We start from the raw sequence: 55,822 nt of genomic DNA on the forward strand, positions 1-55,822 counted from the left end.
GTGGACAGCCGCTGAGGGCCAAACGCAGACATTCAAGAATTCGGAACCGATGACTGGTATAAGTTGGAAGCGGTACTTTGAATAGACCCAAAGCAGTACTTCAGCCAAGCGACCAAATGAGCTCCAGCGTAGACGCTTGTTAAGCTAGCAAGCCTTGGGAAACTTAAAAGATCTACGTTGCTGGCCCCTTAAATGCGTAACCCGTGCACCACGTACCCTGGGGAGGGTCACAAATTGACAATGGGAATACCAATATGAAAAAGCAATGCCTATCAACACGTGTTCTATCGCTTACTTGCGCACTGGGAATATCTATTTCCTTTGCAGCAGGTGCAAGCGCCGCCGAGACGGCCTTAGATACAGGTCAACCACTCGCAAGCTGTCAAAGAGACTTGGGAAATGGAGTCAATGTCCAATTCATCCCAGAGTACAAAAACGGCAAACTGATAGCGGCTGTTTTGATGTTTCGGTACTACGGTCCGAAAGCACCCAAAATTAATCCCGGAAAGATTGAGCTCTATAGCTTGCCGGAAGGAAAATTGATTGCACCCACTAAATCGGAGAAGAAAGTCTCGGATGTTGTCGAAAAGGCGGTTGACGGAAAATATTTTGATTCCGTTAGATTTTCACTTTCCTCCTTGTCAAACTCTACCGACAACCTTGCATCGATTTTTCTTGAAGGAGCGGTTACATCAGGTCAGGACGACCTTGGTAAATCTACAAACATTCGGTTTTCCAACAATCCACCCCCCTCAAAAAACGAAGGGAATATTGAAATTCAAGGCTGTCGTCCGGGCTTAGAGGATTGGAAGCCCCAAGAGCCCCTAGAGCAGCGACTCAAATCCAAGGACGTCGCCATCGGCAAGGCGGCAGCAGTTGAGCTATTGAAAAGCGCAGATACCGCGTATCCAATGAATTTGATGATTGCCGCGTATCAATTGTCGCTAGCTGGGTCGATGAACGATGCCGCATTTTGGCTTTATGCCGGCAACCTTCGCGCCGACTATTTTTCTGTAGTTGAAGGCCGTGAATTCGCGGGATTGGCTAGAGGGTTGTACTTATCGATGGGGCGACCTGCGATAGATGCCAAGGCCATGCTTGATGTCCCCAAGATGGCGGCAATGCTTGAGAAAGTTTTACAGTGGGATGACAAGACTTTCGAAGCATGGTGCATTGAAAACGACCTGAACTCAAAAGATGAGAAGTTACAGTCTCAACGCAAAGTAGCACGCCAACAAGTCATGGATTTCACTAAGGAACTTTTGGTGAATCGAGATAAGTATGAAAAGCAGGCACGTGATTACAAGAGTCCAGAACAAAAGTTAATCGAGAAAAATGCGGAAATAGCTAAGGATATTGACCTCAATTTCACGACTGATGAAATTGAACGCACTATCGGCGAACATGTGCTTAAAGTTCCTGCCAACTATTTGTTCCCGATGGGCAAGCGTCTTGCGAATGCGCCCTACTTCAACAAACTGAATCTCACGATTTTCTTACCCTCCTTTTCAGGATTCACAAAAAAAAATTGGCAAAACACTGGAAATCCGAGCGGTATGCCGCAGGACAGAGTAACTGCAACTCTGGTGCATAAGCGCCAAGACTCAACGAACCATGACTCTGATGGTGAAAAATCAGAAAAGTTATTTGACGAATTCGTTGCCTCAAGCCCTCCCAAAATTGAATATCTTGGGCAAGAATTTCTCCTATATCACTACCTAAAAACCAAGCTAAAGCTTCCCACACATCTTGATGATGTTTATTATGTTGCAGGTGACAATCAGTCCAAGGACTCTTTCTACTTAATGTGTCATGTAAACACATTCGCGACCCCGAACACACTGGCTAAGTGCCAAGCTTTTTTCTTGGACCATGCGACTCAAATATATATAAATGCATACTTGCCACCTCAATACTTTTACCTTTGGAAAGAAATGCGAGTTGCATTCAGAGGCTATATAGAAAAGTGGGTTGTTAAGTAATAAATGACAGTATCGATTTGTAGTTTCAAATTGCCACAGAACTCGCGTTTGAATTTATTCCCTAAATCTAATGGGTTTGATTCACGTTGACTTGCGGTATGCCTCAATAAATGAGGGGATAACCTTCAAAATTAAGCGACTACTTTCACTGCAAAGCAGCTTTTCCCCATCGGAGTCGACCGACCGCTTCGGGTCGAGGCTGTGTGAAAACCCTTTGAATCTGGCGCAGTGTTTGCTATGACCTATCAAGCTGTTTGGAGGTTTGAGTATGTCCAGATTCATTGTGGGAGAAGACAGGCATCAAGTGACTTTGTTGCCAGAGTGCCTGGACGACTTCATCACTGAAGACAACACGGTCCGGGTGGTCGATGCCTTCGTCAGTGAGCTGGACATGAACGCTCTGGGCTTTGAAGGTGCCAATCCAGCTGCAACGGGACGTCCGGCCTATCATCCTGCTGTCATGTTGAAGCTCTACCTCTATGGGTATCTCAACCGTATTCAATCCAGTCGGCGCTTGGAGCGTGAATGCCAGCGCAACGTGGAGCTCATGTGGCTCACAGGCAGGCTTGCCCCAGACTTCAAAACCATTGCAGACTTTCGCCGTGCCAACAGCACTGGCATCCGCAACGTATGCCGTCGCTTCGTCATGCTGTGCCGCGACCTCAAACTCTTCAGCCAGGCAGTAGTAGCCATCGATGGCAGCAAGTTCAAGGCAGTTAACTCGCGTGATTGCAACTTCACCACCGGAAAGATCGACAAGCGCCAGGAGCAGATTGAAGAAAGCATCCAACGCTATCTGAGTGCACTGGAGACCGCCGATCGCACACAGACTGTTGAGCTTGAAGCCAAGACTTTGCGTTTGACAGACAAAATTGCACGGTTGCGCCAGCAAATGCGTGAGCTCGACGCAATCAAAGAACAGCTCAAGACGCAGCCCGACGGTCAAATATCTAGGACCGATCCCGATGCACGGTCCATGGCCACCAGTGGCAAGGGATCGGGTATGGTGGCCTACAACGTACAGGTGGCTGTGGACGCCAAACACCATCTGATCGTCGCGCATGAAGTCACCAATGCGGGTAGTGATAGAGCCCAACTCAGTCCCATGGCGCAAGCTGCGCGTGAAGCTATGGGTAAGAAGAGGTTGCGCGCAATCGCAGACCGTGGCTACTTTAGTGGTCCGCAAATCAAGGCATGTGCCGATGCAGGTATTGATGCAGTCCTTCCCAAGCCCACGACATCGAACGCCAAGGCCGAAGGTCGCTTCGACAAGGCAGACTTCATCTACATCAAGAAAGATGACGAATACGAGTGTCCTGCCGGACAACGGGCGAAGTTCAGAATGGCCAGAGATGAGCGCGGAATGATGACTCGCCGCTACTGGAGCAGCGCCTGCCCCCAATGCCCATTGAAGTCGCAATGCACACCCAGCGGCAATCGGCGAATCTCCCGCTGGGAACATGAGGATGTGTTGGAGGCTGTGCAACGTCGCCTTGATCGTTCTCCTGACTCCATGACCGTCAGACGACGAACCGTTGAGCATGTGTTCGGCACGCTCAAGAGCTGGATGGGCTACACGCACTTCCTCACCAAGCGGCTGCCCAACGTCAGCGCAGAGATGGGCTTGAATGTACTGGCGTACAACTTCAAGCGTGTGTTGAGTATCTTGGGCTTTGAGGGAATGATGAAGGCGATGAAACTGGCAGGGGCATGAGTCCTTTGTTGGAGTTTGCTGCTTCATATGGGGCCCCAGGAGCGCCATAAGACCGCTCAAGCGGCATCGGTACGGTGTTCATCGCGCAAACCTGTTGGGTTAACGCAAAGCAGCTCCTTCCTGGACGCCAACATGAGTTTCCACACAGCCTCGGTCGTATGCGGCCATCCAAGCAACAATTCGTGTGAAGATAAAAGCAGCAGTGACAACGCCAACGCCTCGAATATCTACTCCACATGACATACCGCTGGTCTGAATCTACCGACGCCCTGGACTGGGACGAACTTGCCGCGCTCTACCGTGCTGCGCCTTTGGGCAACAAGACGCCTGAGGGGCTGAAGGTTGCGTTTGGCAACAGCATGTTTTGCTGCTTGGTGTACGACGGCGAGGCGCTGGTGGGGGCGGGGCGTGTGCTGGCGGATGGTGTGGACTGCGCCTACCTGTGTGATGTGGCGTTGCTGCCCAGCCACCAGGGCACGGGATTGGGGCAGCAGTTGGTGGCGCGGCTGGTGGAGATGTCGCGTGGGCACGGCAAGATCATTTTGTATGCGGTGCCGGGCAAAGAGCCGTTCTACCGCAGGTTTGGCTTTCGCCGCATGCGCACGGCCATGGCGATTTTTCAGGACCCCGGAGCTGCAGTGTCGCGCGGTTATATCGACGAAGCCTGAGCGGGGCTGTCTGCCCATTGCTGTGTCCACCGCGTCAGTGCGTCGGCAACCGCGCCTGTCTGTGGTGGCAGGCCCAGGGTGCGTGCGGCGCGGTTCAAGGTGTCCAGTGGGAGGGAGGTTTCCAGTGCCTGCGCGCCGTTTTGTTTGCTGAGCTTTTCGCCATTCGCGCCTAGCACCAGCGGCGTGTGCAGGTAGTGCGGGGTGGGCAGGCCCAGTGCGCGTTGCAGGCCGATTTGCCGTGCGGTGTTGTCGGCCAGGTCTTGGCCGCGCACCACATGGGTAATGCCTTGCGCCGCATCGTCCACCACCACGGCCAGTTGGTAGGCCCACAGGCCATCGGCCCGCTTGAGCACAAAGTCGCCCACGGCCTGCGCCACGTCCTGGCTTTGCGGGCCCAGGCGGCGGTCGGTCCAGTGCAATGCGCTGCTTTGATTTGCTCCTGATTCAGTAGCTGCTTGCGCAGTATTCACGGGTGCTAGAGGCCAATTTGGCTTAAAAATGGCAGTGTCGGTGTGCAGGCGCCATGCGCGTCCGGGCTTGCTCTTCAGGCCGCCTCGCTCGGGTCTGCAGGTGCCGGGGTACACCAGTTCTCCGTGGCGCGGCTTGCCGTCGCCGCGCGCTGCCAGGGCGTGCTCAATGTCTTTGCGGGAGCAGGCGCAGGGGTAGGCCAGTCCAGCGTTTACCAGTTGGTCCAGGGCCTGCTGGTACAGCGCGCTGCGCTGGCTTTGCCACACGGGCGGTACGTCCGGCTGCAGGCCGCAGGCGGCCAGCTGTTGCAGGATGGTCTGGTCGGCCCCGGGCACGCAGCGTGGGGTGTCCACATCTTCGATGCGCACCAGCCACTGGCCGCCGTGGGCGCGTGCGTCCAGCCAGCTGGCCAGTGCAGCAACCAGCGAGCCCGCGTGCAGCGGGCCCGTGGGGGAGGGGGCGAAACGACCGCGGTACTTCAAGCGACTTGCAGTGCCAGCTCCAAACCGGAGATGAATGCGTCTTCTACGCGGTGGCCGAGGCACCAGTCGCCGCATACGCCCAGGCCGGCCTTGGCGTCCAGCAGGTGGCTGTGACCCAGGGGCTGTTCGGTTTTGGCGTACATCCAGCGGTGCACATCGGCGTGGGCCGGCTCGGCACGGATGCCCGTGATCTCCGAGAAGGCCTTGATGAGTTTGGCCTGCACGCGGGCCGGGTCGTCATTCAGGTGCTCTTGCGACCACGCGGCGCTGGCCTGCACGGTCCAGCGTTCCACGCGGCCACGGCCGGGTTTGCTGGATTCACGCGTGAGCCAGGCAATGCGGTGGTGCGTGCTGCGCGCCGCGTTCCACTGCGGGCCCAGCGTGGTGAGGCCGGGCTGCACTGCTTGTGGGAAGGCGAGCATCAGCGTCCAGCACGGGGCTACCGACACCTTGGCCGTCTTTTTGGCCAAGGCTTCGCCCTTGGGCGTGGTGGCCAGCAGAGCCTGGGCTTGCGGGTGAGGGATGGCCAGCACCACGGCGTCAAAGCCGCTGTAGACGTGGCTGCTGTCGTCTGCACCGGTGGTGTGCAGCTGCCATTGTTTTTTGTTCAGGGCATCGGGGGCAATCGCCATCACGCGGGTTTGCAGCTCCACACAGCCTGCGTCTACCAAGGGCTTGGCCCAGGCGCGCACCAGCGCGTTCATGCCCGGGGATGGCACCCAATGCGGCTCGCGGGCCGGCAGGCCCGCAGCGGCCACGCGGCCATGCGAGTCGAGCACCCGCACGGTGTTGGCGCTCCAGGGGCGGCACAGGCCGGCGGTGGTTTGCAGGGCCAGTGCAAAGCGCTCGTCGCGCACGGTGAAGTACTGCGCGCCATGGTCAAAGGTGCCAAAGGCGCTGTCGCGTGTGGACATGCGCCCGCCTATGCCCCGGCTTTTTTCAAACACCGTCACCCGGTGGCCTGCTTGCACCAGGGTGCGTGCGCAGGTGATGGCTGCCATACCGGCGCCCACGATGGCGATGTTTTTGGGTTGGGTCATGGGCGCGATCTCCAATAGTTGTAGTGGTCTCTTTATACACGCTGGCCGGGACCCGCGGGCTTACGCGTTGCGGTGTTCTTCCAGTAGCGCGTTGCGTGTGGCCGGGCTCTCCAGCTGGCTCAGCCACCATTGCAGGGCCCGGCCCTGCTGGGTGCTTTTGCTTAGGCGCCAGGCGTAGTGCAGGGGCACTTGGCGCTGCGCCCGTTCGGTCTTCTTGACGACCAGGCGGCCGGTTTCGATATAGCTGTCGGCCATGCAGCGGGGCAGGTTGCCGCCGCCCAGGCCGCGCAGCTGGGCGTCCAGCTTGGCGTGCATGGTGGGCACGGTGAAGACGTCTTGCCCGCTGAGCAGGCCAAAGGTCTGGCCGGCCCCGCGGCTGATGGAGTCAGCCACGGCCACGGCGCGGTGTTTTTGGATGACTTCGTCCGAGAGCGGTTCGGGGGCGTTGGCCAGCGGGTGGTGCGGCGCCACGGCATAGACAAAGGTGATGTGGCCCAAGGGCTTGCTGTGCACACCGGCAGTGCGTGCCGAGTCCGGGCCGACACCAATGGCCAGGTCGGCCTGGCCGCGGGTCAGGGCCTCCAGCGTACCTGAGAGTGTTTCTTCGCGCAGGCGGATGCGGGTGGGTGGGGACTGGCTGAAAAAGCTGTCGCACAGCTCCATGATGGTGGGCTTGGAAATGACGGTGTCGATGGCGATGGTGAGCTGCGGCTCCCAGCCCGTGGCCACACGTTTGACGCGGTTGGCCACGGCGTCAATCTCCTCCAGCAGGCGTGCGCCCTCGCGCAGCAGCTCGGCCCCCGCCTCGGTGAGTTTGGCTTGGCGGGAGCTGCGGTCGTACAGCAGCACGTCCAGCGCATCCTCGATCTGCCGCACCCGGTAGGTCAACGCGCTGGGCACCATGCCCATCTCGCGCGCTGCAGCGGCAAAGCTGCCGGCCACGGCAATGGTTTGCAGCATGGAGAGCGCGTCAGGAGTCAAGAAGTCACGGGCATTTTGCATGAAGCGGGTATTTAAGTTGAATTGGTTTGAATGATGCCATCAAACAGCGTGGATGGAAAACCCCTGCCCGAGGCCTAAAGTTCAACCCATCAGCAAGACACACAAGAAAGGACTTCGCTATGTTGACCTTACGCAAATCCCAAGACCGCGGCCACGCCGACCATGGCTGGCTCAAGTCGTTCCACAGCTTCTCGTTCGCCGGTTACTACGACCCTGCCCACATGGGCTGGGGCAACCTGCGCGTCATCAACGAAGACCGCATTGCCCCCGGCACCGGCTTTGGCACCCATGGCCACCGCGACATGGAAATCATCAGCTACGTGATGTCGGGCAACTTGGCACACAAGGACAGCATGGGCAACGTCAAAGGTATTCCGCCCGGTGATGTGCAGCGCATGAGCGCAGGCACTGGCGTGCAGCACAGCGAGTTCAACCACGCCCAGGGAGAGACCACGCATTTCTTCCAGATCTGGATTGAGCCCAATGTGCGCGGCATCCCGCCCAGCTACGAGCAAAAGAGTTTTGCCTCTGAAGAGAAGCAGGGCAAGCTGCGCTTGGTGGCATCGCCTGACGGTGCGGACGGCAGCGTGCTGATCCACGCCGATGCCAAGCTCTACAGTGGCCTGTTTGACGGTGCACAGAGCGCCGAGCTGGCCCTGGACCCTGCACGCAAAGCCTATGTGCAGGTGCTGCGCGGCGGTGTGGAAGTGAATGGCGCCAAGCTCTCGACCGGAGATGCTGCGCTGCTGGAGGGCGAAAGCCGTATTTCCCTGGCCCAAGGCAGCGATGCCGAAGTGCTGGTGTTTGACCTGCAAGCCTGATCGTTTAGTTTTTTTCAGTAGTGTCCGGTTTAAATGATGGCCATCGGCTTGCAAGCCAATAGCAACGCGGGTTTCAAGAGGTTCATGGCTGTCCACGATTTGAATTTCAATTGGCACATTTGCGATGCTCTCGGGTTTGAACAGCCTGGGGTGACGCATGAACGTGGGCAAGACGCTGTTTGCGCAAATCATGGAGTACGTGCCATGGAAGACGTTTGGTCGCATCATCGATCGCCACGCGGGCGATGCCGGAGTGCGAACTCTCAGTTGCGCCGACTTGTTTCGGGTGATGGCCTTTGCGCAACTGACCTGGCGCGAATCCCTGCGCGACATCGAGGTCTGTCTTGCTGCCAACCAAACCAAGCTGTTTCACATGGGCATGAAGGGCGTTCCCGCACGCTCCACGCTGTCCGATGCGCTGAACCTGCGGGATTGGCGCATCTACCACGCGCTGGCGATGCGTCTGATCCAACGTGCCAGAAGTCTCTATGCCAGAGACGCCCTGAACATCGACCTGGATGCCACGGTCTACGCGCTGGATGCGACCACGATCGACCTGTGTCTGAGTTTGTTCGACTGGGCCCCATTTCGTACCACCAAAGCGGCTGTGAAGATGCATACGCTGCTGGACCTGCGTGGCTCTATTCCCGCTTTCATTCACATCAGCGACGGCAAGATGCACGAGGTCAACGTGCTGGACATCCTGCCCATCGAAGCCGGTGCCTTTTACGTGATGGATCGGGGCTACCTGGATTTCGCTCGGCTGTACAAGATGCATCAGGCCGGAGCTTTCTTTGTCACCCGCGCCAAGCGGGGTATGGATGCGCGTCGGGTGTATTCGGCACCCACCCATCGGGATACCGGAGTGATCTGCGATCAGACCATTGCTCTGAACGGGTTCTACACCGCTCAAGACTATCCCGAGCACTTGCGCCGCATCCGATTCAAGGATCCCGAGTCCGGCAGGACCTTGGTGTTTCTGACCAACAACACCAGTCTGCCGGCGCTGACGATTGCCGCCCTGTACAAGAACCGTTGGCAGGTGGAACTGTTCTTCAAGTGGATAAAACAGCACTTGCGCATCAAGCGCTTTTTGGGCACGAGCGAGAACGCGGTCAAGACACAAATTTGGTGCGCCGTGTCCACTTACGTGCTGATTGCCATCGTCAAGAAGGAGCTTCACTTGGATGCCTCGCTCTACACATTTCTACAGATATTGTCAGTGTCGGTTTTTGAGAAAACCCAGATTTCATGCGCCTTGCAGCCCGACACCCCATTGCCAGAAACACCGATCAGCTCTAACCAGTTGAATTTGTTTACTTTTTAACCGGACACTACTGAGTTTTTTTACCCAATGAAGGAGATCCTCATGTTTGACAAATTCCAAAACCCCCTGGCCCTGGTGGCCCGTGTTCTGCTGGCGGCCTTGTTTGTGCCTGCAGGCATCAGCAAGATTGCCGGTTTTGCTGGTACCGTGGGTTACATCGGCTCGGTCGGCCTGCCCCTGCCCATCGTGGGCGCCGTGCTGGCCATCGTGGCCGAGGCGGGCGGTGGCATTGCGCTGCTGCTGGGCTTCCAGACCCGAATTGCCGCGCTGGTGCTGGCAGTGTTCACGGTGGTGGCCGGTGTGTTTTTCCACGCCTTCTGGGCCGCGGCACCCGAGGCTGCGCAGATGCAGCAGATCATGTTCATGAAGAACATCGCCATCGCCGGTGGCTTGCTGATGCTGACCGCTTTTGGCCCCGGAGCCCTGAGCCTGGACGCCAAGCGCGCCAACTGATCTCCCCTTGGACCCGCGGGCTGCGGGTCTTTCTTGTTCGCCTTAACCTTCACCTTTTTCAAGGAGTTTTGACATGGCAAAAGTAGCAGTGGTATTCCATTCCGGTTACGGTCACACCCAGCGCATGGCGCAGTCGGTGGCGCAGGGCGCGGGTGCCGACCTGATCACGATCGACGCCGAAGGCAATGTGCCCGAAGCCGCCTGGGACACTTTGGTCGCGGCGGACGCGATCATCTTCGGCTCGCCCACCTACATGGGCAGCGTGAGCTGGCAGTTCAAGAAGTTTGCCGATGCATCCAGCAAGCCTTGGTATGTGCAGGCCTGGAAAGACAAAATTTTTGGTGGCTTCACCAATAGCGCCAACGTGGACGGTGACAAACATTCCACGCTGCACTACTTCATGACCCTGGCCATGCAACACGGCGGCCTGTGGGCAGGTACTGGCATGGCCTACAACAACCACAAGGGTTCGCAGCGTACCGATGTGAACTACATGGCGTCCAACGCTGGCCCCATTGCCCAAACCCCGGGCGATGCCAGCGCTGACGAAATGAACGCCGGTGACCTGGAAACCGCACGCAAATACGGCGAGCGTATTGCTGCCCTGGCAAGCAAGCGCGCCTGAGCGGTTTAGCCTCCCAAAAAACCGGGCGAGGTGCTGTGGCACCTGCCCGGTTTTTTTATGCGCCTTGCTAAGATGGCGTTGGCACTTTTGCCAGCAACCCGAGGTTCCTGCTTGTATGCAACACCGTCGTGCTATCCATTTGCTAGCTGCTTGCGCAATATCCATGGGGGCTGTAGTTCCTTTTCATTCCCAAGCGCAGACTGACGCTTCGGCGTTTAGCGCCTTGTCCACCATGCCCGTGGCCTCGGTGGTGGGGGCCAGTGCGGGTGCGGTGGTGGCGGTGCCAGTGGCTTTGTCTACCGCGGGCGCGGTGTTGGTGGTCAAAGGGGTAGAGGCCTCGGCCAAGGGCACGGTGTACCTGCTGGAGCGGGTGTCGGACGGCGCGCGTGTGAGCGTGGAGGCGTCGGGCAAGGTGGCCAGCGGAGTGTCCACCGCCGTGGGTACCGTGGTCACCGTGAGTGTGATTGGCGCCGGTGTGGTGCTGTCGGTGGCGGGCACCGTGATTGCTTTTATTCCCAATGAAATTGGCAAGGCATTGCTGCACAACGAGCGAGTGAGCCGATGACGCGCCCCTGTGTTGGCGGCGCAGCAATTGCCCTGCTGTCGCTGGCCCTGCTGGCCCCGGCCCATGCCGGGCGCCCCTGCAACGAGCCCCAGGCGCTGAAGGCCGAGACGCTGGAGCGATCGCTGGGTCTGGCGATGAGCACCCTGAAGACGCTTGATGCCAGCGGCGCCAAGGTGGTGGTGATGGCGCGTGCGGGGCAAGACCTCAGCAAGTACGGCATCCGTTATTCGCACCTGGGCTTTGTGTACCAGCAGCCCGACGGGCAGGGTGGCCAGGTGTGGCGTGTGTTGCACAAGCTCAACCAGTGCGGGACTTCGGAGTCAGCGATCTACCGCCAGGGCCTGGGCGAGTTTTTTATGGATGACTTGTGGCAGTACAAGGCCGCTTGGGTGGTACCCACGGAAGCAGTGCAAAAGCGCTTGCTGGCCTTGCTGCTGGACGAGAAGCAGGCGCTGCAGCTGCACCACAAGCCCTACAACATGGTGAGCTACCCATGGGCACAGAAGTACCAGCAGTCCAACCAGTGGGCCATAGAGACCATGGCCCTGGCCATGACCGCCGAGAGCAAGGCACCCGTGGCGGATCGGCAGCAGGCCCAAGCCTGGCTCAAGGCGCAGGACTACCAGCCCAGCACGCTGACCATCACGGCGCTTACCCGCCTGGGCGCGCGCATGACCAAGGCCAATGTGGCCTTTGACGACCACCCTGATGTGAAGCGGTATGCTGACAAGATCGAGACCGTGACGGTGGACTCGGTGTTTGACTGGATGCCGCGCGCCGGGCTGGTGGACAAGCCGCTGGTGACCCAGCGCTAGGCCGCTCAGGAGGCCGCGGGTTCGGCCTGCAGGCCCACGGTCTGCAGGTCGACCCCCAAGGCGCGGCGCTCGTCGAACACAAAGCAGCCACCGTGGTAGTGGCTGCCGTCGGTTTCTTCAAAGTATTTGAGGATGCCGCCTTCGAGCTGGTAGACGTGCTCCAGCCCTTCCTCACGCATCAGGATGGCGGCCTTCTCGCAGCGGATGCCGCCGGTGCAAAAGCTGACCACGGTTTTGTCTTTCAGGTCGTCCAGGTGGCTGCGCAGCGCATCGGGAAACTCGGTGAACTTGGTGATGCGCCAGTCGATGGCGCCATCGAACGTACCTTCGTCCACTTCAAAGTCATTGCGGGTGTCCAGCGTCACCACCGGGCGGCCGTTGTCATCAAAGCCCTGGTCCAGCCAGCGCTTGACGGTGGCCGGTGCCACTGCCGGCGCCCGGCCGTCGGCCGGTTTGATGGTGGGGTGGTTCATGCGGATGATCTCGCCCTTCACCTTGACCAGCATCTTCTTGAAAGGCTGCGTGTCCGACCAGCTCTCCTTGGGCGCAATGTCTGCAAAACGGGCGTCGGTGTGCAGCTGCGCCACAAAGCCGCGTACATCGTCGGCCGGCCCGGCCAAGAACAGGTTGATGCCTTCCTCGGCCAGCAGGATGGTGCCTTTGAGTTTCAGCGCCACCGCACGCTGCAGCAGCAGCTCACGTAGGGCAGGAGCGTCGTTCAGGGTAACGAACTTGTAGGCGGAGATGTTCAGGATGGTGTTCACCCCCTGATTTTAAGATTGTCAGGGGCGATCGAGTTGTTCTTGCAGCCAGCATTGCGCACTCTGCGGGTCCTGGAACACCCGGGCGTCAATCACACCGTCCAGCAAGGTCTGGTACCGTGGCCCGAGCAGACTGGCGCCTTCCACGTGCGGGCCAATGACAAAAGCCACTGCCTGCAGGCGTGATTCGGCGGGCCGGGAGGCATAGTCCTGCCGGGCGCTGGTGTACAGCGCTTCGCTGTAGACTAGGGTGTCATGCAGGATGTTGCAGATGGCCCAGGGGCCGGCTGCATTGAGTGCGGGGGCGTAAGCACGTATTTGCTGAGAGGTCTGGTTGCGCATTTCTGCATTCCAGTCGCCGCGCATGTGCACCGTCAGGATGGCACCGGACAGCTCTACTTGGGCAGTACCGTGCGGACGGAAGGCGGTTGGGGCCATGTTTCTTGCTCCAAATCGGATCGATGCGGGTGTTGCCGCTTTTTTTGACTCCTCTGCCTTGATTGTGCCGCACGGCCATGTCCCGGTACCGGTGTGGCTGCGGCAGCAAACCTACAATCAAGCCATGTTTGTACACCTGCGCCTGCACACCGAATTTTCTGTGGTGGATTCCACCAACCGTATCGACGAGGTGGTCAAGGCCGCTGCCAAGGACGGCCAGCCGGCCATGGCCATCACCGACCTGAACAACCTGTTCGGCGCCATCAAGTTCTACAAAGAGGGCCGGGGCAAAGGGGTCAAACCGCTGATTGGGGCGGAACTCATCATCGAGGGTCTGGGCGCTGACCCTGCGGCCGTGACGCGAGTCATCGTGCTGGTACAAAACAAGCAGGGGTATCTGAATATCTCGGAGCTGATTGCGCGCGCCTTCACCCAAAACGTGGTGAAGAACCAGGCCGTGATCAAGATGGCCTGGCTGAAGGAACTGAACGAAGGCTTGATTTGCCTGGCCGGTGCGCAGGCCGGCCCGGTGGGGCAGGCGCTGGTGCAGGGCGACACGGCACGTGCTTACGAGGCTGCCATGCAACTGGCCAGCGTGTTCCCGCACCGCTTTTACCTGGAGGTACAGCGCGCCGGCCGTGCCGATGACGAGGCCCATGTGGTGGCCACGGTGCAACTTGCCGCCCGCATGATGCTGCCGGTGGTGGCTACACACCCCATCCAGTTCACCGAGCCCGACGACTTTGAGGCGCACGAGGCACGGGTGTGTATTGCCGATGGCGAGATTCTGAGCAACCCCAAGCGGGTGCGCCGCTTCACGCGCGAGCAGTATTTCAAGAGCGCGGCGCAAATGGAGGAGCTGTTTGCTGACATTCCCTCGGCCATTGCCAACACGCTGGAGATTGCCAAGCGCTGCAGCCTGACGCTGGTGCTGGGCAAGCCGCAGCTGCCGGTGTTTCCCACGCCCGAGGTCAATGGCCAGCGCATGTCGCCGGAAGAGTATTTCCGCTACGCGTCGTTCGAAGGGCTGAAGGAGCGCATGCGCCATCTCTATCCCAAGACGGACGAGCGCGAGGCGCAGATGCCGCGTTATGTGGAGCGCCTGGAGTTTGAGTTGGCCACCATTTTGAAGATGGGCTTTCCGGGCTACTTTTTGATCGTGGGGGACTTCATCAACTGGGCCAAGAACAACGGCTGCCCGGTGGGGCCCGGCCGCGGTTCGGGCGCTGGCAGTTTGGTGGCGTATGCGCTCAAGATCACCGACCTGGATCCGCTGCAGTACAACCTGCTGTTCGAGCGGTTTTTGAACCCCGAGCGGGTGTCCATGCCCGACTTTGACATCGACTTTTGCCAGACCAACCGTAACCTGGTGATCGACTATGTGAAGGACAAGTACGGCAAGGACGCCGTGAGCCAGATTGCCACCTTTGGCACCATGGCTGCACGCGGCGTGGTGCGCGACGTGGGGCGGGTGCTGGACATGAGCTACACCTTCTGCGACGGCATCAGCAAGCTCATTCCCAACAAGCCGGGCACCAACGTCACGCTGCAACTGCCGCCGACCGATGGCAAAAAGAACGACAAGTACGTCTACGCCAGCGAGGCAGAGCCCATCCTGGCCGAGCGCGAGGCCAAGGAGGAAGACGTCAAGACGCTGCTGGAGCTGGCCCGAAAGTTGGAGGGCATGACCCGCAACATCGGCATGCACGCCGGCGGTGTCCTTATCGCTCCTGGCAAACTGACCGATTTTTGCCCGCTCTACCAACAGCCCGGCAGCGAAAGCGCGGTGAGCCAGTACGACAAGGACGACGTGGAGGCGATTGGCCTGGTGAAGTTCGACTTCTTGGGGCTGGCCACACTCACCATCCTGGAGATCGCGCGCGAGTTCATCATGAAGCGCCACCCGGGCCAGGAAAACTTTGCCTACGAAAACCTGCCGCTCAACGACGCCAAGGTCTACCGCCTGTTCTCCGAGGGCAAGACCGAGGCCGTGTTCCAGTTTGAAAGCGTGGGCATGCAGCGCATGCTGGTAGATGCCAAACCCAGCCGGCTGGAAGACCTGATTGCGCTGAACGCGCTGTACCGCCCGGGCCCGATGGACCTGATTCCCAGCTTTGTGGCGCGCAAACACGGCAAAGAGGTGATTGAGTACCCGCATCCGCTGGTGGCCGAAATGTTGTCCGAGACCTACGGCATCATGGTTTACCAGGAGCAGGTGATGCAGACCGCCCAGATTCTGGGTGGTTACTCGCTGGGCGGCGCCGACATGCTGCGCCGCGCCATGGGTAAAAAGAAGGCCGAAGAGATGGCCGAGCACCGCGCCATCTTCCGCGCCGGTGCCGCCAAAAACAACATCAGCGAAGAAAAGGCCGACGAAGTCTTTGACTTGATGGAGAAGTTTGCAGGCTACGGCTTCAACAAGTCGCACGCCGCTGCCTACTCGCTGTTGGCGTACCACACGGCCTGGATCAAGGTGCACTACACGGCCGAGTTCTTCTGCGCCAACATGACGGTCGAAATGGACGACACCGACAAGTTGAAGGTGCTGTTCGAGGATGCCGAAAAGATGGGGCTGAGTTTTGAGCCGCCCAACATCAACCGCGGTGTGTACCGCTTTGAGCCCATCTCCAATAAGGAAATCCGCTACGGTCTGGGGGCCATCAAGGGCACCGGCCAGCAAGCCATCGAGGCGATCGTGGCGGCGCGCGAAGGCCGTGGCCCCACTGAAGAGGCGGGACCCTTCAAGAGCCTGTTTGACTTTGCGCGCCGGGTGGACCGCACGCGCCTGAACAAACGCTGCGTGGAGGCGCTCATCAAGGCGGGGGCTTTTGACAGCATCCACCTCAACCGTGCGGCCCTGGTGGAAAGCATGGACCGCGCCTTTGACTTTGCTGCGGCGAGTGCCGCCAATGCCAACCAGCACGGCCTGTTTGACATGGGTGGAGAGGACGACCATGGATCGAGTACCCAAGAGCCGGATTTGGTGGAGGTGTTGCCTTGGGGCGTGCGTGAGCAACTGACGCAGGAAAAGTCCGCCGTGGGCTTTTACCTCTCAGGCCACCTGTTTGATGAAATGGCGCTGGAAGTGCGCCGCTTTGCCAAACGGCCGATTGAGGAGGTGTTGGAAACCCGCGAACCCCAGGTGTTGGCGGGCATCATCAGCGGCTTCAAGGTCATCAACGGCAACCGTGGCAAGGTGGGCATCTTCACGCTCGATGACAAGTCGGCAGCCATCGAAGCCACCGCAGATGAGGCCCTGCTGACCACCTACCGCAGTCTCTTGCAGGATGACACCCTGGTGATTGTGAGTGGCCGTTTGCAGCCCGGGCGCAACGGCTTTGCTGCGCGTTTTGTGCTGCAGCAGGTCTGGAGCCTGGAGCAAGCGCGTTGTCGTTTTGGCAAATTTCTGCGTGTGGCCGTGCAACTCGACGCCCGTCAGCGTGCGCCCGATTTGCAGGCTTTGCTGCGCGAGTTCCCGGCAGAGCGTGAGATGTCGGAGCAAGGGGAGCTGGTGCGGGGCCTCGGTGTGCGCCTGCAGGTGCAATGCCTGACTGCGGAAGGCGAGTTGGATGGCGCTGCCGTGGACCTGCACTTGGACGAGCGTGCCAAGTTTTTCCCCAGCGATGCGGCATTGGCCAGCTGGCGCGGCCAAGCCTACCAAGGCAAAGCCGCCATTGTTTACGATTTATAGATCAAATACGGCTCTGGAGCCCGTGGATATTGCGCGAGCAGCTATGAAAATGGTAGCGGTTGGGCGGACTTCACGGGCCTAGCAGCGTTTGCGGTGACAGCACAATCACCATTGGTGACCAGACTTTGCCATTGTCCAAGGGCAGCTTTTCAGTCTTGTCGATGGCGTTGAGGGCTGCGTTGTCCCAGGACGTATTGCCGCTGCGCTTGCTGATGCGGCGGCTCAGGATGTCGCCGTTGGGGCTGAGCGAAACCTCAATTTCAGTGACGGGGTTACCCGAAATGATGTCGGTGTAAGTCACATTGGGCTTGATGCGTGCCGCCACCCGTCCGAAGTAGCTGGCGCCTGGCCCTGCACTTTTCGCGGCTGTACCCGTGCCGCCCGATCCCGTGGTTTCTCCGCCTGCGAGCGCAGCCATGCGTTTGAGTTGGTCTTCGCGGTTTTTCTGCGCTGCCAGTTCGGCGGCTTTGGCGGCCTTTTGTTTGGCCAGCGCCTCGGCCTTGGCCTTGTCGGTTTTCTCCGCCTTGGCCAGCTTCTCTGCTTTTTCGCGCGCGGCTTTGGCTTCTTGTTCCTTGCGCAACTTCTCTGCGGCCAGCTTGTCGGCCGCTTGCTTTTCGCGTTGCAGCTTGTCTTGCTGCGCTTTGCGCTCCTGCTCCAGCTTGGCCTGTTGCAGTTCCTTCTCTTTCTGCAGTTTGGCTTTTTCTTTTTCTTTGGCCAATGCGATGTCAGCGGCCTTGGGCGCGTCTATCACCGGCGGGGCTGGTGGCGGTGCAGGGCGCGCGGGCAAGGGAGGCTCTGGCTCTGGCGGTGGTGCTTCGGGTTCTGGCTCGGGCGGCAGCGGCGCCGCCTCTTGTGGCACGGTCGCCCAGAGTTCTGCCTCTACGGCCACCGGTGGGGTCTCGCGCTTCCACGCCACGCCAATCGCCAACACCGCCACCAGCGCCAAGTGGGCCACCAGCGCCAGCAGCACGGCACGCACCAAACCTGGCGTCGCGGGCGGGGCAAACTCGAGGTGGTGGCGTGTGGCGCTCATGTCACGGTCGCTCAGTTGGCCAGTTGCACCGACAGGCCCACGCGCTGGATGCCCGCGCGTTGCAGCGTGTCCATCACCTGGACCACACTTTCGTACTTCACGGCCTTGTCGGCGCTGATGACCACGGCTGAGTTGGCGGCTGCGCCGTCTTTGGGGGCTGGTGCATTGGCCTGCGCACGTTTGACGGCGGCGGCCACGTCTTTGAGGACGATGGAGGTGGTTTGCTCTTTGACTTTCATCTCCAGCTTGTCATCCTTGCCAATGACGATCTGGATGATCTGGTCGGGCTGACGCGCAGCCTTGCCCACACTGGGCAGGTCAATCATGCTGGGGGTAATCAATGGTGCGGTGACCATGAAGATGATCAGCAGCACCAGCATCACGTCGATGAAGGGCACCATGTTGATCTCGTTGATGGTGCGGCGGCCTCGGCCGCGTCCGGCTACTGCGGGCATGGGGTGGTTCCTTGCTGTGACTCAGCGGCCAGCGGGGGCAGTGGTCTGCGCGCTCACGTTGCGTTGCAGGATGTTGGAAAACTCTTCGATAAAGGTTTCTTGCTGGATAGCAATGCGGTCCAGGTCGCGCGCAAAGCGGTTGTAGGCCACGACCGCCGGAATGGCGGCAAACAGGCCGATGGCCGTGGCGACCAGCGCCTCGGCAATGCCAGGCGCCACGGTAGACAGCGTGACCTGCTGCAGCGAGGCCAGGCCGGTGAAGGCGTGCATGATGCCCCACACGGTGCCAAACAGGCCCACATAGGGCGAGACCGAACCGACCGATGCCAAGAAGGAGAGATTGCTTTCCACCGAGTCCATCTCGCGCTGGAAGCTCGCGCGCATGGCGCGGCGGGCGCCATCCATCAGTGTGCCCACATCGGCGACGCGGCGCTCGCGCAGCTTTTGAAACTCGCGCATGCCGCTGGCAAAAATGCGTTCCATGGGGCCACACTGCTGTGCATTGCGGCTGGCTGCGCTGAACAGGTCGTTCAGGCTGGAGCCTGACCAGAACTCGCGCTCAAATGCTTCGTTCTGAGATTTCACGCGGTTCAGTGAAAACAATTTGCGAAAAATGGCGGCCCAGCTGGCAATGGACACCAACATCAGCAACAACATGACGGCCTGCACCACGATGCTGGCGTTGAGGACCAAATGGAGGATGGAGAGGTCTTGGTTCATCAGGATGGTTCAGGTGGTCAGGGTCAGAGCATCGCACGCAAGCGGGCAATCGCTGTTTCCAATTGTTTCATGGAGCTGGCAGTCGAAAAACGCACAAACTGGGCCGTTTGCGCGGTACCAAAGTCGCGCCCCGGGGTGATGGCCACGTGGGCGCGGTTCATCACCTCAAAGGCAAAATTCCAGCTGTCCTTGATGCCCAGCTTTTTGCAAAGTTCCGAACAATCGGCCCAAGCGTAAAACGCGCCATCGGGCATCACCGGTACGGTGAGCCCCAGGGCGTTGAGCGCAGGGATGAAGTAGTCGCGCCGGGCCTTGAATTCGGCGCGGCGCTGTTCGTACAGCGCAATGCTGGCATCTTCAAAGCACGCCATTGCCGCGTGTTGTGCGATGGTGCTGGGGCAGATGAACAGGTTTTGTGCCAGGCGCTCGACCACGGGCACCAGCACCTCGGGCACCACCATCCAGCCCAGACGCCAGCCAGTCATGTTGAAGTACTTGCTGAAGCTGTTGATGCTGATGATGGCGTTGTCCAGCGCCAGCGCGGTTTGGCCAAACTGGTCGTCATGGCTCAGCGCCAGATAGATCTCGTCTACCAAGGTGATGCCGCCGTGCGACTGCACCACCTGGTGGATGCGGCGCAATTCGTCGGGGTGGATGGAGGTGCCCGTGGGGTTGCTGGGAGACGCCAGCAAGACGCCGCGCGTGCGCGGGCCCCAAGCCGCTTCGACCTTGGCGGCACTGAGCTGAAAACGCTCCTCGGCCGTGGTGGGGATAAGCACTGCCTTGCCCTCAGCCGCACTCACAAAGTGGCGGTTGCAGGGGTAGCTGGGGTCGGGCATCAAAATTTGGTCGCCCGACTCTATCAATGCCATACAGGCCAGATGCAGCGCAGCCGAAGCACCGGCGGTCACCACAATACGGCTGGCTGGCACCTGCACACCAAAACGGCTGGCATACCAGGCGCTTATGCGCTCGCGCAGCTGCGGCAGGCCCAAGGCCGGTGTGTACTGGGAGTGGCCGTTGCGCACGGCACGTTCGGCAGCCTCTTGCACCAGCGGCGGTGCGGTGAAGTCGGGCTCGCCGATGTTCAGGAACACCATGGGCGCGTCAGTGTGTGCCACCTCGGCACCCAAGGCGGAAGCGGCCTTGGCCACCTCCATCACATAAAACGGTTCGATGTTCTGTGCGCGGGAAGAAATCTGCATGGGCTTGCGGGCGTCAGGCTTTGCGGGGTTTCTTGGCCTTGTCAGCTTCCACCTCGGCGGCACGCAGGCTGGGCGCCAGGCCGTTGAGTACACCGTTGACGTACTTGTGGCCATCGGTGCCACCAAACTCCTTGGCCAGCTCCACACACTCGTTCAGCACCACGCGCCATGGAACGTCCAGGCAGTGCTGGAATTCGTACACCCCAATCCACATCACCGCATGTTCCACGGGCGAAATCTCGCCCCAAGGGCGGTCCAGCAGCGGGGCGATCAGTGCGTCCATGGCTTCGCCTTGCGCCACACAGCCGTGCAGCAGCACGTCAAAGTGGGCAGCATCGGCCTTGTTGAACCCGGCCAGGTCACGCGTGAATGGGTCGATGTCGTCCACTGCGTTGCGCCCCACCAGGCTTTGGTAGAGGCCTTGCAGGGCAAATTCGCGGGCCCGCGTACGGTTGGACTTACCAGCGGCCTTGCGCGCGCCCGTGGCTGTGAGCCCGGTGCGGGACTGGCGTGGCGGGCGCTTGGCAGCGGGGGAGGGGGTATCGCTCATCAAATACTTTCCAGAAGGTTGGCCATCTCCACCGCGACGCGGGCCGCGTCGCGGCCTTTTTCGTCCTGGCGGGCAATCGCTTGGGGCATGTCTTCGGTGGTCAAAATCGCGTTCGCGATGGGCAATTGGTAGTCCAGTGCCAAGCGTGTGACGGCGGAGCCGGACTCGTTGGCTACCAGTTCAAAGTGGTAGGTTTCGCCACGGATGATGCAGCCCAAGGCGATCAGTGCGTCGTATTTGCCTTTTTCAGCCATGGCCTGCAAGGCTACGGGTACCTCCAGCGCGCCGGGCACGGTCACGTGGTCAATGTCTTTGTCGGCCACGCCCAGGGCGAGCAGCTCGGACTTGCAGGCGGCTGCCAAGGCGTCGGTCACGCTGGCGTTGAAGCGCGCCTGCACGATGCCGATGGAGAGTTTTTTGCCGTTCAAACGGTCTTCAGTGGTGGTGCCTTTGTCTGCGCCAAACATAGTCTTAGTCCTTGAGGTGTGTCGGGGGCAACCTGAAGGGCTGTCCCCAGAATTATTTATTTGGCGATGTAGCCAGTGATCTCGAGGCCGTAGCCCGTCATGCTGGGCATGCGGCGCGGGCTGCCCATCAGCTGCATCTTGTGTACGCCACACTGCAACAGAATTTGAGCGCCAATGCCATAGGTCCGCAAGTCCATGCGCCCACGTTCCGGTGCCTGGGCTGCGCGGGCGGTGCCGTCGAACTGGGCCAGCAGCTGTTCGCCACTTTCGCCGCAATTCAGCAGTACCACCACACCATGGCCTTGTTGCTTCAGGTATGCCAGCGCGGTGTCCAAACTCCAGGAGTGCATGGAGCGATTGATCTCCAGGGCATCCAGCACCGACAGTGGCTCATGCACACGCACGGGCACCACGGTGTCAGCTTCCCATTCGCCTTTGACCAAGGCCAAGTGCACGCCGTGGCCCGTGGTGTCACGGAATGTGTGGGCGGTGAACTGGCCATAGGCCGTTTGCAGGGGGCGTGAGCCTACTTTGGCGATCAACGACTCGGTGCGACTGCGGTGTTCGATCAGGTCGGCAATGGTTCCAATCTTGAGGCCGTGCTCGGCGGCAAACAGTTGCAGGTCCGGCAAGCGGGCCATGGTGCCGTCGTCCTTCATGATTTCGCAGATCACGGCAGCGGGCGTGCAGCCGGCCATCGCAGAAAGGTCGCAACCGGCTTCGGTATGGCCTGCGCGCATCAGCACGCCGCCGTCCACAGCTTGCAAGGGAAAGATGTGGCCAGGCTGCACCAGGTCGGCGGCCACCGCGCTTTTCGCTACTGCAGCTTGCACGGTGCGCGCGCGGTCCGCGGCCGAAATGCCAGTGGTTACGCCCTCGGCGGCCTCGATGGAAACGGTGAATGCGGTGCTGTAGACAGTGCCGTTGCGGGTCGCCATGGGTGGCAAGCGCAGGTGTTCGCAGCGTCCGCGGGTCAATGTCAGGCAGATCAGGCCACGGCCAAATTTGGCCATGAAGTTGATGGCCTCGGGCGTCACGTGGTCGGCCGCCAAGACCAGATCGCCCTCGTTTTCGCGGTCTTCCTCGTCCACCAGAATGACCATGCGACCAGCGCGCATGTCGGCGACGATGTCTTCAACCGGGGAGATAGGGACGGGGGAGAAGGCGGTCATGCGCGAGGTACTTTCAAAAGAGCGGTCCAACAAGGCCGTGCCGATGGCAGGCGTGGCCCCGATTATCGCCGTAAACCCAGTGCAAAGGCCCCGCGCAGGGTCAATCTAGAGATGCGCTCCAGCGGTTGCCCCAGCTCTTGTCGATCGCACGGCGGTCCCGCTTGGTGGGGCGGCCATGTTCGATGGCGTGGGCTGGTTCAGCTGCCAGGCGGTTGCGCTCGGCCATTTCGGCGCGTTTGGCAACGCTCTCGGGCGTTTCTTCGTACAGCTGCTGTGCAACCGGGGCCGGACCGCGTTGGTCGCTCACCCCTCGCACGATCAGGGTACGTGGCACTTTGGCCTGCCAGATGGTCAACACATCACCCACCCGTATCTCCTTGGAAGGCTTGATGTCGTGCTGTGCCATCTGCACATGACCCTTGTTCACTTCGTCGGTGGCCAGCGAACGGGTTTTGAAGAAGCGCGCGGCCCAAAGCCATTTGTCAATGCGGGTGCTGTCCATGCGGTGTCAGTCGGGCTGGGGTTGGAGTGGCAATCGTACACAGGCGTCTAGGCCCACGCACAAGCCCTGCTCGTAGAGGTTGGTGAGGGTGATGCTGCCACCCAGTGCCTTGACCATTTCGCGTGTGATGGTCAGTCCCAGGCCGGAGCCCGAGTGGGCGTGGCCCGCGGCAAAAGGCTGGAACAGGCGCAAGCGCAGCTCATCAGAGATGCCGGGACCGCTGTCTTCGATGTGCAGCTCAGCCATGCCGTCTATGGGCATCAATTGCACGCTGAGGCGGCCACCCCGCGGGCTCAGGCGGATCGCGTTGTGCAGCAGGTTACGCGCCATTTCGCGCAGCATCCACTCGTGGGCATGCACCAGGCTGACCTCGGTGCGAATGTCAAAGTCGAGGTCCTTGTCCGCAATCAGGGCCGATACGTCCAGCGCCACGGCGCGCAGCGGTTCCGCCCAATCCATGGTGGCGAAGTCTTGCTGCTGCTTGACTTGCTCGACTTTGGCCAGTGACAGCATCTGGTTGGCCAGCTGGGTCGCGCGGTCTACGGTGGTCTGGATCTCCTGCAGCGCCTCGGTAGGCGCCACATCACCGCGCAGCGCGGACTGCACCTGGACCTTCAGCACCGCCAGCGGCGTGCGCAGCTGGTGGGCGGCGTCACGCACAAAGCGCTTTTGGTGGTCCAGCAGGTGTTGCAGACGTTGCATGACCTGGTTGGTAGCCTCAGTCAGCGGGCGTATTTCCAGCGGAAGGTGGCTGGCATTGAGCGGTGTCAGGTCATCTTCAGGGCGCTGCTGCAATTCGCTGCTCATGCGGCGCACCGGGCGTGTCACCCGCTGCACCACGATCAACACCACTGCAGTGATGACAGTGATGAGAATGGCCTGCCGCTGCAGCGTGTCGATCAGGATCTGCCGCGCCAGCGTGCGGCGCAGTTCCAGTGTTTCGGCCACTTGCACCATGGCCATGGTGCGTTCGCGCCGTGTCGCCACGGGCTGCAGCAGCACGGCTACCCGCACCGGGTCGCCCCGGAAGCTGTCGTCGTAGAAGTCCACCAAGGCCGCATAAGGCCCTTGGTTGGGCAGGCTGCCGCGCCAGGCAGGGAGGTCTTCCGCCCCGTCGATCCACTGGCCTTTGGCATCCGAGATCCTGTAGCTCATGCGGCTGCGGTTGTCGGCTTCGAATGCCTCCAACGCAGAGTAGGGCACTTGTGCGCGCAGCCGGGCCTGAGGGCCGTCGCCTTCAATGTCCAGCAGTTCGCCAATCGCCTTGGCCGAGGCCAGTAACGTGCGGTCGTAGGCGGTGTTGACGGCACCCAGCGCCTGGCGGTAGAGGCTGATGGTGTCCACCACCACAAACAGCACGATGGGCAACAAAATGCCCAGCAGCAGGCTGCGTCGCAAGGACAGGGGCGTGCGGGGGCTCGGTGCCACGTCAGCCTTCGGCTTTGAGCAGGTACCCCAGGCCGCGCAGGGTGACCAGCGCGATGCCGGTTGCAGCCAGTTTTTTGCGCAGTCGGTAGACCACCACTTCGATGGCTTCAAACTGCACGTCCGCCTCGCCGGGGAAAACCACCTCAAACAGGCGTTCCTTGCTGACCGCATGGCCTGGCCGTGCCATCAGGGCAGCCACCAGCGCCAACTCGCGCGGGCTCAGTTCCATGATCTGGTGGCGGTGGTAGAGCGCGCCGCTGCTTTTGTCCAAGCGCAGGGCACCCAGTTGCAGGTCGGGGCTGATGCTGGCGGCGCTACCAGCGTGGCGGCGGTACAGCGCGCGAACTCGGGCTTCGAGTTCATCCAGGTCAAAAGGTTTGGGCAGGTAGTCATCGGCACCGGCATTCAGGCCCAGTACCTTGTCCCCCACAGTGCCGCGTGCAGTGAGGATTAGCACCGGGGTGCCAAGTCCTTCGGCGCGGGCCGCTTTCAAAATGTCCAGTCCATCCACCCCGGGCAGGCTCAGGTCCAGCACCACCACATCCGGCTCTGCACTGCGCCACCGGTCCAGCGCTAGGCTGCCGTCGCTGCACACATCCACCCGCATTTGCGCGCGCACCAGACTGCGCTGCAAGGTCGTGTGCAGGGCCGGGTCGTCTTCGATGAGCAGCAGGTGCATGGGGTTTTCCCTAGGCGTTTGGACAGCCGTTTGACAGGCTGGGCTCGCATCATAGGGCCTGCATTCAACACAAGGAGACATCCCATGCGTCGCGATACCTTTCTGAAGTCCATGGCCGTATTGGCCGCTGCTGGTACCTTGCCCCTGTCGGCCCGTGCCGCTGCCAACCTGAAGATGATGATCCCCGCCAATCCCGGTGGCGGTTGGGACGGCACAGGCCGCGCCTTGGGCAAAGCCCTGATTGATGCCAAGGCGGCCGACACCGTGCAATACGAAAACAAGGGCGGTGCTGCCGGCGTGATTGGTCTGGCGCAGTTCGTTAACGCCGCCAAGGGTGACCCTAATGCGATGTTGATCACCGGCGCCGTGATGGTGGGCGGCATCATCACCAGCAAGCCCGCTGTGTCCCTGGACAAGGCGACCCCCATTGCCCGTATCACCAGCGAATACAACGTGTTTGTGGTGCCAGCCGACTCCCCCCTCAAGACCATGAAAGACGTCGTCGCCCAGATGCAAAAAGACCCCGGCAGCGTGAAGTGGGGCGGCGGTTCACGCGGTTCCACAGAACACATCTGTGCTTCCATGCTGGCCACCAAGGTGAACGTTGACCCCAAGAAGGTGAACTATGTGGCCTTCCGTGGCGGCGGCGAAGCTACCGCAGCTATTTTGGGTGGCAACGTCACCGTGGGTGGCAGCGGCTACAGTGAGTTTGCCGAGTACATCACCACGGGCAAGATGCGTGCGATTGGCGTGACATCTGAAAAACGCCTGCCCGGCATTCCCAACATCCCAACCATGAAGGAGCAGGGCTTTGACGTGGTGCTGGGCAACTGGCGCGCCGTTTACGGTGCCCCTGGCATCACGGCAGAACAACGCGCTGCGCTGACCGAGATGGTCGTCAAGGCCACCAAGTCCAAGGCTTGGGCTGAGGCTCTGGAAAAGAACGGCTGGACCCCCGCCGTGCTGACCGGCAAAGCGTTTGACGACTTTGTGGACAACGAGTTCTCTAGCCTGCGCGGTGTGATGCACTTGGCTGGCATGTTGTGATGCGTGCGGTGATCAAAGTGCGCCAGCAAACGGCGCTGGCTCTGGGGGTGCTTTTAATTGCACTTGGGCTGGCCAGCGGGGCTTGGATCATTCCTTCGGAGGCAGGGTACGCGGGTGTGGGCCCCGACTTTCTGCCTTGGGTCGTCTCGGTTGCTCTGCTGCTGTGTGGTGGCTTCCTGATGTGGGAAGCCCGCACCGGCGGTTTTCGGGACCTGGACGCCGACGAAGACGAACCACCCCCCTACTGGTTAGGCTTTGTCTGGATGTCGGCTGGCTTGCTGGTCAACGCTGCTTTGATCACCACCATCGGCTTTATCTTCAGTTGCACCGTGTGTTTTGTGCTCGCTTCGCGGGGCGTGCGCATGTCGCAGGGTCAGCCTGCCGGGGGGGCGCGCTCCTGGCTGCTGGATGCGGTAGTGGGGGTTCTCATTGCCGCGCCGGTGTACTGGATGTTTACCAAGTTTCTGGCCATTAGCTTGCCAGGTTTGACGCAAAGCGGGTGGCTGTGATGGATATCTGGAACCAACTCCTTCAGGGTTTTATGACGGCGGGTACGCCCGTCAATTTGTTGTGGGCCTTTGTGGGCTGTGCGTTGGGTACCGCGGTAGGCGTGTTGCCCGGCATTGGCCCGGCCACTGCGGTGGCCATGTTGCTGCCTATCACCACCCAGGTGGAGGCTACGGCCTCCATGATCTTTTTTGCCGGTATTTATTACGGTGCGATGTATGGTGGCTCCACCACGTCCATCTTGCTCAACACGCCCGGAGAAACCTCCAGCATGGTCACGGCCATGGAGGGCAACAAGATGGCCAAAGGCGGCCGCGCCGGAGCAGCCTTGGCTACCGCGGCCATCGGGTCCTTTGTGGCGGGCACCATTGCGACCATTGTGGTCACCCTGTTCGCGCCCCTGGTGGCGGAATATGCCGTCAAACTGGGCCCACCTGAATACTTCTGTCTGATGCTGTTGGCATTCACCACCGTGAGTGCCGTGTTGGGTCAAAGCACTTTGCGTGGTCTGACGGCCTTGTTCCTGGGGCTTGCCATTGGCCTGATTGGCATGGACCAGATCACCGGCCAAGCACGTTACACCGGCAACATGCCCGAGCTGCTGGATGGCGTGGAAATTGTGCTGGTGGCCGTGGGCCTGTTTGCGGTGGCCGAAGCCCTGCACGCCGTGCTGTTTGAAGGCAAGGTCGTGGAGACTGAAAACAAGATGAGCCGTGTCACCATGACGCGCTCGGACTGGAAACGTTCCATTCCTGCCTGGATTCGCGGCAGCGCGATTGGAGCACCGTTTGGTTGCATCCCGGCCGGTGGTACCGAGATCCCGACCTTCTTGAGTTACGCCACCGAGAAAAAGTTGGCCAAACCAGAACACCAGGCAGAGTTTGGTACCAAAGGCGCTATCGAGGGTGTGGCTGGCCCCGAGGCGGCCAATAACGCGACGGTGACTACCGCCATGATTCCGTTGTTGACGTTGGGAATCCCGGTATCCAACACCACGGCAGTGTTGTTGGGGGCGTTCCAGAATTATGGCATCCAGCCCGGCCCGCAGCTGTTTAGCAGCTCCTCCGCCTTGGTGTGGGCGCTGATTGCATCGCTCTACATCGGCAACATCATGCTGCTGGTACTGAATCTGCCCATGGTCGGTCTGTGGGTCAAGCTGCTGAAGGTGCCCAAGGCCCAGCTGTATGCCGGCATCCTGATTTTTGCCACGGTGGGAACCTACGGCATGCGCCAGAGCGCGTTTGACTTGTTCCTGCTGTACGCCATTGGGGTGTTGGGCTTGGTGATGCGCCGGTTCAACTTTCCGACCGCTCCGGTTATCGTGGGCATGATTCTGGGCCCCTTGGCCGAGGCCCAGTTGCGCAACGCCATGTCCATCGGCGAGGGTAGTGCCATGGTGTTCCTGCAGCGGCCCATGTCCTTGACGCTGCTGGTCGTGGTCGCTGCCGTACTGGTCTTGCCGCGCGTGTTCAAGCGAATTTCCCGCAAAAACATCGAAGCCATTGCTTAAGTAGTTTGGGTATTAAATCGGCCTCCAAGGCCGATGGATATTGCGCGAAACGCTCCTAAAACAGGAGCGTTTTTTGATTCAGGCTCCGATCGCCAAGACCACGGCGGCTTCGTCAAACACGGCTACCGCGGCCTGCCCCACCCTGAAGTGCAGGCCCGGTGCAGCAAAGCCCACCATCTGCAGCCCGCAGGCTAGCGTCACGGTGATTTCATCCCCTGAGGTGGAGCGGGCCAGCCGCGCCACCGTACCTTGCAGTTGGTTGCTCGCGGCTACCTCCGTCGCAGGTGCGGACACCACGGCCACTGCGGTGGCCTTGGCCAAGGCTATCACCTCAGTACCCACCGCCAAACCCAGCAACTCCGCACTTTCGCGGGTGATGCGCGAGACCAGCGCGCTGCCATCGCTCAGCCGCAGGCGCACCTGCACGGCCCGTCCGGCACGTTGCAGCGCCACCACCTGGCAGGGCAGCTGGTTGCGCATGCTGGTGCGCAGTCCCAAACCCGCCAGACGCGGTGCAGCGCCGCGGGCGGAAGCGCTACGTTGCGCCACCTGGGCCAGCGCCTGCAGGCGCAGCGTGGCCAGCGTGTCGGCTGCGTCCAGCAGCTGCTGGCCTGTGGCCGTGAGCTGGGCGCCGCCACCGCCGCTGCCGCCCACGGTGCGTTCCACCAGCGGGGCACCGGCCAGGTTGGTCAACGTGTCGATGGCCTGCCAGGCGGCCTTGTAGCTCACGCCAGCGCCACGTGCGGCTTCGGAGATGGAGCCCGCCTGACCAATGCGGCGCAGGATGTCCAAGCGCTTGTCGGCGGCCTCGTGGCCCAGCGCGCCCGCGAGTCCCGTGCCGGTCAAAGGGGAGGGAGATGTCATGTGGGCTATGCTACGCTATCCTTTTTTGGAATAGCGATATTTCCTATGAGCCGTTTGCAAAAAGTGTGGCCTTGTGTCGGTGCATTGTTGTTGGTGCTGAGCGGCGGTGGTTTGCATGCCGAAGAAGTGACCGTGGCCGTCGCGGCCAACTTCAGCGCCCCGGCGCAGAAGATTGCCACCGCCTTTGCCGCAGCCACCGGCCACAAGGCCACCGTGGTGGTGGGCTCCACCGGCAAACTCTATGCACAGATCAAAAACGGTGCCCCGTTCCAGGTTCTGTTGTCGGCCGATGACGAAACTCCCGCGCGCTTGGGCAAGGAGGGCGCCGCTGTGGCGGCCTCGCAGTTCACCTACGCCACGGGCCGCCTGGTGCTGTGGAGCCGCAATGCCGGTGTGGTGGACGACAAGGGTGAGGTGCTGCGCAGCGGCCAATTTGCGCACTTGGCGCTGGCCGACCCCAAGCTGGCCCCGTATGGCGCCGCAGCGGTGGACGTGATGGCCAAGCTTGGAGTCACGGCCAGCTTGCAGCCGAAGCTGGTGCAGGGCGAAAGCATTGGCCAGACCTACCAGTTTGTGTTCAGCGGTAACGCAGCCATGGGCTTTGTGGCCTTGTCGCAGGTGATGGTGGAGGGCAAGATCGCCCAAGGCTCGGCCTGGGTGGTGCCGTCCACCATGCACAGCCCGCTGCGCCAAGATGCCATCTTGCTGAATGCGGGCAAGGACAACACCGCAGCCGCAGCCTTCATGGCCTATTTGCGCAGCGATGCGGCCAGGGCCATGATTCGCAGCTTTGGCTACGGCGTCTGAACCGCTGGCCCCATGCCCCTGAGCCCTGACGACCTGGGTGCCATCTGGCTCACGCTGCGCTTGGCCAGTGTGACCACCGTGTTGCTGCTGGTGTTGGCCACGCCGCTGGCCTGGTGGCTGGCACACACCGGCTCACGCTGGCGTGGGCCGGTGGGTGCCGTGGTGGCGCTGCCGCTGGTGCTGCCGCCCACGGTGTTGGGCTTTTATTTGCTGGTGAGCCTGGGACCACAAGGGCCGCTGGGCCAGCTCACGCAGGCCTTGGGCTGGGGGCTGCTGCCCTTTACCTTTGCCGGGCTGGTGCTGGGCTCGGTGGTGTACTCGCTGCCTTTTGCGGTGCAGCCTTTGCAGCATGCGTTCGAGTCCATGGGAAAACGCCCCATGGAGGTGGCAGCTACTTTGCGGGCCAGCCCGCTCGATGCCTTCTTCACCGTAGCCTTGCCGCTGGCGCGCCCGGGTTTTGTGACGGCGGCCGTGCTGAGTTTTGCGCACACGGTGGGTGAGTTTGGTGTGGTGCTGATGCTGGGCGGCAATATTCCCGACAAGACCCGTGTGGTCTCCACCCAGATCTATGGCCACGTGGAGGCACTGCAGTACACGCAGGCGCATTGGTTGTCGGCAGGCATGGTGGCGTTTTCCTTTGTCGTGCTGCTGGGGCTGGGCTGGCTCAACCCGCGTGGCAGCAGGTTGCGCCCATGAGCTTGGATTCCAACCACATCCGCCTGCGCTTGGCGCGCACCGGCTTCACGCTCGACGTAGACCTGGCTTTGCCTGCACGTGGCATCAGTGTGTTGTTTGGCGCTTCGGGTTCGGGCAAAACCACGGTCTTGCGCTGCGTGGCCGGGCTGGAACAGGCGGCCCAGGCGCACCTTCGTATCGGCGGGCAGCTCTGGCAAGACGATGCGCAGGGCATTCTGCTGCCGGCCTGGCGGCGCCCCGTGGGCTATGTGTTCCAAGAGGCCAGCCTGCTGGCACACTTGGATGTGCGCGGCAACTTGGCGTACGCCCAAAAGCGTGCGGCCAAAGCCACGGGCGCGCCCCAAGCTCTGCTGGCAGTGGAGACAGCGATCGAACTGCTGGGCTTGGCGCCGCTGCTAACGCGCCAGACGGCGGATTTGTCGGGCGGAGAACGCCAGCGCGTGGCCATTGCCCGCGCGCTGGCCACACAACCCGAATTGTTGTTGCTGGACGAACCCCTGGCCGCGCTGGACCCGGCGCGTCGGCAAGAGGTGTTGCCTTGGCTGGAGCGGCTGCGCAACGAGCTGCACATTCCCATGCTCTATGTCACCCATTCCGTGGACGAAGTGGTGCGACTGGCTGACACGCTGGTGGTGTTGTCGCAAGGACAGGTGCAGGCCTGCGGCCCGGCCGCTCAAGTGTTGGCGCAGGTGGATGCCCCCCTGCGCCTGGGCGACGAAGCTTCGGTGCTGCTGCACGCCCAGGTGGTCGAGCTGGACGCCCCCTGGCACCTGGCCCGCCTGGCGTTTGCCGGGGGCAGCCTGTGGCTTGCTGATGCTGGGTTGGCGGTGGGTGCGCCGGCGCGCCTGCGCGTGCTGGCGCGCGATGTGAGCCTGGCCACGCAGGAGCCCGCGCACACCAGTATTCAAAACGTGTTGCCCTGCACCGTGCTCGCCATTGCCGACGACAGCCACCCCGCGCAAGCCTTGGTGCAGCTGGCTTGTGGGCCTGAGCGCTTGCTCGCCCGGGTGACCCGGCGCTCTGTGCACACGCTTGGCTTGGCAGTGGGTCAACCGGTGTGGGCCCAGGTCAAGGCGCTGGCACTGGCGAATTGAGCGCATTTTTTTAAGAAAACGGCTGCAAATTCACCCGTTTGGGGGAGTGACAGGGGCAGGGCCCGCGGCTACGCTGGTGCATCTATTTTTTTGACGCACTGCAGCACTTTTTTCTTTTGTTATGCCCGTGTACGCGCCCCCCGAATCCTCGGTGCCTGTGATGCAGGTGCTGCACCAAGCCCAGCTGGCGCTGAAGCACGGGGACGTGGCCCACAGTCTGGTGTTGGCCAAGGCTGCATTGGCCAGGGCCCAGGCCGCGCACGACCTGCCCACCGAGGCCCGGGCCCTGCTGGCTCTGGCGCAGGCAGACAGCATGGTGTCGCGTTTCAGGCGCGCACAAGAAACCGCCCAGCGCGCGGCCACCCTGTTCCAGATGTGTGAAGACACCCGCGGTGAGGCCGAGGCACTGGCCACTTTGTCGCACACCCTGAGCGTAATGGGCCACAGCGAAGAGGGCGTAGAGGCCGCTCTGTTGGGCCTCAAGCTCAATGCCGATGCGCCCTCACTGTCGCAAGCACTGTCTTACAACCACCTGGGCGTGGCTTACGCCCATGGCGGCAGTTTCGACCGGTCCGATGCTGCCTTTCGCACCGCCATAGGCCTGCTGGAGGACAACGGCCACTGGATGGAAGCCTATCTTCCGCGTGTCAATCAGCGTGCCATGGAGGTGACGCGCTGCTTTTTTGACCGCTACTACCAGGGGCAATTCACCAGCCTGGAGCGTCTGGCCCATTTGCGCCGGGCTGGCGCACGTTCTGTTCAGGCAGCGCCCAATCTGCTGGTATTTCAGGGGGCGCTTGTCAAGACGCAGGCCCTGCTGGGCTTGGGAGACGGTTTTGAGGCGTGTTGGCTGGGCAATTTGGCCGTGGCACAAAGCCATGCGGACTTTGCCCAGGCCTCCGAAACCCGTGGCGACCCCAATCCCTCGATCACGCTTATGGAGCTGTGGCTGCGGGCCGAGATTGCCTGGTCAGCCCAAGACTGGCCGCTGGCCGAATACCACTGCCACCGCATGATGCAGTTGGCCATGTCGATCGATAACGAACACATGGTGGGCATTGCCTATTTGCTGCTGGCCCAGATCCTTACCGCACAGGGCAAAGAGCGCGCCTCGCAGACGCAGCTGCGCGCCCTCAAGCAACGCGAAACCGACTTGCGCCACGCGGCCCTGCAGCAGCGCGAGGAACGGATTGAATGGCAGCTGCAGGCCCGCGCCAGCCGCGCCACGGCCCGTCGCTTGGCCCAGCACGCCCAGCAGCTGGAGCAGCTGGCCATGGAAGACGCGCTCACCGGCTTGTTTAACCGCCGCTACCTGGAACGCATGGTGCCCGAGTTGCTGCGCAAGGGTGCTGACCGCGGCCTGTCGCCGGCCATGGCCTTTGTGGATGTGGACTACTTCAAACGCATCAACGACCAGTTTTCCCACCAAGTGGGTGATGCCGTGTTGCAAGAACTGGGACACATCTTGCGCAGCTTTGTGCGCGAGGGCGACGTACCCGTGCGCCTGGGGGGCGACGAATTTGTAGTGGCTTTTGCGCATGTGGATCAGGCCGCCGCCCACGGGCTGGCGCAGCGCATCCAGGACGCAGTGCGCTCCCACCCCTGGAGCCGCCTGCGCCCGGATTTGCAGGTGAGTGTGAGTGTGGGTGTGGCCGGTGCACAAGGCAGCGACACCCTGCAAAGCTGGCTGCACCGCTGTGATGTGGGCATGTACGTGGAAAAAGACTCCAGGCACCAAATCCTTGTCTAAGGCACATGGATACTGCGCGAGCAGCTCCTGAATTGCTAGCGTTTCAGCTCTTGGCGCCCGCCATCAGCGCCGCAAAACCCACAAACACCCCGCCGGTTAGCCGGTTAAAGACCCGCATCACACTGGCCCGCTGCAGGTAGCGCGCCAGCTGCTTGCCGCTGGCGGCGTAGACAAAGTACCAGCCCACCTCCACCACCGCAAACGTGCCCAGCAAAATGCCAAACTGCGGCAACTGGGGTTGTGCCGGGTTCAAGAACTGAGGGAAAAAGGCCGCTGCAAACAAGATCGCCTTGGGGTTGCTGGCTGCCACCAGCGCGCCTTGGCGGTACAAAGCCCAGCTGCCCAGCGTCGCACCCAAGTTGCTGCCCTGGGCTGCACCATCGGCCGGGTCGCTCTCTTGCACGGGGCTGCGCCACACCTGTACGCCCAAGTAAGCCAGGTAGGCGGCACCGGCCAGGCGCAGCGCGTCAAACACGGCGGGGAAGGCCTGCAGCAGCGCCCCCAACCCGGCAGCCGACAGGCTCAGCATCAGCATCAGCGAGGTCATGCAGCCCGCCATGCTGGTCACGGCGCCACGCAGGCCCTGGCGTGCGCCGGTACTCATCACCAGCAACATATTGGGCCCCGGCGTAGCCGACACCACAAACGTCATCATCACAAACAGCCACCAGGTGTGCAGGCTCATGGGTTCAATCCTTAGAAATCGAGAAGAGGGTTAGTAGTGGGGTGGCAAATCGTCACGCAGATTGCGCGCCGTGGCCGGTTCGCTGGCCTGCTGACGCAGGTGTGTGATTTCGCGGATCAACGCGTCGATTTGCGCCTGCTGGCGCACAATGATTTTGTCGAGCTGGTCCAGCGCGTCTTCTGCAAAGCTGGCCTTGATCTCCAGCTCTGTCAGGCGCTGCTCGGTGCGTTCAGTGGTATCCATAGATCCCTATTGGACACCATGCGCGAGTCATTAAATTGTTTCCACCTGTTTCAGTTAGTGCTTTGGAGCTAACAGGCGTGAGTGCTGGCGAACTTACACTGCGCACGCCCGACCGGGCACACCCTGCCAGCCCTTGGCGGCGGTGCATAGCAAAACAGGGAGCTCCTTTGACATTCAAACCCACCGCACTGCTGGCAGCCATGCTGCTGGCCACCAGCGCACAGGCCGCCCAATTCGATTTCGGCGGCAATATCGCCAACCACAACGATGTGATCCAGATCAGCTTCTCGCTGGCCAGCGACGCCACCGACGTCAAGGTCTGGACCGACTCCTACCTGGACGGCGTGAACTTCGACCCCATCACCGCAGTCTGGTCGCAAGCTGGCAGCGGCTGGAACCTGGTCGGCCAGAACGACGACAACCCCAACATCGTCCCCGGTCTTACCAAATTTGATTCCGGCCTGTCCTTCGGCAGCCTGGCCGCAGGCAACTACTTGTTCACCATTGCCACTTACAACAACTGGGCCAATGGCACCACCTTGGCACAAGGGTTCAATTTCGACAACCAAGCGCCTATCCCCTTGGCCATTTGGAACCAACCCGCCAGCACCGTGAACATGGGCACCCGCTACAGCGTGCACCTGTCGGGTGTGGATGTGGCCGCCCCTGTGCCTGAACCCGAAACCTACGCCATGCTGCTCGCCGGCCTGGGCGTGTTGGGCTGGGCCCGCCGCCGCCAAGCCAAGAAAGCCTGAGCGATTGGCATCGCCTAACAAAAAACCCGCTTAGGCGGGTTTTTTTTGTGTGCGGGTTCCGCGTCAGGCTTGGTCTTGACAAGCCTTGAGCGCCAGCGGCAGGTACTGCGCCAGCTGCTTGTTGGTGATGTCTTCAATGGACACGAGCTTGAGATGTCTGCGCCCCTTGCCAGAACCTTCCAGGTGGCCATGCACATCATCCATGCGCGCCCCTTGGCTGAACTCCACGGACACATGCCCCTTGTAGGCAAACACCCCGCAGAACTGCATCCCAGACGCAAACAGAATGCCGCCGTACTTCACCTCTTCAGCAAAGGGTTTGAATGTCTTCTTGACCAAGGCGCGCACGGCTTCCACGACGGCATAACGCTCCTCGCTCACGAGGCGGATGTCTTCGAGCAGAGTTTGGACGGATTTGGTGGGCACGAAAATCTCTCTGATTAGCTTCGCCGCTATTCCAAGCTAGCTTTTGCACTGATGGCACGCAGTTCAGCGTCAGTCAGGGGGGTGCCAGTTTTTAAATACATCTGCGATGCACCAGCGCCCAATGCCAGCTCACGGAATGCGCGTAACTCTACCTGGGTAAATCCGCCCGCAGGGTCGCCCAAAGGATGGAGGAGGATTCTGGGCGAGGCGCTAAAGAATGACTTGCCCACGGATCGGCGTACCTGATATTTCAGCAGCTGTTCGGCCATCGTGAAATCTGAAACCATAGTTCTGGGGTGCGCAAATGGATTGAGCACCTTGGACGGCTCTGATACTGCGGCTGTACGTGCCATAGCACCCACCCCCAGAATTTTTGGCTTCGGTGAGTCGCTAATTGCAATCTCTGGAACCTCCGCGATCACTGTGCCAGTCTTCAAGTTTCTGATCGTCAGGAGCTCTGGCGAGATCGTGATGTACAAAAGAGGGCTTAAATAGTTGAGCATGTTGTGGGGTACCTTGTCCGCATTTCTTTCGGCGGATCGTCAAATCTGGAAGCTTCATAGGTTGACTGCGTCGAAGACATTGGAAGGCATGTATGGGCCCATAACATCAATCATCAGCGGATGACAAAAAAACTCAGCTTTTTGGCAATCCGCTGGAGAACTGTGTTGGAGCGCATTTCGATGAACCTAATTGTGATGTCTAGTTCTTCAAGTATGCGTGGGTAGGCAGCTGCTGGTCCCTGCCATTTCCGCTTTAAAGCCAACAGCGTGCGAAGTGTGAATGGGAAATAGCGCGGGAAAAAACGAAGTTCAAAAAGAACTGCGCATTGCCGGTCAATATAAAGACCTGAGCCCTCTGACGGCGGCTCAACAAGCTCTTTAACGAGGCGATGAAAGGTCTCGAACTCGCGTGCGCGAGCTTCGCGAGATCTCACTGAAAAGAACTGATATACCGACCAAGCAAAGGCGATCGCGGCGCCGATAGCACTAAAAGCTGTGCCGTACTTGGAGAGTAGTTCAAATCAGTAGTGTCCCAACGTTTTTCAGAGGAGAACGAGCTGTTGAGGCTCGGAACTCAGATCTGAATCCGCTGAGGGTGGTGTAAGTAGTTGATTTATTGGGGTTTGTTCAAACATGGTCAGGCTCAGGATTTGTAGGATTTCGTAAAGGCTGTGATGCTCAAGATGCAGACGTTTCTTTGTTATGGCGATCAGCACGTAGGTGCACACCGCGATCCAAATTTGCGTCTTCACGGCGTTCTCGCTGGTACCCAAAAAGCCTTGATGCGCAAGTGCTGCTTGATCCATTTGAAGAACAACTCGACCTTCCAACGCTGGCGATACAGGTCGGCAATGAGTTCGGGTTTCAAGGCGAAGTTGTTGGTCAGAAACGTGATGCGCTTGCCGGTTTCGTCTTTGACGACAACCCTGCGCAAAGCGGCTGGGTAATCCTTGCTGGAGTAGAAAACCGTGAGCACGCCGATCTGGTCGCAGATGACGTTGCTGGTGTTGCGGTCCACGGGGTTGGAGTAGCGCCGCTTGAACTGGGTATTGCTCTTGGCACGCGTCACGAAGAAGGCCTGGGCCTGATGAATGACATACAGCCTTTTGAAGTCCAGATACCCGCGATCCAGCAGGTAGAAGGCCCCGGCTTCGAGCACCAAGTCGTCCATCACATTGACCTCGTGGGTCTTGCCATCGGTGATGTGAATGAAGCTGGGGATGGAGCCATGCAGATCCAGCAAGGTGTGCAGCTTGATAGCGGCCTTGGTGGAGCGAAACGGTGCCCACGGATGCAACGACAGACACAAGTCGATGGTGCTGGCGTCGAACGCATAAACGGCCGCATCCAGGTCGATTCCCAGTGGCTCCTTGGCATACAGCGGTCTGGCCATGCCAATCAGGTGTTGGGCAAAGTCGGCGTAAATCTGCCATGGACGAGTGGCATTCGCATTGGCCAGTGTGTTGCGCGAAATCGTAGAGCAGCGAAAGCCCATGTGGTAAAGCCGATTGGCTTGCGCCCGCAGGTTGACTTCGATATCGCGAAGGGACTCCCGGTAGGTCAGTTGCGCAAAGGCCATGGCGAAGAACTGGTCCAGGCACGAGAAATCTTTGACCTTGTGGTCGCCCCGATGCTTGGCCACACACCTGCGAAAGGTGCTCATGGGCAGATAGGCCATGAGCTGAGAAAACACGAGCTTGCCTTGGTGCATACCGGCCCTTCGCGCTCTCGCGCAAAAGGCCACAAGTCTGACGCTCGACGTTCAAATCGAGACCAGACCGGAATGTCGAATTCTGCAAGCAAATCATTAACTTACGAAGTCCTGATGTGAGAACGTTGGGACACTACTGAGTTCAAATGTCTGGTTCATTGGGTACCCTATATAAATTCGGCCGCAAAGTCTTGTGCGACATGGAGTTAATGTTGGCTACAAGTAGCGGCATTGCCCCCTATCTTGTCTACGCGAGCTGCCCTCCTAAAGAGGTAGCAACGGCCTCACTGCGGTTCAGTCTGAATTCTGGCGATTCAGCGATACCGTGAATATCCCCCGATCGGGTGAATTTACGAACGGCAGTGCCCACCCACGCTGTGGTTAGAAAAAAACTAGCTATTCTTTTAATAGCTGCTCGCGCATATTCCACAAGGGCTAGAGGCTAATTTTGTCAAAATTTGACGAGCTAGCAGCCCTCTGCCGCTCCGCCTACTGCTTCGCTCCCAGCGCCAACGCCGCAGTGCGCGATGCCTGCAGCTCGGCCGCATCTGGGGCCTCCAATGTGGGCCATCCTTGCAGGTGCTTCTGCGCCAGATTGCAGAGCGCGGTGATCCACTCGGGGTCGTCATTCAGGCAGGGGATGTAGTGGAACTCTTTGCCGCCGGCGTGCAGAAACGCTTCGCGGCCTTCCATGTTGATTTCTTCCAGCGTCTCCAGGCAGTCGCTGGTGAAGCCGGGGCAGATCACGTCCACACGTTTCACACCAGCCTGGCCCAGTTTGATGAGGCTGGGTTCGGTGTAGGGCTCCAGCCACTTGGCGCGGCCCAGGCGGGACTGGAAGGTGACCTGGTACTGGTCTTTGGGCAGGTTCAAGGCCTCGGCCAGCAGGCGCGCGGTCTTGAAGCATTCGCAGTGGTACATATCGCCCAGCTCCAGCGTGCGTGCGGGTACACCGTGGAAACTCATCACCAGTTTATCGGGGCGGCCGTTGGCCTTCCAGTGGCGCTGCACGCTGGCAGCCAGGGCGTGGATGTAGCCGGGGTCGTCGTGGTAGCGGTTGATGAAGCGCAGCTCGGGGATGGCGCGGGTCTTGGCAGCCCAGGTGTAGACGGCGTCACACACGCTGGCGGTGGTGGTGCCGCTGTACTGCGGGTAGGCCGGAACGATGAGCACGCGGGTCACGCCCTCAGCCTTCATGGCGTCCAGCTGCGAGCCGATGGACGTGCTGCCGTAGCGCATGGCCCAGCGCACTTTGACTTGGTGGTTGCGCTGGCCCAGCCAGCCCTGCAGCAGCTTGGCTTGCTTCTCGGTCCAGATCTTGAGCGGTGAGCCCTCGGGCGTCCACACACTGGCGTATTTGGCGGCTGACTTGGCGGGGCGTGTGCGCAAGATGATGCCGTGCAAGATGAGCAGCCACAGCAGGCGCGGAATCTCCACCACGCGCGGGTCACCCAAAAATTCGGCCAGATAGCGGCGTACGGCGGGGGCGGTGGGTTCGTCGGGTGTGCCCAGGTTGCACAGCAGCACGGCGGTGCGGGGCACCTGGCCATGGGTGAACGGGGGCTCGGGCTGGAAGGGGGATTGGAAGAGCATGCGGTATTCTCCCGCACCAGTAGTGTCCCAACGTTCTCACATCAGGACTTCGTAAGTTAATGATTTGCTTGCAGAATTCGACATTCCGGTCTGGTCTCGATTTGAACGTCGAGCGTCAGACTTGTGGCCTTTTGCGCGAGAGCGCGAAGGGCCGGTATGCACCAAGGCAAGCTCGTGTTTTCTCAGCTCATGGCCTATCTGCCCATGAGCACCTTTCGCAGGTGTGTGGCCAAGCATCGGGGCGACCACAAGGTCAAAGATTTCTCGTGCCTGGACCAGTTCTTCGCCATGGCCTTTGCGCAACTGACCTACCGGGAGTCCCTTCGCGATATCGAAGTCAACCTGCGGGCGCAAGCCAATCGGCTTTACCACATGGGCTTTCGCTGCTCTACGATTTCGCGCAACACACTGGCCAATGCGAATGCCACTCGTCCATGGCAGATTTACGCCGACTTTGCCCAACACCTGATTGGCATGGCCAGACCGCTGTATGCCAAGGAGCCACTGGGAATCGACCTGGATGCGGCCGTTTATGCGTTCGACGCCAGCACCATCGACTTGTGTCTGTCGTTGCATCCGTGGGCACCGTTTCGCTCCACCAAGGCCGCTATCAAGCTGCACACCTTGCTGGATCTGCATGGCTCCATCCCCAGCTTCATTCACATCACCGATGGCAAGACCCACGAGGTCAATGTGATGGACGACTTGGTGCTCGAAGCCGGGGCCTTCTACCTGCTGGATCGCGGGTATCTGGACTTCAAAAGGCTGTATGTCATTCATCAGGCCCAGGCCTTCTTCGTGACGCGTGCCAAGAGCAATACCCAGTTCAAGCGGCGCTACTCCAACCCCGTGGACCGCAACACCAGCAACGTCATCTGCGACCAGATCGGCGTGCTCACGGTTTTCTACTCCAGCAAGGATTACCCAGCCGCTTTGCGCAGGGTTGTCGTCAAAGACGAAACCGGCAAGCGCATCACGTTTCTGACCAACAACTTCGCCTTGAAACCCGAACTCATTGCCGACCTGTATCGCCAGCGTTGGAAGGTCGAGTTGTTCTTCAAATGGATCAAGCAGCACTTGCGCATCAAGGCTTTTTTGGGTACCAGCGAGAACGCCGTGAAGACGCAAATTTGGATCGCGGTGTGCACCTACGTGCTGATCGCCATAACAAAGAAACGTCTGCATCTTGAGCATCACAGCCTTTACGAAATCCTACAAATCCTGAGCCTGACCATGTTTGAACAAACCCCAATAAATCAACTACTTACACCACCCTCAGCGGATTCAGATCTGAGTTCCGAGCCTCAACAGCTCGTTCTCCTCTGAAAAACGTTGGGACACTACTGCTCCCGCACCTATGCTGCAACTCTCCACCATCAAGGCCATTACCCTGGACCTGGACGACACTTTGTGGCCCATTTGGCCGTGTATCGAGCGGGCCGAGAAGGTGTTGCATGCCTGGTTGCTGCAATACGCACCGGCCACCGCCACCTTGTATGCCGACCCGCACGCGCGCCGCACGCTGCGCGAGGACACCGAGCGGCAATGGGCTGCGCAGGCCCACGACCTGAGTGTGCTGCGGCGCGAGTCCATCCGGCTGGCGCTGGAGCGGGCAGGCGATGACACCGACTTGGCCAATCCGGCCTTTGACGTGTTTTTTGCCGAGCGCATGCGCGTGGAGCTGTTTGACGACGCGCTGGAAACGCTGGACTGGATGGCGCAGCGCTGGCCGCTGTATGCGGTGTCCAACGGCAATGCCGACGTCAACAAGGTGGGGCTGGGGGCTTACTTTACGGGTGCGATAAGTGCGCGTGATGCGGGCGTGGGCAAGCCGGACCCGAAGATATTTTTGGACGCCGCGCGTGCCTTGCAGGTGGCACCCCAGCACATCTTGCACGTGGGCGACGATGCCGCGCTGGACGTATTGGGCGCGCTGGACGTGGGCATGCAGGCCGTGTGGGTGAACCGCGCCGAGCACCTGTGGAGCCATGCGCAGCACCCCCATGCCACGGTGGCCAGCCTGACCGAGCTGCGCGACCTGCTCATCGCAGGCTGAAGCCCGGCCTGCGCAGGGCCAGCCCAGCTGTCAGGGTGCCGGCTTGAAGCGCAGGGTGCTTTCGGTGTGCGCCCGCACATCGTCCTCGCTCAGGTGCTGGGGCACGTAACCCCCGGCGATGTACAGCTCGGCCTGGTCGGCGTAATGCGAGTCGAACAACACACCGCTCTGGCCCACGGGGTTGATGCCCACGGCGCGGCTGGCGTCGGCAAAGTCAATCACCCGGCGTGTGGACGGACCATAGGTCACGGCCCAGGGCGCGGGGCCAATGGGGTTGGACAGGTTGTTGGGCGTTTCGCGTCCGCCAGGTGCCGGGAAAGGCCCCACGTTAAACAGCAGATGCAGCGGCTTTTGCCGGCCCAGGGGGTGGCCGTGGGTCACGGTGTGGGCCACGCCCCAGCGCCAGTCCAGCAGGCTGGTGCCATACAGGCCTTGCAGGTGCTTGAGGGTGTTGGACCAGGCGATGCGCACGGTCTCGAAATGGCTCTCGGTGGCTTTGGTGTTTTTGTTGTCCCACCAGGGGGAGCTGGGGTCGGCCACGAGCAAGGGCAGGGCCAAGTCCAGCGCACGCGTGCTGAGCAGGTTTTTGAACTGCACCTCGCCCAGTTCGTCTTCCATGGCGGCTTTGGCCAGCTCGTACAGCATCTGGCTGAACAGGGTGGCGGCAATGCTGTCGGTGGTGTAGTTGCCGTCCCATTTCTCCAGCGGCTCCATAAAGGCTTTTTCGTTCGGGTCGGTCACCACGGACTGCATCACGGGCAGCAGGTTTTGCAAAATGCGGCGGCCATAACCGTTGCTGGTGTCCAGTTGCAAGGCCTGCGCAGCCTTGCTGTCCCACAGGGTTTTGGGGTTGAAGAGCACCGCGTCCAGGCGGCGCGCGCGGTCTGGCAGGTTGTAGTAGCCGGGCACTGGCACGCCGCTGCTGGGCTGGGGCTGGTGGTTGGCCGACATGATGTAGCCGCGCGCCGGGTTTTCTTCCTGCGGGTTGAACATGAAGGCATAAAAGCCCGGCTTCTCCGCCTCGCCCTTGCTGGCGTCCAGGATGAACGTGGGGTTCACGCCCAGCGGGCGCTGGGGTAGCTTGGCCGATGCCCACCAGCCAATGTCGCCCTTGGCATTGGCCCACACCACATTGAGGCCGGGTGCGTGGATTTTGCTGGCGGCTTCGCGAGCCTTGTCGCGTGTGTCGGCGCGGTTGAGCTCGTAGAAAGCCTGTTGTATCGGGTTTTCGGTTTCCAGAAATGCCCACCACATGGCAATCGGTGTGTCGCCCAGGCTGTCCTTGAATACGCTGTTGATGAGGGGGCCGTGCGGCGAGCGGCGCAGGCTTAGTTGGACCGGCGGCGCGCCTTTGACGGTGATGGTTTCCGAGCGTGTGGTCAGATTCACCCACTGGCCGTTGTACCAGACCTGCTGCGGGTTTTCGGGGTTCACTTTCTCGGCGACCAGGTCCACATCGTCGTTCTGGAACATGGTCAGGCTCCAGCCAAAGTCCATGTTGTGGCCCAGCAGCGCAAAGGGGCTCAGCGCCTGGAAGTGGCCGTACAGCTCGAAGTCGGGTGCGCTCAGGTGCGCCTCGTACCAGACGCTGGGGGTGGAAAACGCGATGTGCGGGTCGCCCGCCAACAGTGGCTTGCCGCTGGCCGTGCGTTTGCCCGAGACGGCCCAGGCATTGCTGCCCTCAAACAGCGGCACACCGGCCAGCGCCATGGCGTCCTGGCTGATGGCGGCGATGCGGTTCAGCCCGTCCCAGTCGCGCTGGCTCAGGGCCGTGGGCGCGGTGACCACACCTTCGGGGTGCCAGTCGATGTCGAATGCACGCAGGTAGTCGGCCCCCAGCTTGTCGCGGATGAAGGTCATCAGCGGCTCGGTGCGAAACGCCGCAGCGAAGCTGTAGGCCAGGTAGCCCGACACGGCAATGGTGTCTTCGGGCGTAAAGGGCTGGTGCGGGATGCCCAGGATGTCGAACTCGATGGGGGAACGGTGTGTGTCCTGGTACTGGTTGACGCCGTCCAGGTAGGCCAGCAGGGCCTGGTTGGCCGGGGTGCTCATGTCCATTTGGGCGGCGGTGGCCTTGGCGTGGGCACGTATGCCCAGCGTGCGAAACAGGGTGTCGGTCTCCACCAGCTTGGGACCCAGAATTTCGGCCAGCTCGCCCTTGGCCAGGCGGCGCACCATTTCCATCTGGAACAGGCGGTGCTGGGCGTGCACATAACCCAGCGCACGGTACATGTCGGTCTGGTTCTCGGCGCGGATGTGGGGCACGCCACGTTCGTCAAACTGCACGCTCACCGGTGCGCTGAGTTTGGCCATCTCCAGCGTGCCGCTGCGCACGGGTTGCTTTTGGTAGAGGTACCAGCCACCCAGGGCCAATGCGGCCAGCAGGAGCAAGGCGATCAGGCTGCCAACGATTTTCAGGACAAGCTTCATGGTGAGAGGGGGTTGCAGGGCGCAACACGGCCCCGGTGGCTATGGTGCCACCAAAATTGCCCGCCGCGCCCTAAAAAATCCAGGGGTTGGTGGTGCGCACCCGGGCGCCCAGGCTGCGCAGCATCTCGGTCAGCCCCAGGTGGGCACGGTCAAAGTGCAGCAGGTCCGGGGGCAGGGCGTGCATGTGGAGCGTGGCGGCTCTTCGGGCGGCTGCATCGGGTTGGGGCGGTGGGGGCAATTGACCAAAGTCATACACCGCGCTCTGCAGTGGCAGGCATTGCCAGTCCTGCCAGCCCGCCAGCGCGGGCAGCAGCTCGGTCTCAAAGCGACGCAGGTCCAGCGCGGGGTCAATCAGGTCCAGCGCGAGGTAGGCCTTGCGCAGCGCCGCCGTGTCTTTGGGCTGGCGCAGTACGGCCTTCCAGGCGATGGCAGCCTGCTCGCAAAACAGGGGCGACAGCGTGCGCGTGCAGCCAAAGTCCAACAGGCCCAGCCGGCCGCCCTCCATGAACAGGTAGTTGCCGGCATGCGGGTCGGCCTGCAGGCGCTGCAAGCCCCAGGCGCATTGCATGAAGGTGTCCCACAGCAGCTGACCATAGTGGTCGCGCTGGGCCTGGCTGGGCTGGGTGGCCAGCCACTCGGCCAGGTGCAGGCCGTGCAGGCGCTGCATGGTCAGCACGCGCGGGGTGGTGCGGTCCATATACGGCTGGGGCAGCACCAATTGCGGGTGCTGCAGGTGCTGGGCAAACCACTGTAGCTGTTGTGCTTCGTGCACATAGTCCAGTTCTTGCGTCAGCGTCTGGGCGATGTTGTCCATCACGCGGGCCTGGATGTCGGCATTGGGCAGTGCCTCGGGTCCCAGGCTGATGCCCTTGAGCAACAGGCGCAGCATGGACAGATCGCTCTGGATGGTGGCAGCCATGCCAGGGTACTGCAGTTTCACGGCCACGGCCTCGCCACTGAACAGCGTGGCTGCGTGCACCTGGCCCAGGCTGGCGGCGGCAAAGGCCTGCAGGTCGAAGTCGGCAAACAGCGCCTCGGGGCTGTCGCCCAGCTCTTGGCGCAACTGCTTGAGCACCAGCGCGCGGTTCAGCGGGGTGACCTGGTAGTGCGCACGCGCCAGCTGCTGGCGCACGCCCTCGGGCAGCAGGCCCAGTTCCATACTCAGCAGCTGCGAGGCCTTGAGCGCCGTGCCCTTGAGCTGGTTGAGTGCGGTAAACGCAATGCGTCCCATCTTGGCTTCGTGCTCGGCACGGGCGGCTTCCTGGTCGGCAGCATTGCCATTGCGCTGCACCAGCCGCGTGGCCGAGCGCGCCAGCTGCGTGGCACCGGCCTGTGCGGCGGCTGCGCCCACGATGGCGCTGCGCGCGAGCTTACTGGTGCGCGGTGCGTGCGGCATGCAAAGACTGGCGCAACATTTTTGGCACGATGAGCCGGTGCACTGGCCCCACGATGGCCATGTAGGCGCGGCCCAGCGCATTGTGGTTGTGCACTACGGTGCTAACTGACACCACGGGCTGGCCGTTGTGCTGGTGTTTGCACACCGACACTTCCACGCGCAGGTGCTTGTCGTCGTCACACAAGATGACCTCGGGCGCCGACAGGTAACACAGGCTGAAAATGCCCGCCCGGTCGCCCAGCGCGTAGCTGGCGGCGGGTTTGCTGCCCTGGGCCTGCAGTTTCAGCTGCATGCTGCCCAGGTGCTTGAGACCCACTAGGCGCACGGCCTGGTTGCGCACCGACATCAGAAAGTTCATCCAGCCCGGCGTGCGGCCCATGACGATCATGTAGGTTTCCATGGCGTTGCCCTGGGGCAGCGGGTCGGCAAAGGTGTAGCAGTCGGCAAAGTCGGCGCCTGCGGTGCGCTGGGCGATCTGGCTGTGCGCGGGCAGCGGGGTTTCGGAGATGGTTGCGGCGGTCATGGTGCTGAGGGGGTCATGGTGTTTGCAGGGTTTGGCGGGCGCGTTGCATCAGGTCCAGCCAGCCGCCACCGGGTTGCAGCAGGCGGGAAAGCTGGCTGCGCAGCATGAAGCCGCCCAGCTCCAGCAGGCGGTCCACCAGGCCGCTGCGCAGCGCCACGGTCAGCACGCTCAGGCTCAGGTCCGTCATGCGGGTGGTGTCCGCAAAACCGTCTGACGTGTCGCGCAGCCAGAAGCCCAGCACGGCGTACACATAGTCCGCCATCAGGCTGGACAGGCTGCCCTGAAAGCCGCAGGGTGGTATCTCGCCGCTGGCCTCTGCAGCCTCCAGCATCTCCGTGAACGCGGCCTGCAGCAGCGCTTTGCCGGGCAGGGCGCCGCTGAGCATGGCCAGTGGCGTCTTGTTCAGCAACTGATGCGCCAGGGCCACAAACTCGCGGTCGGGCAGCAGCGTTTCCAGCAGGTGGTCCACCAGCAGTTGCATGCGCTCCTGCAGGCCAAACTTGTCCAGCCCTTTGGTCTTGCGCATCTGGGCGATGGCGTCGCCCACAGCCTGCTCAAAGTAGGCCAGCACCAGTTTCTCTTTGCTGGGGAAGTACTTGTAGATGGTGGCATCGCCCACTTCGGCAGCGCGGGCGATCTGCTTCATGGTGGTGCCGTCGAACCCGTGCTGGGTCATCAGGTCCACGGCCGTGCGGATCAGCAGGCGGTGGCTTTGGGCTTGTTGGGCTTTGGTGGTGCGCATGGTGTTTACAGAGTTAGGTCGTGCCGTCCCAGCGGGCATCGGCGCGCAGGGCGGTGTAGGTCCAGATGCCGCCAGCCAAATCGGCCAGGCCAAACAGGATGATCATGGGGCTGCCCAGCCCCGCGAGGGCGAAGGCAGTGAACGCCACAAAGACGATGAAGCGCGTGTAGACCGAGGCGACCAGAAACGGCTTGAACTCATGGCTGGCCGCCACCCAGGCGTACACGCCAATCATGAAGGCGACGAGGCCGACCACCCGGATCCACACCTCGGGCGTGGGCGGAATCTGCAGCAGCGACAGCAGCAGGTTGGGCACAGTGATGAGCACGGCACCCGCCAGGAACAAGTAGACGGCAAAGACCTTAGCGCTGAATGCGGAGCTGGACATGGCGGTGTTTCCTTTTACGGCCAGAGCCAGCTACAACCAGCCGCGGCCTACGGCGATGAGCAGCGGCCCGGCGGGCAGCGCCGCCCAGAACGGTGACTTGGGAAAGGCCGCAGCGCCCAGCACGCCGGTGAGCAGCAGGTAGCCGCCCAGGATGGTGAGCAGGGCCAGATCGCCCACTTCGGCGGCGTGCAGGGCAGCATGGCCAGCCAGCACCAGCAGCGGGCTAAAAATCATGAACCAGAAGGCGGTGCGCCGCTCCTCGGTAGCGGCGAACTGGCCAATGTAGCCACCAGCCCAGGCCGCCCGCAAGGGTGCCCGGTATTTGCGCAGGCCATAGGCCATGTGCCCCAGCCCCAGGAGGACCATGAACCAAGCAACGGTGTGCGCCATACAAATGCCTTTATGAAAACTAACTTTTCATAAATATAACATTTATATAATTTTAAAGATAGTTAGTTTCGTAAACTGGCTGCGGCGGCCACACCACTGCGCACTGCGCCTTCCAGCGTGGCGGGGTAGGGGCCGTCTACATAGTCGCCACAGGCCCACAGGCCGGGTGCAATGGCCTGGGCGGGGCGCACCAGCCCCGGCGTGCAGGCAAAGGTGGCGCGCTTTTCCACCACGGTTTGCAGCGGGGTGAGCGCCAGGCCCAACTGGGCCTGCGCCTGCGCCAGCACCTGGGTTTGCAGGGTGTCGCGGTCGCCCTCACTGGCGCTCACCACAAAGGCCAGCAAACCTGCCGGGCCGCCGAGCTGGCCGCGGTCGAATACGAACTGGGCGGGGTAGGCCGCGTCACTGCGCAGCGCCAGCATGGGCTGGCTCAGGCTGGCGCCGGCAGCATGGGCATAGACGGTGGCAATGGCTTCAAACTGCAGGGCCTGCGTGGTCGTGGCCCAGGATTGCATGGCGGTTGCTATGGTTTCAGGAGCTGCTCGCGCAGATTCTACAAGGGCTAGGGCCGCATTTGATGCTGAAGTGGCCCACAGGACGGCATCAAAGGCCTGGCCGTTGACTTGCCAGCCCGTGCCCTGCGCAGCGATGCGCTCCACACGCGTGCCCAACTGCACCACACCGCCCTGCGCCTGCAGCCAGTCGGCAGCGGCCTGGGGGAACAGCGTGGCCAAGTCAACGCGTGGCAGCAGCAGGTTGGAACTGCCGCGCCCACCAAACAGCGAGTCGCGCAGCACGGTGAGGAAGACTTGGCCACTGGCGCGCGCGGCTGGCGTGTTGAGGGCGGACACACACAGCGGGTCGATCATGGTGGCCAGCACGGTGGGCGTGAGCGTGCGGCACAGGTCCGCCACGCTGGTCTGTGGCGCACAGGCAAAGCCGCTCAACTGCCAGCCGGATGCGGCGCGCAGCAGGCTCCATTTGTCGGCAGCACTCCAACCGTGCGCCCGGAAGATACCAGCCAGGGCATCCAGCGGGCTGGGCCAGTCCGGCAGGGCCAGGCCGTCACCATCGGGAAACAGCAGCGTAAGCGGCAGGCGCAGCAGCGTGGCCTGCGGGTCCACGCCCACGGTGCGCATGAGTTCTAGGGTTTCGGAATAGGCGCCAATCAGGATGTGCTGGCCGTTGTCCAGCACCACAGGCGTGCCGTCGGGCATGGTGCCATTCAGGGCTCTGGCCCGCCCCCCGACTGCGCGGGCTGCTTCAAAAACTGTAGCGTGGTGGCCGTCTCGCGTGGCTTGCACAGCGGCAGCCATGCCGGCCCAGCCGGCGCCTACAACGGCTACCTTCATAAGCGGCCGAGGGCTTGCACCTTCCACGCCAGCCACAACTTGCGCAGCGGCGTGAGGCTCACGCGTTGGTGCAGCACCTGGTAGTTGTCGCGCATGATTTCGTTCAACAGTGCACGGTAAATGCTGGCCATCATCAGGCCGGGCTTTTGCGCGCGGCGGTCGGCGGCGGGCAGCAGGGCCAGCGCCTCGTCGTACAGACCCTGGGCGCGCTGCGCCTGGAAGCGCATGAGCGCGGTGAAGCGGTCGGAGTAGCTGCGCTTCAATATCTCGTGGGCCTTCACGTCAAACTGCTGCAGCTCGTTGACGGGCAGGTAGATGCGTCCGCGCATGGCGTCTTCGCCCACGTCGCGGAGGATGTTGGTGAGCTGTAGGGCCTGGCCCAGCTTGTGGGCGTAGGCGGTGGTTTGCGGGTCGGTCTGGCCGAAGATGCGCGCCGCCACCTCGCCCACCACGCCGGCAACCAAGTGGCAGTAGCGCTGCAGGCCGGGGTAGTCCAGGTAGCGGGTTTGTTCCAGGTCCATCTGGCAGCCCTCAATCACGCCCAGCAGGTGGCGCGCCTCAATGCCATAGACGGCAGTGTGTGGCATCAGCGCCTTCATCACCGGGTGGCTGGGTTGGCCCGCAAAGGCTTTGCCTACTTCGGTTTGCCACCAAGCCAGTTTGGTGGCAGCCACGCCCTGGTCCACCATGTCGTCCACCACGTCATCCACCTCGCGGCAGAAGGCATAAAAGGCGGTGATGGCCGCGCGCCGGGGCGCGGGCAGGAACAGAAAGGCGTAGTAGAAGCTGCTGCCGCTGGCGGCGGCTTTGTCCTGGACGTATTGCTCTGGGGTCATGGCGGGGATTGTTACATCCCGCGGTCCTGCGCTGGAGCGCGCAGGCGTATTACGGTCGTCCTCTTACATGCACGCGGCGCGCCACAGCAGCAAGGGAAAGTCCCAGGCCCGCAGCACCGGGCGCTGCGTGAGTGTGGCGTAGTCCAGCGCGGCGATCTTGTCCAGAATGCGCAGCCCACCCTGCACCACCAGGCGCAGCTCCCAGCCCGCCCGGCCCGGCAGGCGGTGTACCAAATTGGCACCTTTTAGCATGCTAGCCCTCGCGGAATCTGCGTAAGAAGCTATCAATTTGGTAGCGGATTCGGTTTGGCGCTGCCCCAGCACATCGGCCTGCGACACGCCGAACTGTGTGCGGGATGCCTCGGTGAGGTAATAGCGCCCGCGCGGAATGTCCACGCTCAGGTCTTGCCAAAAGTTGATGAGCTGCAGCGCGCTGCAGATGGCGTCACTCTCCACCAGGGCCTGGGCATCGCGCACGCCGTACAGGTGCAGCAGCAGGCGGCCTACCGGATTGGCTGAGCGGCGGCAGTAGTCCAACAGCTCGGTGTCGTTGGCGTAGCCGGTGCCATCGCGGGTTTTCTCAATGTCCTGCACAAAGGCATCCAGCAGGTCGTGCAGCAACTGCACGGGCAGCTGGTGTGCAGCAATCGCAGCCTGCAGCGGGCCAAACACCTGGGGCCAGTCGGCAAAGGCGTTGCCACCCTCAGCCGCTTGTTGCAGGGTCTGGCGATAGGCCTGCAGGCTAGCAAGGCGCTGGGCCGGGCTGGCGTCACCTTCGTCGGCAATGTCGTCCGCGGTGCGGGCAAAGTGGTAAAGGGCGGCAATCGGCGCCCGCAACTGCGGCGGGCAGAGCCAGGAGGCGACCGGGAAATTCTCGTAATGCGTGATGGGGGCGGCGGCCGTGGTGGCGGGCAGGGGGCTGGGCATGGGCGCCATTGTGCCTTTGGGCCCATTTGTGCTGCCGTGCCTTGACAAATATCAGGGCTTACCCTAAATTACTAACCATTCGGTCATTAGTGGTGCTGGTCAGGTCGTCCGGCACCGTGTGTTTTTCTTTATTTGCCTCCCACCACCATGCGCACCAGAACTTTCACCACCGCAGGCGCCGTGCTCGCCACCGCGTTGTTCGTCACCGCCTGCTCCAAGCCTGCCCCGTCTGAGGAGCCGGTGCGTGCGGTCAAGATCAGTACGGTGGGCATGGCCAACATCCAGTCCGGGTCGGAGTTTTCGGGTGAGGTGCGTCCCCGCATTGAGTCGCGTCTGGGCTTTCGTGTAGCTGGCAAGCTGGTGCGCCGCCCGGTGGAGCTGGGCCAAATCGTGAAGGCCGGCCAGGTGCTGGCGCAGCTGGACCCGCAGGATTACAAGCTGGCGACGGAAGCCGCGCGTGCCCAGGTCGCCGCTGCCGCCACCAACCGCGATCTCGCGGCCGCAGATTTCAAGCGTTTCAAGGAGCTGCGCGACCAGAACTTCATCAGCGGTGCCGAACTGGAGCGCCGTGAAACTACGCTGAAGGCCGCCCAGGCCCAGCTCGACCAGGCGCAGGCCCAGCTCAACAGCCAGGGCAACCAAGCGTCCTACACGACGCTGGTGGCCGACATGGCAGGCGTGGTGACGGCCATCAACGCCGAACCCGGCCAGGTGGTGAGCGCAGGGGCCCCCGTGGTGCAAATTGCCCAAGATGGCCCGCGCGACGTGGTGTTCTCGGTGCCCGAAGACAAGGTGGCCATGATCAAGGCGGGTTCTGCGGTGGATGTGAAGGTTTGGGCCAGCAAGACCACCGTGAAGGGCGTGGTGCGCGAAGTGGCGGCCAGTGCGGACCCCGTGACCCGCACCTTTGTGGTGAAGGTGGGGCTGGATGCCAAAGACGCCTTGGCGCTGGGCACCACGGTGTCGGTGGTGCCGCAGGCGTTTGACCGCAGCGGTGTGCAAGTCATCAAGCTGCCCACCAGCGCGCTGGTGCAAAGCGGCAAGTCCACCGCCGTGTGGGTGCTGGACAGTGCCAGCATGACCGTGAAGCTGCAGCCCATCACCGTGGCCACGGCCGATGGCAACGAGGCCGTGGTGGCCGACGGTTTGCAGCCCGGCATGCAGGTGGTGACGGCAGGCGTGCATGTGCTGTCGCCGGGCCAAAAAGTCTCCATTTATAAGGAAAAGTCGGCTGTAGCCGGCGCAGATGCTGCGCAAGCAGCTCCTGAAACTGTAGCGCCCGCTGCCGCCAAGGCTGCCAGCGAAACTGCTGCGAAGTGAGGCGCGCATGAACCTCGACGAACCGAAACCAGGCTTTAACCTCTCCAAGTGGGCGCTGGACCACGCGGCGCTCACGCGCTACCTGATGATCGTGCTGCTGCTGCTGGGGGTGGCCTCCTACTTCCAGCTGGGGCAGGATGAAGACCCGCCGTTCACCTTCCGTGCCATGGTGGTGCGCACCTACTGGCCGGGCGCCACGGCGCAGCAGGTGGCCGAGCAGGTGACCGACAAGATCGAGCGCACCCTGCAAGAGGTGCCCTATGCCGACAAGATCCGCAGCTATTCCAAGCCCGGCGAGTCGCAAATCATTTTCCAGATCAAGGATTCCAGCAAACCGTCGGACGTGCCCAACGTCTGGTACAGCGTGCGCAAGAAGGTGGGTGACATCCGCGGCACCTTGCCGGGCGGTGTGGTCGGCCCATTTTTTAACGACGACTTTGGTGATGTGTATGGCGTGATTTACGCGCTGGAGGCCGATGGCTTCAACTACGCCGAACTCAAGACCTTTGCCGACGACGTGCGCCAGCGCCTGCTGCGGGTGCCCGATGTGGCCAAGGTGGAGCTGTTTGGTGCGCAGGACGAGAAGCTGTACATCGAAATTTCGCAGAAGCGCCTGGCCCAATTGGGGCTGGACTTGAACCAGGTGCTGGCCCAACTGGGCCAGCAAAACGCGGTGGAATCCGCCGGCGCGGTGCAAACGCCGCTGGACGTGGTGCAGGTGCGCGTGGGTGGCCAGTTCAACCGCGTGGAAGAACTGCAGGCCATGCCGATCCGCGGCGCCTCCGGCAACCAGTTGCAGCTCAAAGACATTGCCACCATCGCCAAAGGCTATGTGGACCCTCCGTCGGTGAAGGTGCACCACCAGGGCAAAGAAGTGATCGCGCTGGGCGTGTCCATGACCAAGGGTGGCGACATCATTGCGCTGGGCCACTCGCTGGAGTCCGTGTTTAAGGGCATCGAGAAAGACTTGCCGGCGGGCATCAAGCTGGTGCAGCTGCAGGACCAGCCCAAGTCCGTGACCAACTCGGTGAGCGAGTTTGTGAAGGTGCTGATCGAGGCCGTGGTGATTGTGCTGGCGGTGAGTTTTATCGCGCTGGGCCTGCACAAGCGCCCTGGCAAGAACCCGCTGTGGAAGCGCTGGATTTTGGATATTCGCCCCGGTCTGGTGGTGGGCATCACCATCCCGCTGGTGCTGGCGGTGACCTTTTTGGGCATGTACTACTGGGGTATTGGCCTGCACAAAATTTCATTGGGCTCGCTGATCATTGCGCTGGGCCTGCTGGTGGACGACGCGATCATTGCGGTGGAAATGATGGTGCGCAAGATGGAGGAGGGCTACGACAAGGTGCGCGCCGCCACCTTCGCGTATGAAGTGACCGCCATGCCCATGTTGACGGGCACGCTGATCACCGCCGTGGGCTTTTTGCCCATTGGTTTGGCCAAGTCCACCACGGGCGAGTACACCTTTGCCATCTTCGCGGTGACGGTGCTGGCGCTGATCCTGAGCTGGTTTGTGTCGGTGTACTTTGTGCCCTACCTGGGGACGCTGCTGCTCAAGGAGCACAAGCACGTTGCGGGTGAGGAGTCCGTTCATACCGAACACTTCGATACGCCGTTCTACAACACCTTTCGCAAGACCGTGAACTGGTGCGTGCAGCACCGCTGGCTGACCATTGGCGCCACCATTTTGGTGTTCGCGCTGGGCATTGTCGGTATGGGTAAGGTGCAACAACAGTTCTTCCCCGATTCCAGCCGCCCCGAAGTGTTGGTGGACATTTGGTTCCCCGAAGGCACCTCGTTTGCTGCCAACCAAGAAGTCACCCAGCGCTTGGAGCAGCGCTTGATGGCGGAAGAGGGCGTGAGCACCGTGAGCACCTGGATTGGCTCCGGCGTGCCGCGCTTCTACCTGCCGCTGGACCAGGTGTTCCCGCAGACCAACGTGTCGCAGTTCATCATCATCCCCAAGGATTTGAAGGTGCGCGAATCGTTGCGGGTGAAGCTGCCCGCAATTTTGGCGGCCGAGTTCCCGGAGGTGCGAGGTCGCGTCAAGCTATTGCCCAATGGCCCGCCCGTGCCGTACCCAGTGCAGTTCCGTGTGGTCGGACCTGACCCGATTGCGCTACGGGACCGTGCCGACGAGGTCAAGGCCGTAATGCGCACCAGCCCCAATACGCGTGGTGTGAACGACAACTGGAACGAATCGGTCAAGGTACTGCGTCTGGAAGTGGACCAAGCCAAAGCCCGTGCCTTGGGCGTGACCAGCCAGTCCATCGCGCAAGCCTCCAAAACCGTGTTGGCCGGGACTACTGTGGGTCAGTACCGCGAGGGTGACAAACTCATCGACATCGTGCTGCGCCAGCCGCTGGACGAGCGCAATGCCATTACCGACATTGCCAACGCCTACCTGCCCACGGCCAGCGGCAAATCGATCCCGCTGACGCAGATCGCCAAGCCGGTGTTCACCTGGGAGCCTGGAGTGATGTGGCGCGAGAACCGCGATTACGCCATCACCGTGCAGGGTGACATTGCGGAGGGCCTGCAGGGCGCCACCGTCACGGCCGAACTGATGCCCCAGCTCAAGACGCTGGAAACCAAGTGGCAGCAAGCCAACCTGCATGGTTACCGTATTGAGGTGGCTGGCGCGGTGGAGGAGAGCTCCAAGGGGTCGGCGTCCATCGTAGCCGGTGTGCCCATCATGCTGTTCCTGACCTTCACCCTGCTGATGTTGCAACTGCAAAGCTTCAGCCGTGCGCTGCTGGTGTTTATCACTGGGCCGCTGGGCATTGCTGGTGTGGCGGGTGCGCTGATCCTGTTGGGCCGTCCGTTTGGCTTTGTGGCCTTGCTTGGTGTGATCGCCCTCATGGGCATGATTCAGCGCAACTCGGTGATCCTGATCGACCAGATCGAGCAGGACCGCGCGGCAGGCATCCCGGCCTGGGACGCGATTGTGGAGTCCGCTGTGCGGCGCCTGCGCCCCATCGTGCTGACGGCCGCTGCCGCGGTGCTGGCCATGATTCCGCTGTCTCGTTCGGTGTTCTGGGGCCCCATGGCCGTGGCCATCATGGGCGGGCTGATCGTGGCAACGGTGCTGACTTTGCTGGCTTTGCCGGCCATGTACGCCGCCTGGTTCCGGGTCAAACGCGAGCCGGCAACGCCGGTCTGATGGAAGTGGGTCTTTCCGCAGGTTAAAATAGCGGGCTGACCGATTTCAAATGGGTGGTCTAGGCCTTGCAGGTACTCCCTGCAAACGCACCTGACCTCCCATTTCTGTTTTTTGCGCGGGTGGCGAAATTGGTAGACGCACCAGGTTTAGGTCCTGACGCTGGCAACAGTGTGGGGGTTCGAGTCCCCCCCCGCGCACCAACCTTAAACAGGCACCGTTGATCGATGCCGCAGGTGAAAGTCCTGCCAACACCACAATTAGGAGTTAGTCATGGCCGTTACTGTAGAAACTCTGGAAAAGCTGGAGCGCAAGATCACTTTGACCCTGCCCGTGGGCGTGATCCAGACTGAAGTGGACAGCCGTCTGCGCAAGCTGGCTCGCACGGTGAAGATGGATGGTTTCCGTCCAGGCAAAGTGCCCATGAACGTGGTGACCCAGCGCTACGGCTACTCCGTGCACTACGAAGTGATGAACGACAAAGTGGGCGAGGCTTTCGCTACTGCTGCCAATGAAGCCAAGCTGCGCGTGGCTGGTCAGCCCAAGATCACCGAGAGCGAAACTGCTGCAGAAGGCCAAATGGCATTCGATGCTGTGTTTGAAGTGTTCCCCGAAGTCAAGATTGGTGACTTGGCGACCGCCGAAGTCGAAAAGCTGTCTGCTGACGTGACCGACGAAGCCATCGACAAAACCATCGAAATCCTGCGCAAGCAGCGCCGTACCTTTGCCCAGCGTGCGCAAGGCACCGCTGCTCAAGACACCGACCGCGTGACCGTGGACTTCGAAGGCAAGATCGACGGCGAACCCTTCGCTGGCGGCAAGGCCGATGACTTCCAGTTCATCTTGGGCGATGGCCAGATGCTGAAAGAGTTTGAGGACGCCACCCGTGGCATGAAAGCTGGCGAAAGCAAGACTTTCCCACTGGCTTTTCCTGCCGACTACCACGGCAAGGACGTGGCCGGCAAGACCGCCGACTTTCTGGTGACCTTGAAGAAGCTGGAAGCCGCCAATCTGCCGGCAGTGGATGGCGAACTGGCCAAGTCCCTGG

At 61.4% G+C, this 55,822-nt stretch carries 54 protein-coding genes, 1 tRNA gene and 1 pseudogene (1 of these 56 cut by a window edge); 23 read left to right on the forward strand and 33 right to left on the reverse strand.

Annotated features, from left to right (window positions below):
• Positions 1–1,322: 1,322 nt before the first annotated feature.
• Positions 1,323–1,484 (reverse strand): hypothetical protein, encoded by a 162-nt coding sequence (locus U5O12_RS21085; protein WP_416221418.1) that lies wholly within the window; start codon positions 1,482–1,484, stop codon positions 1,323–1,325.
• A gap of 766 nt (positions 1,485–2,250) precedes the next feature.
• Here U5O12_RS21085 and U5O12_RS00010 point away from each other — a divergent pair.
• Together U5O12_RS00010 and U5O12_RS00015 are read left to right on the forward strand one after the other, a co-directional pair.
• Positions 2,251–3,696 carry an IS1182 family transposase gene (locus tag U5O12_RS00010; RefSeq protein WP_322576666.1) on the forward strand — a complete coding sequence of 482 codons (1,446 nt, stop codon included), beginning with the start codon at positions 2,251–2,253 and terminating at the stop codon, positions 3,694–3,696.
• Positions 3,697–3,932: 236 nt separating this feature from the next.
• Positions 3,933–4,364: a GNAT family N-acetyltransferase gene (locus U5O12_RS00015; RefSeq protein ID WP_322576667.1), complete on the forward strand. Its 432-nt coding sequence runs from the start codon at positions 3,933–3,935 to the stop codon at positions 4,362–4,364.
• Here the strand turns inward: U5O12_RS00015 and gluQRS are convergent.
• The 3 genes from gluQRS to U5O12_RS00030 are packed head-to-tail and all read right to left on the reverse strand — an operon-like array spanning position 4,346 to position 7,356.
• Positions 4,346–5,314, reverse strand: coding sequence for a tRNA glutamyl-Q(34) synthetase GluQRS (gene gluQRS / locus U5O12_RS00020; RefSeq protein ID WP_322576668.1), 969 nt, complete (start codon positions 5,312–5,314; stop codon positions 4,346–4,348). The two genes, U5O12_RS00015 and gluQRS, sit on opposite strands and share 19 nt — an antisense overlap.
• Entirely contained in the window at positions 5,311–6,354 is a 1,044-nt protein-coding gene (locus U5O12_RS00025; protein ID WP_322576669.1) for an NAD(P)/FAD-dependent oxidoreductase, read from the reverse strand. The genes gluQRS and U5O12_RS00025 overlap by 4 nt, the downstream gene beginning before the upstream one ends.
• A gap of 60 nt (positions 6,355–6,414) precedes the next feature.
• A complete protein-coding gene (locus tag U5O12_RS00030; protein ID WP_322576670.1) occupies positions 6,415–7,356 on the reverse strand; it encodes a LysR substrate-binding domain-containing protein in 942 nt (313 codons plus the stop codon).
• 119 nt (positions 7,357–7,475) lie between these two features.
• Between U5O12_RS00030 and U5O12_RS00035 the strand changes: the two genes are divergently transcribed.
• The 6 genes from U5O12_RS00035 (at position 7,476) to U5O12_RS00060 (ending at position 11,962) form a co-directional block, all read left to right on the forward strand.
• The gene (locus U5O12_RS00035) at positions 7,476–8,177 is read left to right on the forward strand and encodes a pirin family protein (RefSeq protein WP_322576671.1); all 702 of its coding nucleotides are present in this window, start codon (positions 7,476–7,478) and stop codon (positions 8,175–8,177) included.
• A 157-nt stretch (positions 8,178–8,334) separates the two neighbouring features.
• Complete coding sequence (locus tag U5O12_RS00040) at positions 8,335–9,504, forward strand: IS4 family transposase (RefSeq protein ID WP_322576672.1); 1,170 nt, start codon at positions 8,335–8,337, stop codon at positions 9,502–9,504.
• Positions 9,505–9,546: 42 nt separating this feature from the next.
• Positions 9,547–9,957, forward strand: a complete 411-nt coding sequence (locus U5O12_RS00045) for a DoxX family protein (RefSeq protein WP_322576673.1) — start codon at positions 9,547–9,549, stop codon at positions 9,955–9,957.
• A 73-nt stretch (positions 9,958–10,030) separates the two neighbouring features.
• On the forward strand, positions 10,031–10,582 hold the full coding sequence (locus U5O12_RS00050) for a flavodoxin family protein (protein WP_322576674.1): 552 nt from the start codon (positions 10,031–10,033) through the stop codon (positions 10,580–10,582).
• Between the two features lie 163 nt (positions 10,583–10,745).
• A complete protein-coding gene (locus tag U5O12_RS00055) occupies positions 10,746–11,147 on the forward strand; it encodes a hypothetical protein (protein ID WP_322576675.1) in 402 nt (133 codons plus the stop codon).
• Entirely contained in the window at positions 11,144–11,962 is an 819-nt protein-coding gene (locus U5O12_RS00060; RefSeq protein ID WP_322576676.1) for a DUF2145 domain-containing protein, read from the forward strand. Before U5O12_RS00055 ends, U5O12_RS00060 begins: the two co-directional genes overlap by 4 nt.
• Before the next feature lie 5 nt (positions 11,963–11,967).
• Here U5O12_RS00060 and U5O12_RS00065 read toward each other — a convergent pair whose 3' ends face one another.
• Entirely contained in the window at positions 11,968–12,726 is a 759-nt protein-coding gene (locus U5O12_RS00065; RefSeq protein ID WP_322576677.1) for a sulfurtransferase, read from the reverse strand.
• 18 nt (positions 12,727–12,744) lie between these two features.
• Complete coding sequence (locus U5O12_RS00070) at positions 12,745–13,161, reverse strand: hypothetical protein (RefSeq protein ID WP_322576678.1); 417 nt, start codon at positions 13,159–13,161, stop codon at positions 12,745–12,747.
• Between the two features lie 124 nt (positions 13,162–13,285).
• Here U5O12_RS00070 and dnaE point away from each other — a divergent pair, with 124 nt between their 5' ends.
• Complete coding sequence (gene dnaE / locus U5O12_RS00075) at positions 13,286–16,852, forward strand: DNA polymerase III subunit alpha (protein ID WP_322576679.1); 3,567 nt, start codon at positions 13,286–13,288, stop codon at positions 16,850–16,852.
• Between the two features lie 70 nt (positions 16,853–16,922).
• On the opposite strand, the gene tolA is transcribed toward dnaE, so the two are convergent.
• The 10 genes from tolA to U5O12_RS00125 form a co-directional block, all read right to left on the reverse strand.
• A complete protein-coding gene (gene tolA, locus U5O12_RS00080) occupies positions 16,923–17,885 on the reverse strand; it encodes a cell envelope integrity protein TolA (RefSeq protein WP_322576680.1) in 963 nt (320 codons plus the stop codon).
• A gap of 11 nt (positions 17,886–17,896) precedes the next feature.
• Positions 17,897–18,340 carry a biopolymer transporter ExbD gene (locus U5O12_RS00085; protein ID WP_094480223.1) on the reverse strand — a complete coding sequence of 148 codons (444 nt, stop codon included), beginning with the start codon at positions 18,338–18,340 and terminating at the stop codon, positions 17,897–17,899.
• Positions 18,341–18,361: 21 nt separating this feature from the next.
• The gene (tolQ, locus tag U5O12_RS00090; protein WP_322576978.1) at positions 18,362–19,063 is read right to left on the reverse strand and encodes a protein TolQ; all 702 of its coding nucleotides are present in this window, start codon (positions 19,061–19,063) and stop codon (positions 18,362–18,364) included.
• A 20-nt stretch (positions 19,064–19,083) separates the two neighbouring features.
• Positions 19,084–20,265: a pyridoxal phosphate-dependent aminotransferase gene (locus U5O12_RS00095; RefSeq protein WP_322576681.1), complete on the reverse strand. Its 1,182-nt coding sequence runs from the start codon at positions 20,263–20,265 to the stop codon at positions 19,084–19,086.
• Between the two features lie 13 nt (positions 20,266–20,278).
• Complete coding sequence (gene nusB, locus U5O12_RS00100) at positions 20,279–20,815, reverse strand: transcription antitermination factor NusB (RefSeq protein ID WP_322576682.1); 537 nt, start codon at positions 20,813–20,815, stop codon at positions 20,279–20,281.
• Positions 20,815–21,282 carry a 6,7-dimethyl-8-ribityllumazine synthase gene (gene ribH / locus U5O12_RS00105; protein ID WP_322576683.1) on the reverse strand — a complete coding sequence of 156 codons (468 nt, stop codon included), beginning with the start codon at positions 21,280–21,282 and terminating at the stop codon, positions 20,815–20,817. Before ribH ends, nusB begins: the two co-directional genes overlap by 1 nt.
• A 56-nt stretch (positions 21,283–21,338) precedes the next feature.
• The gene (gene ribBA, locus U5O12_RS00110; RefSeq protein WP_322576684.1) at positions 21,339–22,454 is read right to left on the reverse strand and encodes a bifunctional 3,4-dihydroxy-2-butanone-4-phosphate synthase/GTP cyclohydrolase II; all 1,116 of its coding nucleotides are present in this window, start codon (positions 22,452–22,454) and stop codon (positions 21,339–21,341) included.
• A 100-nt stretch (positions 22,455–22,554) separates the two neighbouring features.
• Complete coding sequence (locus U5O12_RS00115; protein ID WP_322576685.1) at positions 22,555–22,956, reverse strand: RNA-binding S4 domain-containing protein; 402 nt, start codon at positions 22,954–22,956, stop codon at positions 22,555–22,557.
• A gap of 6 nt (positions 22,957–22,962) precedes the next feature.
• Positions 22,963–24,384, reverse strand: coding sequence for a sensor histidine kinase (locus U5O12_RS00120; protein WP_322576686.1), 1,422 nt, complete (start codon positions 24,382–24,384; stop codon positions 22,963–22,965).
• 1 nt (position 24,385) lies between these two features.
• Positions 24,386–25,063 (reverse strand): response regulator transcription factor, encoded by a 678-nt coding sequence (locus tag U5O12_RS00125; RefSeq protein ID WP_322576687.1) that lies wholly within the window; start codon positions 25,061–25,063, stop codon positions 24,386–24,388.
• Between the two features lie 84 nt (positions 25,064–25,147).
• Here U5O12_RS00125 and U5O12_RS00130 point away from each other — a divergent pair, with 84 nt between their 5' ends.
• From U5O12_RS00130 to U5O12_RS00140, 3 genes are read left to right on the forward strand one after another with little or no spacing between them, the layout of a single operon-like run.
• Positions 25,148–26,110, forward strand: coding sequence for a Bug family tripartite tricarboxylate transporter substrate binding protein (locus tag U5O12_RS00130; RefSeq protein ID WP_322576688.1), 963 nt, complete (start codon positions 25,148–25,150; stop codon positions 26,108–26,110).
• On the forward strand, positions 26,110–26,619 hold the full coding sequence (locus U5O12_RS00135) for a tripartite tricarboxylate transporter TctB family protein (protein ID WP_322576689.1): 510 nt from the start codon (positions 26,110–26,112) through the stop codon (positions 26,617–26,619). Before U5O12_RS00130 ends, U5O12_RS00135 begins: the two co-directional genes overlap by 1 nt.
• The gene (locus tag U5O12_RS00140; protein ID WP_322576690.1) at positions 26,619–28,127 is read left to right on the forward strand and encodes a tripartite tricarboxylate transporter permease; all 1,509 of its coding nucleotides are present in this window, start codon (positions 26,619–26,621) and stop codon (positions 28,125–28,127) included. Before U5O12_RS00135 ends, U5O12_RS00140 begins: the two co-directional genes overlap by 1 nt.
• A gap of 78 nt (positions 28,128–28,205) precedes the next feature.
• On the opposite strand, the gene U5O12_RS00145 is transcribed toward U5O12_RS00140, so the two are convergent.
• Positions 28,206–28,991 (reverse strand): TOBE domain-containing protein, encoded by a 786-nt coding sequence (locus U5O12_RS00145; protein WP_322576691.1) that lies wholly within the window; start codon positions 28,989–28,991, stop codon positions 28,206–28,208.
• A 45-nt stretch (positions 28,992–29,036) separates the two neighbouring features.
• On the opposite strand from U5O12_RS00145, the gene modA reads away from it, so the two are divergent.
• The 4 genes from modA (at position 29,037) to U5O12_RS00165 (ending at position 33,338) form a co-directional block, all read left to right on the forward strand.
• Complete coding sequence (gene modA / locus U5O12_RS00150) at positions 29,037–29,798, forward strand: molybdate ABC transporter substrate-binding protein (RefSeq protein ID WP_322576692.1); 762 nt, start codon at positions 29,037–29,039, stop codon at positions 29,796–29,798.
• Between the two features lie 12 nt (positions 29,799–29,810).
• On the forward strand, positions 29,811–30,494 hold the full coding sequence (gene modB, locus U5O12_RS00155) for a molybdate ABC transporter permease subunit (protein WP_322576693.1): 684 nt from the start codon (positions 29,811–29,813) through the stop codon (positions 30,492–30,494).
• Positions 30,491–31,588 carry a molybdenum ABC transporter ATP-binding protein gene (gene modC, locus U5O12_RS00160; protein WP_322576694.1) on the forward strand — a complete coding sequence of 366 codons (1,098 nt, stop codon included), beginning with the start codon at positions 30,491–30,493 and terminating at the stop codon, positions 31,586–31,588. Before modB ends, modC begins: the two co-directional genes overlap by 4 nt.
• Before the next feature lie 121 nt (positions 31,589–31,709).
• Positions 31,710–33,338, forward strand: coding sequence for a GGDEF domain-containing protein (locus tag U5O12_RS00165; RefSeq protein WP_322576695.1), 1,629 nt, complete (start codon positions 31,710–31,712; stop codon positions 33,336–33,338).
• Between the two features lie 43 nt (positions 33,339–33,381).
• Here U5O12_RS00165 and U5O12_RS00170 read toward each other — a convergent pair whose 3' ends face one another.
• Positions 33,382–34,023: a LysE family translocator gene (locus U5O12_RS00170; protein ID WP_322576696.1), complete on the reverse strand. Its 642-nt coding sequence runs from the start codon at positions 34,021–34,023 to the stop codon at positions 33,382–33,384.
• 30 nt (positions 34,024–34,053) lie between these two features.
• Positions 34,054–34,266, reverse strand: coding sequence for a SlyX family protein (locus U5O12_RS00175; protein WP_322576697.1), 213 nt, complete (start codon positions 34,264–34,266; stop codon positions 34,054–34,056).
• Between the two features lie 167 nt (positions 34,267–34,433).
• On the opposite strand from U5O12_RS00175, the gene U5O12_RS00180 reads away from it, so the two are divergent.
• On the forward strand, positions 34,434–35,021 hold the full coding sequence (locus U5O12_RS00180) for a DVUA0089 family protein (RefSeq protein WP_322576698.1): 588 nt from the start codon (positions 34,434–34,436) through the stop codon (positions 35,019–35,021).
• Positions 35,022–35,084: 63 nt separating this feature from the next.
• Here the strand turns inward: U5O12_RS00180 and U5O12_RS00185 are convergent, their stop codons facing one another.
• From U5O12_RS00185 to hemH, 5 genes and pseudogenes are all read right to left on the reverse strand, one after another.
• Positions 35,085–35,447 carry a DUF1801 domain-containing protein gene (locus U5O12_RS00185; RefSeq protein WP_322576699.1) on the reverse strand — a complete coding sequence of 121 codons (363 nt, stop codon included), beginning with the start codon at positions 35,445–35,447 and terminating at the stop codon, positions 35,085–35,087.
• Positions 35,448–35,473: 26 nt separating this feature from the next.
• Complete coding sequence (locus tag U5O12_RS00190) at positions 35,474–35,950, reverse strand: rod shape-determining protein (protein ID WP_322576700.1); 477 nt, start codon at positions 35,948–35,950, stop codon at positions 35,474–35,476.
• A 113-nt stretch (positions 35,951–36,063) separates the two neighbouring features.
• Positions 36,064–36,384 carry a hypothetical protein gene (locus U5O12_RS00195; protein WP_322576701.1) on the reverse strand — a complete coding sequence of 107 codons (321 nt, stop codon included), beginning with the start codon at positions 36,382–36,384 and terminating at the stop codon, positions 36,064–36,066.
• A gap of 108 nt (positions 36,385–36,492) precedes the next feature.
• A pseudogene (locus U5O12_RS00200) lies at positions 36,493–37,661 on the reverse strand (IS4 family transposase).
• Positions 37,662–38,150: 489 nt separating this feature from the next.
• The gene (gene hemH / locus U5O12_RS00205; protein WP_322576702.1) at positions 38,151–39,254 is read right to left on the reverse strand and encodes a ferrochelatase; all 1,104 of its coding nucleotides are present in this window, start codon (positions 39,252–39,254) and stop codon (positions 38,151–38,153) included.
• Between the two features lie 156 nt (positions 39,255–39,410).
• Between hemH and U5O12_RS00210 the strand changes: the two genes are divergently transcribed.
• Together U5O12_RS00210 and U5O12_RS00215 are read left to right on the forward strand one after the other, a co-directional pair.
• Positions 39,411–40,580 (forward strand): IS4 family transposase, encoded by a 1,170-nt coding sequence (locus U5O12_RS00210; protein WP_322576703.1) that lies wholly within the window; start codon positions 39,411–39,413, stop codon positions 40,578–40,580.
• 31 nt (positions 40,581–40,611) lie between these two features.
• Positions 40,612–41,310 carry an HAD-IA family hydrolase gene (locus U5O12_RS00215; protein ID WP_322576704.1) on the forward strand — a complete coding sequence of 233 codons (699 nt, stop codon included), beginning with the start codon at positions 40,612–40,614 and terminating at the stop codon, positions 41,308–41,310.
• A 30-nt stretch (positions 41,311–41,340) separates the two neighbouring features.
• Here the strand turns inward: U5O12_RS00215 and U5O12_RS00220 are convergent, their stop codons facing one another.
• The 9 genes from U5O12_RS00220 to hpnC all read right to left on the reverse strand — a co-directional run bounded on the left by U5O12_RS00220 (position 41,341) and on the right by hpnC (position 50,294).
• Positions 41,341–43,740, reverse strand: coding sequence for a penicillin acylase family protein (locus U5O12_RS00220; protein WP_322576705.1), 2,400 nt, complete (start codon positions 43,738–43,740; stop codon positions 41,341–41,343).
• Positions 43,741–43,810: 70 nt separating this feature from the next.
• The gene (locus tag U5O12_RS00225) at positions 43,811–45,136 is read right to left on the reverse strand and encodes an AarF/ABC1/UbiB kinase family protein (RefSeq protein ID WP_322576706.1); all 1,326 of its coding nucleotides are present in this window, start codon (positions 45,134–45,136) and stop codon (positions 43,811–43,813) included.
• Complete coding sequence (locus tag U5O12_RS00230; protein ID WP_322576707.1) at positions 45,111–45,659, reverse strand: DUF2867 domain-containing protein; 549 nt, start codon at positions 45,657–45,659, stop codon at positions 45,111–45,113. The genes U5O12_RS00225 and U5O12_RS00230 overlap by 26 nt, the downstream gene beginning before the upstream one ends.
• Before the next feature lie 13 nt (positions 45,660–45,672).
• Positions 45,673–46,401 (reverse strand): TetR/AcrR family transcriptional regulator, encoded by a 729-nt coding sequence (locus U5O12_RS00235; RefSeq protein WP_322576708.1) that lies wholly within the window; start codon positions 46,399–46,401, stop codon positions 45,673–45,675.
• Positions 46,402–46,414: 13 nt separating this feature from the next.
• A complete protein-coding gene (locus U5O12_RS00240) occupies positions 46,415–46,789 on the reverse strand; it encodes a hypothetical protein (RefSeq protein ID WP_322576709.1) in 375 nt (124 codons plus the stop codon).
• A gap of 30 nt (positions 46,790–46,819) precedes the next feature.
• Complete coding sequence (locus tag U5O12_RS00245; protein WP_322576710.1) at positions 46,820–47,179, reverse strand: DUF6463 family protein; 360 nt, start codon at positions 47,177–47,179, stop codon at positions 46,820–46,822.
• Between the two features lie 62 nt (positions 47,180–47,241).
• Positions 47,242–48,531, reverse strand: a complete 1,290-nt coding sequence (gene hpnE / locus U5O12_RS00250) for a hydroxysqualene dehydroxylase HpnE (RefSeq protein ID WP_322576711.1) — start codon at positions 48,529–48,531, stop codon at positions 47,242–47,244.
• Complete coding sequence (gene hpnD / locus U5O12_RS00255) at positions 48,528–49,367, reverse strand: presqualene diphosphate synthase HpnD (RefSeq protein ID WP_322576712.1); 840 nt, start codon at positions 49,365–49,367, stop codon at positions 48,528–48,530. The genes hpnE and hpnD overlap by 4 nt, the downstream gene beginning before the upstream one ends.
• A 63-nt stretch (positions 49,368–49,430) precedes the next feature.
• Entirely contained in the window at positions 49,431–50,294 is an 864-nt protein-coding gene (hpnC, locus tag U5O12_RS00260) for a squalene synthase HpnC (RefSeq protein ID WP_322576713.1), read from the reverse strand.
• Between the two features lie 147 nt (positions 50,295–50,441).
• Between hpnC and U5O12_RS00265 the strand changes: the two genes are divergently transcribed.
• From U5O12_RS00265 to tig, 4 genes are all read left to right on the forward strand, one after another.
• Positions 50,442–51,614 carry an efflux RND transporter periplasmic adaptor subunit gene (locus U5O12_RS00265; protein WP_322576714.1) on the forward strand — a complete coding sequence of 391 codons (1,173 nt, stop codon included), beginning with the start codon at positions 50,442–50,444 and terminating at the stop codon, positions 51,612–51,614.
• Between the two features lie 7 nt (positions 51,615–51,621).
• Positions 51,622–54,777, forward strand: coding sequence for an efflux RND transporter permease subunit (locus tag U5O12_RS00270; protein ID WP_322576715.1), 3,156 nt, complete (start codon positions 51,622–51,624; stop codon positions 54,775–54,777).
• Positions 54,778–54,890: 113 nt separating this feature from the next.
• A tRNA-Leu gene (locus tag U5O12_RS00275) sits at positions 54,891–54,977 on the forward strand.
• A 70-nt stretch (positions 54,978–55,047) separates the two neighbouring features.
• On the forward strand, positions 55,048–55,822 hold the 5' portion of the coding sequence (gene tig, locus U5O12_RS00280; RefSeq protein WP_322576716.1) for a trigger factor. The gene runs 536 nt beyond the window's last position; only the first 775 of its 1,311 coding nucleotides appear in the window; the start codon lies at positions 55,048–55,050; the stop codon falls past the right edge of the window.

Source organism: Rhodoferax sp., from assembly GCF_034519335.1.
Taxonomy (GTDB): Bacteria; Pseudomonadota; Gammaproteobacteria; order Burkholderiales; family Burkholderiaceae_C; genus Allorhodoferax.

Excerpts from the sequence above, each read along its gene's own strand:
- U5O12_RS00010 (WP_322576666.1), top strand. The coding sequence starts at position 2,251 with ATGTCCAGATTCATTGTGGGAGAAGACAGGCATCAAGTGACTTTGTTG.
- U5O12_RS00015 (WP_322576667.1), top strand. The coding sequence starts at position 3,933 with ATGACATACCGCTGGTCTGAATCTACCGACGCCCTGGACTGGGACGAA.
- U5O12_RS00025 (WP_322576669.1), bottom strand. The coding sequence starts at position 6,354 with ATGACCCAACCCAAAAACATCGCCATCGTGGGCGCCGGTATGGCAGCC.
- U5O12_RS00030 (WP_322576670.1), bottom strand. The coding sequence starts at position 7,356 with ATGCAAAATGCCCGTGACTTCTTGACTCCTGACGCGCTCTCCATGCTG.
- U5O12_RS00035 (WP_322576671.1), top strand. The coding sequence starts at position 7,476 with ATGTTGACCTTACGCAAATCCCAAGACCGCGGCCACGCCGACCATGGC.
- U5O12_RS00040 (WP_322576672.1), top strand. The coding sequence starts at position 8,335 with ATGAACGTGGGCAAGACGCTGTTTGCGCAAATCATGGAGTACGTGCCA.
- U5O12_RS00045 (WP_322576673.1), top strand. The coding sequence starts at position 9,547 with ATGTTTGACAAATTCCAAAACCCCCTGGCCCTGGTGGCCCGTGTTCTG.
- U5O12_RS00050 (WP_322576674.1), top strand. The coding sequence starts at position 10,031 with ATGGCAAAAGTAGCAGTGGTATTCCATTCCGGTTACGGTCACACCCAG.
- U5O12_RS00055 (WP_322576675.1), top strand. The coding sequence starts at position 10,746 with ATGGGGGCTGTAGTTCCTTTTCATTCCCAAGCGCAGACTGACGCTTCG.
- U5O12_RS00060 (WP_322576676.1), top strand. The coding sequence starts at position 11,144 with ATGACGCGCCCCTGTGTTGGCGGCGCAGCAATTGCCCTGCTGTCGCTG.
- U5O12_RS00070 (WP_322576678.1), bottom strand. The coding sequence starts at position 13,161 with ATGGCCCCAACCGCCTTCCGTCCGCACGGTACTGCCCAAGTAGAGCTG.
- dnaE (WP_322576679.1), top strand. The coding sequence starts at position 13,286 with ATGTTTGTACACCTGCGCCTGCACACCGAATTTTCTGTGGTGGATTCC.
- tolA (WP_322576680.1), bottom strand. The coding sequence starts at position 17,885 with ATGAGCGCCACACGCCACCACCTCGAGTTTGCCCCGCCCGCGACGCCA.
- U5O12_RS00085 (WP_094480223.1), bottom strand. The coding sequence starts at position 18,340 with ATGCCCGCAGTAGCCGGACGCGGCCGAGGCCGCCGCACCATCAACGAG.
- U5O12_RS00095 (WP_322576681.1), bottom strand. The coding sequence starts at position 20,265 with ATGCAGATTTCTTCCCGCGCACAGAACATCGAACCGTTTTATGTGATG.
- nusB (WP_322576682.1), bottom strand. The coding sequence starts at position 20,815 with ATGAGCGATACCCCCTCCCCCGCTGCCAAGCGCCCGCCACGCCAGTCC.
- ribH (WP_322576683.1), bottom strand. The coding sequence starts at position 21,282 with ATGTTTGGCGCAGACAAAGGCACCACCACTGAAGACCGTTTGAACGGC.
- ribBA (WP_322576684.1), bottom strand. The coding sequence starts at position 22,454 with ATGACCGCCTTCTCCCCCGTCCCTATCTCCCCGGTTGAAGACATCGTC.
- U5O12_RS00115 (WP_322576685.1), bottom strand. The coding sequence starts at position 22,956 with ATGGACAGCACCCGCATTGACAAATGGCTTTGGGCCGCGCGCTTCTTC.
- U5O12_RS00125 (WP_322576687.1), bottom strand. The coding sequence starts at position 25,063 with ATGCACCTGCTGCTCATCGAAGACGACCCGGCCCTGCACACGACCTTG.
- U5O12_RS00130 (WP_322576688.1), top strand. The coding sequence starts at position 25,148 with ATGCGTCGCGATACCTTTCTGAAGTCCATGGCCGTATTGGCCGCTGCT.
- U5O12_RS00135 (WP_322576689.1), top strand. The coding sequence starts at position 26,110 with ATGCGTGCGGTGATCAAAGTGCGCCAGCAAACGGCGCTGGCTCTGGGG.
- U5O12_RS00140 (WP_322576690.1), top strand. The coding sequence starts at position 26,619 with ATGGATATCTGGAACCAACTCCTTCAGGGTTTTATGACGGCGGGTACG.
- U5O12_RS00145 (WP_322576691.1), bottom strand. The coding sequence starts at position 28,991 with ATGACATCTCCCTCCCCTTTGACCGGCACGGGACTCGCGGGCGCGCTG.
- modA (WP_322576692.1), top strand. The coding sequence starts at position 29,037 with ATGAGCCGTTTGCAAAAAGTGTGGCCTTGTGTCGGTGCATTGTTGTTG.
- modB (WP_322576693.1), top strand. The coding sequence starts at position 29,811 with ATGCCCCTGAGCCCTGACGACCTGGGTGCCATCTGGCTCACGCTGCGC.
- modC (WP_322576694.1), top strand. The coding sequence starts at position 30,491 with ATGAGCTTGGATTCCAACCACATCCGCCTGCGCTTGGCGCGCACCGGC.
- U5O12_RS00165 (WP_322576695.1), top strand. The coding sequence starts at position 31,710 with ATGCCCGTGTACGCGCCCCCCGAATCCTCGGTGCCTGTGATGCAGGTG.
- U5O12_RS00170 (WP_322576696.1), bottom strand. The coding sequence starts at position 34,023 with ATGAGCCTGCACACCTGGTGGCTGTTTGTGATGATGACGTTTGTGGTG.
- U5O12_RS00175 (WP_322576697.1), bottom strand. The coding sequence starts at position 34,266 with ATGGATACCACTGAACGCACCGAGCAGCGCCTGACAGAGCTGGAGATC.
- U5O12_RS00190 (WP_322576700.1), bottom strand. The coding sequence starts at position 35,950 with ATGCTCAACTATTTAAGCCCTCTTTTGTACATCACGATCTCGCCAGAG.
- hemH (WP_322576702.1), bottom strand. The coding sequence starts at position 39,254 with ATGCTCTTCCAATCCCCCTTCCAGCCCGAGCCCCCGTTCACCCATGGC.
- U5O12_RS00210 (WP_322576703.1), top strand. The coding sequence starts at position 39,411 with ATGCACCAAGGCAAGCTCGTGTTTTCTCAGCTCATGGCCTATCTGCCC.
- U5O12_RS00215 (WP_322576704.1), top strand. The coding sequence starts at position 40,612 with ATGCTGCAACTCTCCACCATCAAGGCCATTACCCTGGACCTGGACGAC.
- U5O12_RS00220 (WP_322576705.1), bottom strand. The coding sequence starts at position 43,740 with ATGAAGCTTGTCCTGAAAATCGTTGGCAGCCTGATCGCCTTGCTCCTG.
- U5O12_RS00225 (WP_322576706.1), bottom strand. The coding sequence starts at position 45,136 with ATGCCGCACGCACCGCGCACCAGTAAGCTCGCGCGCAGCGCCATCGTG.
- U5O12_RS00230 (WP_322576707.1), bottom strand. The coding sequence starts at position 45,659 with ATGACCGCCGCAACCATCTCCGAAACCCCGCTGCCCGCGCACAGCCAG.
- U5O12_RS00235 (WP_322576708.1), bottom strand. The coding sequence starts at position 46,401 with ATGCGCACCACCAAAGCCCAACAAGCCCAAAGCCACCGCCTGCTGATC.
- U5O12_RS00240 (WP_322576709.1), bottom strand. The coding sequence starts at position 46,789 with ATGTCCAGCTCCGCATTCAGCGCTAAGGTCTTTGCCGTCTACTTGTTC.
- U5O12_RS00245 (WP_322576710.1), bottom strand. The coding sequence starts at position 47,179 with ATGGCGCACACCGTTGCTTGGTTCATGGTCCTCCTGGGGCTGGGGCAC.
- hpnE (WP_322576711.1), bottom strand. The coding sequence starts at position 48,531 with ATGAAGGTAGCCGTTGTAGGCGCCGGCTGGGCCGGCATGGCTGCCGCT.
- hpnD (WP_322576712.1), bottom strand. The coding sequence starts at position 49,367 with ATGACCCCAGAGCAATACGTCCAGGACAAAGCCGCCGCCAGCGGCAGC.
- hpnC (WP_322576713.1), bottom strand. The coding sequence starts at position 50,294 with ATGCCCAGCCCCCTGCCCGCCACCACGGCCGCCGCCCCCATCACGCAT.
- U5O12_RS00265 (WP_322576714.1), top strand. The coding sequence starts at position 50,442 with ATGCGCACCAGAACTTTCACCACCGCAGGCGCCGTGCTCGCCACCGCG.
- U5O12_RS00270 (WP_322576715.1), top strand. The coding sequence starts at position 51,622 with ATGAACCTCGACGAACCGAAACCAGGCTTTAACCTCTCCAAGTGGGCG.